This window comes from Streptomyces sp. NPDC060002, from assembly GCF_042737245.1.
Classification (GTDB): domain Bacteria; phylum Actinomycetota; class Actinomycetes; order Streptomycetales; family Streptomycetaceae; genus Streptomyces.
This window is the reverse complement of sequence record NZ_JBHWUW010000031.1, coordinates 56077-97814: the sequence shown is the minus strand read 5'-3', so window position 1 is coordinate 97814 and position 41738 is coordinate 56077. Positions and strand designations below refer to the sequence as shown.

The 41738-nt window shown below is 70.8% G+C and carries 34 protein-coding genes (1 of these 34 running past the window's edge); 3 read left to right on the top strand and 31 right to left on the bottom strand.

Features of this window, described 5'->3' with window-relative positions; genetic code table 11:
* Positions 1-49 precede the first annotated feature (49 nt).
* From ACFWBD_RS25515 to ACFWBD_RS25500, 4 genes are all read right to left on the bottom strand, one after another.
* Positions 50-730: a hypothetical protein gene (locus ACFWBD_RS25515; protein ID WP_385671026.1), complete on the bottom strand. Its 681-nt coding sequence runs from the start codon at positions 728-730 to the stop codon at positions 50-52.
* Positions 727-1014, bottom strand: coding sequence for a PadR family transcriptional regulator (locus ACFWBD_RS25510; RefSeq protein ID WP_385671023.1), 288 nt, complete (start codon positions 1012-1014; stop codon positions 727-729). The genes ACFWBD_RS25515 and ACFWBD_RS25510 overlap by 4 nt, the downstream gene beginning before the upstream one ends.
* An 83-nt stretch (positions 1015-1097) precedes the next feature.
* Complete coding sequence (locus ACFWBD_RS25505; protein ID WP_385671020.1) at positions 1098-3989, bottom strand: BREX system ATP-binding domain-containing protein; 2892 nt, start codon at positions 3987-3989, stop codon at positions 1098-1100.
* The gene (locus ACFWBD_RS25500; protein ID WP_385671017.1) at positions 3976-5268 is read right to left on the bottom strand and encodes a cation:proton antiporter; all 1293 of its coding nucleotides are present in this window, start codon (positions 5266-5268) and stop codon (positions 3976-3978) included. Before ACFWBD_RS25500 ends, ACFWBD_RS25505 begins: the two co-directional genes overlap by 14 nt.
* A gap of 1339 nt (positions 5269-6607) precedes the next feature.
* Between ACFWBD_RS25500 and ACFWBD_RS25495 the strand changes: the two genes are divergently transcribed.
* Positions 6608-7450, top strand: coding sequence for a helix-turn-helix domain-containing protein (locus tag ACFWBD_RS25495; RefSeq protein ID WP_385671014.1), 843 nt, complete (start codon positions 6608-6610; stop codon positions 7448-7450).
* A 48-nt stretch (positions 7451-7498) separates the two neighbouring features.
* Here ACFWBD_RS25495 and ACFWBD_RS25490 read toward each other — a convergent pair whose 3' ends face one another.
* From ACFWBD_RS25490 to ACFWBD_RS25405, 18 genes are all read right to left on the bottom strand, one after another.
* The gene (locus ACFWBD_RS25490; protein ID WP_385671011.1) at positions 7499-7705 is read right to left on the bottom strand and encodes an acyl-CoA carboxylase epsilon subunit; all 207 of its coding nucleotides are present in this window, start codon (positions 7703-7705) and stop codon (positions 7499-7501) included.
* 35 nt (positions 7706-7740) lie between these two features.
* Positions 7741-9342, bottom strand: coding sequence for an acyl-CoA carboxylase subunit beta (locus ACFWBD_RS25485; protein ID WP_385671008.1), 1602 nt, complete (start codon positions 9340-9342; stop codon positions 7741-7743).
* A gap of 183 nt (positions 9343-9525) precedes the next feature.
* A complete protein-coding gene (locus ACFWBD_RS25480; protein WP_385671043.1) occupies positions 9526-10179 on the bottom strand; it encodes a maleylpyruvate isomerase family mycothiol-dependent enzyme in 654 nt (217 codons plus the stop codon).
* Between the two features lie 67 nt (positions 10180-10246).
* Positions 10247-11230 (bottom strand): cytochrome d ubiquinol oxidase subunit II, encoded by a 984-nt coding sequence (locus ACFWBD_RS25475; protein ID WP_385671005.1) that lies wholly within the window; start codon positions 11228-11230, stop codon positions 10247-10249.
* 43 nt (positions 11231-11273) lie between these two features.
* Positions 11274-12602, bottom strand: a complete 1329-nt coding sequence (locus tag ACFWBD_RS25470; protein ID WP_385671002.1) for a cytochrome ubiquinol oxidase subunit I — start codon at positions 12600-12602, stop codon at positions 11274-11276.
* Entirely contained in the window at positions 12589-13530 is a 942-nt protein-coding gene (locus ACFWBD_RS25465) for a LysR family transcriptional regulator (protein WP_385670999.1), read from the bottom strand. The genes ACFWBD_RS25470 and ACFWBD_RS25465 overlap by 14 nt, the downstream gene beginning before the upstream one ends.
* A 131-nt stretch (positions 13531-13661) precedes the next feature.
* Positions 13662-15413: a fatty acyl-AMP ligase gene (locus ACFWBD_RS25460; protein ID WP_385670996.1), complete on the bottom strand. Its 1752-nt coding sequence runs from the start codon at positions 15411-15413 to the stop codon at positions 13662-13664.
* 48 nt (positions 15414-15461) lie between these two features.
* The gene (gene ccrA, locus ACFWBD_RS25455; RefSeq protein ID WP_385670993.1) at positions 15462-16706 is read right to left on the bottom strand and encodes a crotonyl-CoA carboxylase/reductase; all 1245 of its coding nucleotides are present in this window, start codon (positions 16704-16706) and stop codon (positions 15462-15464) included.
* Positions 16707-16793: 87 nt separating this feature from the next.
* A complete protein-coding gene (locus ACFWBD_RS25450; protein WP_385670990.1) occupies positions 16794-19133 on the bottom strand; it encodes an acyltransferase domain-containing protein in 2340 nt (779 codons plus the stop codon).
* Positions 19134-19183: 50 nt separating this feature from the next.
* A complete protein-coding gene (locus ACFWBD_RS25445; protein WP_385670987.1) occupies positions 19184-20239 on the bottom strand; it encodes an aldo/keto reductase in 1056 nt (351 codons plus the stop codon).
* A 45-nt stretch (positions 20240-20284) separates the two neighbouring features.
* The gene (locus ACFWBD_RS25440) at positions 20285-21079 is read right to left on the bottom strand and encodes a thioesterase II family protein (RefSeq protein ID WP_385670984.1); all 795 of its coding nucleotides are present in this window, start codon (positions 21077-21079) and stop codon (positions 20285-20287) included.
* Positions 21076-23838, bottom strand: a complete 2763-nt coding sequence (locus tag ACFWBD_RS25435; protein ID WP_385670982.1) for a type I polyketide synthase — start codon at positions 23836-23838, stop codon at positions 21076-21078. The genes ACFWBD_RS25440 and ACFWBD_RS25435 overlap by 4 nt, the downstream gene beginning before the upstream one ends.
* The gene (locus tag ACFWBD_RS25430; RefSeq protein ID WP_385670979.1) at positions 23835-24200 is read right to left on the bottom strand and encodes a phosphopantetheine-binding protein; all 366 of its coding nucleotides are present in this window, start codon (positions 24198-24200) and stop codon (positions 23835-23837) included. Before ACFWBD_RS25430 ends, ACFWBD_RS25435 begins: the two co-directional genes overlap by 4 nt.
* Before the next feature lie 194 nt (positions 24201-24394).
* Entirely contained in the window at positions 24395-25279 is an 885-nt protein-coding gene (metF, locus tag ACFWBD_RS25425) for a methylenetetrahydrofolate reductase [NAD(P)H] (protein WP_385670976.1), read from the bottom strand.
* Entirely contained in the window at positions 25276-26256 is a 981-nt protein-coding gene (locus tag ACFWBD_RS25420) for a carbohydrate kinase family protein (protein WP_385670974.1), read from the bottom strand. Before ACFWBD_RS25420 ends, metF begins: the two co-directional genes overlap by 4 nt.
* A 36-nt stretch (positions 26257-26292) precedes the next feature.
* Complete coding sequence (metK, locus tag ACFWBD_RS25415; protein ID WP_385670971.1) at positions 26293-27516, bottom strand: methionine adenosyltransferase; 1224 nt, start codon at positions 27514-27516, stop codon at positions 26293-26295.
* Positions 27517-27597: 81 nt separating this feature from the next.
* A complete protein-coding gene (locus ACFWBD_RS25410) occupies positions 27598-28998 on the bottom strand; it encodes an aldehyde dehydrogenase family protein (RefSeq protein WP_385670968.1) in 1401 nt (466 codons plus the stop codon).
* On the bottom strand, positions 28998-30125 hold the full coding sequence (locus ACFWBD_RS25405; RefSeq protein ID WP_385670965.1) for a phenazine antibiotic biosynthesis protein: 1128 nt from the start codon (positions 30123-30125) through the stop codon (positions 28998-29000). The genes ACFWBD_RS25410 and ACFWBD_RS25405 overlap by 1 nt, the downstream gene beginning before the upstream one ends.
* A 177-nt stretch (positions 30126-30302) precedes the next feature.
* Here ACFWBD_RS25405 and ACFWBD_RS25400 point away from each other — a divergent pair, with 177 nt between their 5' ends.
* On the top strand, positions 30303-30629 hold the full coding sequence (locus ACFWBD_RS25400; protein ID WP_385670962.1) for a hypothetical protein: 327 nt from the start codon (positions 30303-30305) through the stop codon (positions 30627-30629).
* Between the two features lie 70 nt (positions 30630-30699).
* Here the strand turns inward: ACFWBD_RS25400 and ACFWBD_RS25395 are convergent, their stop codons facing one another.
* The 9 genes from ACFWBD_RS25395 to ACFWBD_RS25355 form a co-directional block, all read right to left on the bottom strand.
* Complete coding sequence (locus ACFWBD_RS25395) at positions 30700-32085, bottom strand: FAD-binding oxidoreductase (RefSeq protein WP_385670960.1); 1386 nt, start codon at positions 32083-32085, stop codon at positions 30700-30702.
* A gap of 53 nt (positions 32086-32138) precedes the next feature.
* Positions 32139-33752, bottom strand: coding sequence for an amino acid adenylation domain-containing protein (locus ACFWBD_RS25390; RefSeq protein WP_385670956.1), 1614 nt, complete (start codon positions 33750-33752; stop codon positions 32139-32141).
* Between the two features lie 98 nt (positions 33753-33850).
* Positions 33851-34498 carry a phenazine biosynthesis FMN-dependent oxidase PhzG gene (phzG, locus tag ACFWBD_RS25385; RefSeq protein WP_385670953.1) on the bottom strand — a complete coding sequence of 216 codons (648 nt, stop codon included), beginning with the start codon at positions 34496-34498 and terminating at the stop codon, positions 33851-33853.
* A gap of 52 nt (positions 34499-34550) precedes the next feature.
* The gene (locus ACFWBD_RS25380; RefSeq protein ID WP_385670950.1) at positions 34551-35414 is read right to left on the bottom strand and encodes a PhzF family phenazine biosynthesis isomerase; all 864 of its coding nucleotides are present in this window, start codon (positions 35412-35414) and stop codon (positions 34551-34553) included.
* Positions 35411-37291, bottom strand: a complete 1881-nt coding sequence (locus ACFWBD_RS25375; RefSeq protein ID WP_385670948.1) for an anthranilate synthase family protein — start codon at positions 37289-37291, stop codon at positions 35411-35413. The genes ACFWBD_RS25380 and ACFWBD_RS25375 overlap by 4 nt, the downstream gene beginning before the upstream one ends.
* A complete protein-coding gene (locus tag ACFWBD_RS25370) occupies positions 37288-37911 on the bottom strand; it encodes an isochorismatase family protein (RefSeq protein WP_385670945.1) in 624 nt (207 codons plus the stop codon). Before ACFWBD_RS25370 ends, ACFWBD_RS25375 begins: the two co-directional genes overlap by 4 nt.
* 51 nt (positions 37912-37962) lie before the next feature.
* Entirely contained in the window at positions 37963-39138 is a 1176-nt protein-coding gene (locus ACFWBD_RS25365) for a 3-deoxy-7-phosphoheptulonate synthase (protein WP_385670942.1), read from the bottom strand.
* A gap of 34 nt (positions 39139-39172) precedes the next feature.
* On the bottom strand, positions 39173-39661 hold the full coding sequence (locus tag ACFWBD_RS25360; RefSeq protein ID WP_385670939.1) for a PhzA/PhzB family protein: 489 nt from the start codon (positions 39659-39661) through the stop codon (positions 39173-39175).
* Positions 39662-40050: 389 nt separating this feature from the next.
* Positions 40051-40689, bottom strand: a complete 639-nt coding sequence (locus tag ACFWBD_RS25355) for a response regulator transcription factor (protein WP_385670936.1) — start codon at positions 40687-40689, stop codon at positions 40051-40053.
* Positions 40690-41362: 673 nt separating this feature from the next.
* Between ACFWBD_RS25355 and ACFWBD_RS25350 the strand changes: the two genes are divergently transcribed.
* A protein-coding gene (locus ACFWBD_RS25350; RefSeq protein WP_385670933.1) for a ketoacyl-ACP synthase III family protein crosses the window boundary here: on the top strand, positions 41363-41738 show its beginning. Its footprint extends 656 nt past the window's final position; the window shows 376 of its 1032 coding nt (coding positions 1-376); its start codon is at positions 41363-41365; its stop codon lies beyond the right edge, outside the window.

The window sequence follows — 41738 nt, the reverse complement described above, 5'->3', positions numbered from 1 at the left end:
CCCGTAGAAGGAGTCGCCCCGCCGGGGGCTCGCGGCGATACGTCGGGCACTACGGGGAAACGGCCCCCCGCACGACGGAGACGAAACGCTTCAGGGACAGCCCGAAATACCCGCCGGCCAGGAGCGTCAGGGTGGTGGGAATGGAGACCATGGGCCAGTCCAGGGACTCCGGATGACTCAGGCCCCGGTTGAGAAGGAGCAGGATCAGCGCGCCCAGTACGGCCAGGAGACCGATGAGGGCCGTGAGCGTGCCGGTGGTCACCATGTGGTCGTGCCGGGCGGACGCCGCCTCGATGCCGCTGCCCCGGCGCAGGCCGGAGAGCGCCCCCGCCAAGGAGAGCACGCAGCCGAAGCCCACGATCGACAGCCCGATCAGCAGCAGCGGCGGATGACGGTACGCCCAGGGGCCGGCCGGACCCCCGAGCAGCGCGGACGCCCAGGTCGCCGCGAGTAACGGCAGCGCGCAGACCGCGCGCAGGGCCAGCCGGTTCGCGCTGAGGCGCAGCGTGGCGTCGTTGTAGGCGCGGGCGACATCATCGGGCGGACCCCACTCCTGGACGGCGCGGTGCGCGGCCTCCTCGACGTCGGGGCAGTTCTCCAGATTGCACTCCGCCGCGCACAGGAGGCCGTCCAGTACCTCGTCGATGATGGCCGACCGTCGTGAGTACGACCCCACGAGGTGCTCCGCCACGTGGTCGGTGTACCGCTGAAGGACCGCCGTCTCCATCACGCCCCGCCTCCCAGTACCACCGAGATGACGGAGGAGACCTCCTGCCAGTCCGCCCTCTTCTCCGCCAGCGCCCGGCGTCCGGCCGCGGTGAGGAAGTAGTTCCGACGGCGGCGGCCGTTGTGGCGCGTCCACTCGCTGCCGACCAGTCCCGCGGCCTCCAGCCGGTGCAGCGCCGGATAGACCGTCCCCGTGGGCAGGTTGATGGCGTCGCCACTACGCCGCTTGAGTTCCTCGATGACGGCGTAGCCGTGCTGCGCCCCGGGTTCCAGGACAGACAGCAGCATGCCTTCCAGGTTCCCTCTCAAGTTCTCCGCCTTCATGTCTAGCCACACTACACATCAGGGCCGGACCCGGACACGGCATGAATTCAGCACCTCGGCGTCCGGACGGCACCGCCGGCACCACTACCGGCCGGTGCGGCCGGCGCGGCATCGAGGGCGATGTCCGGCGGGAGATCCCGGCGCGCCCGCACACCGAGCTTCCGGAAGACGCGGGTGAGGTGCTGTTCCACCGTGCTGACCGTGACGGAGAGCCGCTGCGAGATCTCCTTGTTGGTGCACCCGCCCACCGCGAGTGCGGCGACCCGCCGCTCCGCATCGCTGAGCAGGCCGAGAGCGGCGACCCGGTCCGATTCGCCACCCGGCCGCCCGCCGCCCGGTCGCCCGCCGGGTGGTGCCGACGCTTCGAGCTCCGCCGCGAGTACGGCCGACAACGGCCGGGCTCCGCAGCGCCCGGCGAGGCCGGCGGCCGTCTCGAAGACCGGCCTGGCGAGGCCCGGCCGCCCCTCCCGGAGGTGGGCACGGCCGAGTTCGGCCAGGGCGCCTGCGGTCTGCAACGGGTCACCGACGGCGCGCAGGATGGCGGCGGCCTCGGTGAGCAGGGCGACGCGTTCGGCGCCGTCCCCCGTTTCCGCGAGGACCCGCAGGGTGACGCCCCGGGTCCGGGTGCGGGCCGGTCCCACGAGGGCGAGCTGTTCGCGGGCCAGGGCGTGGGCCGTGTCCGTGTCGCCCCGGCGCAGGTACGCGCGGGCCGCCTCGGACCGCCAGGGTACGAGGGCGGGCTGGTCACACCCCCAGCCGCGCATCAGGTCCGCGCAGGCCGTGAAGTCGTCGAGAGCATCGTCGGGGCGTCCGGTCTCGAGGTGGTGCCGGCCCCGGGCGTGCAGGAAGTGCAGTCCGAAGCGGGTCGAGCACATCCCGTCCGGTACCGGTACCGCGAGATACTCCGCGGCCGCCCGGTGGTCGCCCAGCTCGGTGGCGGCCTGGACGAGATGGGCGAGCGGCCAGCCCAGAGCCACCCCCCAGCTCTCCACGGGCACCTGAGCCAGGGCCGCCTCGGCGAGCTTTTGCGCTGCGGCGGGATCCCCCTGACGCAGCCGGACGCCGGCCAGCACAGCGCTGAATTCCGCCTCCCACAAGGGAATCCGGCGGGTGCGGGCCTGCGCCGCCCAGTGCGCGCACCAGCCGTCGGCGGCTTCGGTCCGCTCGGCGAACAGCAGGGCCGTGACAGCGCACACGATCCATTCCTGGGTGTCCCTGCCGAGCCGCATGCTCCGCAGAGCGGTCTCCGCCCCGTCGACGGCCGGGGCGCCGGGACCGTGGGCGAGCACGTCCGACAGGGCCACGGCCGCCTGGATCCTGGGATCGCCTCCGAGGCGCACGCGGGCGATCCCGTGCGGACCTCGGTCCCCGGCCGGCGCGGCGGAGGCGACCGCGCTCGGGCAGATCGCCGACAGCAGTCCCTGGGTGGCCCGGATCTCCGTGCCGGTCACCCGGTCCGTGTCCGGCCCCCCGTTCTGCTCCGCCACCCGCCGGACGGCCTCGACGGCCTCCCCGAACCGGCCGTGCCACAGCAACTGCCTGGCCAGGGTCAGGGCGTGCCGGCCCGGCAGCCGGCCCTCGCGCAGTGCGGAGGTGAGCTCTCCGAAGTGCCGGACGCCGAGCGAGGGGTTGAGCAGCCATGCGACGCCGGCCAGCTGCGCTCTGAGGGAGACCCGTTCGCCTTCGTCCCGGGACACGGCGAGAGCGGCGTCCAGGCAGGCGCGGGCGTCCGCGATCCGGTCGGCCGCCACATGGCGTTGCGCGGCCTCCGTGAGGACGGCCGCCGCCCAGGGCGGGCGGCCGCGGGCGGCCAGCAGGTGCGGGGCGATCCGCAGGGCGTCGGCCCCGTCCTCGTAGAGCAGTCGGGCGGCACGGCGGTGCAGATTCCGACGCGCGGGCGCGGACAGGCTCCGCAGCACCGCCGAACGCGCCACGGGATGCCGCAGACGTGCGCCGTCGACGAGACCGACCGCCTCCAGCGCGCGACCGCACTCGTCGACGGTCGTGGGCTCCTCGTCGAGCATCCGGGCCGGCAGGCCGGTGCCCGTTTCTCTTTCGTCGAGTACGGCGAGGGCCTGCGCGAGGCGCAGTGTCGGGGGGCGGCCGCGGTGCAGAAGGCTCAGTACGGTGTCGGCGTAGGCATCGGCGACGACCGGTTCGTCCCCGGGGACGCCGCCCGGCAGGGGGGCGGAGTGCGGCCCTTGGTCCTCCATGAGGGCGCGCAGCAGCAGGGGGTTTCCGCCGGTGACGCGGTGGCAGCTCGCGGCCAGTGCCCGCGCCGCCGCCCCGCCCATGCGCTCGGCCAGCACGGCGGCCACCGCATCGGGTGAGAGGCCTTCCAGCACGACCCGGCGGAAGTGCGGCCGGCGCAGCAACTCGGCATGGAGGCGGGGGTGGGCCGACCGGGACAGGGTGCATTCGGCGACCACCAGGGCGATACGCGACGCGTGCAGATTCCGCACCAGTTGCAGGAGCCAGTGCAGCGAGAGGGAGTCGGCGAACTGGATGTCGTCGACACACAGCAGGACCGGCGCCTTTCGGGAGATCCGCGACAGCTCGATGGACAGTTCGTGCAGGGCCGCGCCCGTCGCGTGGTCGGCCGGCCACCGCTCGAAGGCGTCGCCCGCGGCGGCGGTGCCCACGGCCACGACCCGTGCAAGCTCCCGGGCGAGAGCGCCGGCGCGGTCGGCGGGAACTTCCGCGTGCCGCAGCAGCCGGCCGAGCACACCGCCCTGTGCGCCGCGCTCCGCCCACGAGGCGGTGGCCCGCAGCACGACGAACCCCTGCCGGGTCGCCGTCTGCCGTACCGCGTCGAGGAACTCGGTCCGTCCGCAGCCGATGCCGCCCGTGACGAGCGCGATGCTCCCGCGGCCCCGGGCCGCCTCCTCGAGCACCTCGGTGAGTACCGTGAGCTGGCGGGCCCGCTCAGCCAACAGCACGGCTGCCTCGGCCTTCGCCGGCCACACCCTCCCCGGCCTCGCCGCCGTCCGCGCCCTTGCCGGGCACACCGGCCCGCGCCTTTCGGGAACCCCTGGCGTCGATGAAGGTCAGCAGCGGCCCGGTCATGGCGGTCGTCACCAGGGCCATGACGACCATGAGGGAGTACAAGGAGCCGTCGAGCAGGCCGAGTTCGAGCCCGACACCGAGAATGACCAGTTCGGTGAGACCGCGGGTGTTCATCAAAGCGGCCAGGGTGGCCGAGTCCTTCGCCGGAAGGTCCTGCGACCGTGCGCCCAGATAGGTGCCGCCGAACTTCCCGCCGATGGCGACCAGCAGGATGACGCCGAGCTCGATGAGTCCGTCGAGGCCCACACCCCGCAGGTCGACCTTGAGGCCCGCGACCACGAAGTACACGGGCAGCAGCAGCGAGGTGATCTCACCGGTACGGTCACAGATCTCCTCGCGCAAGGCGTCCATCCCCTCGCGGGGCATCAGCGCGCCGAACAGGAAGGTGCCGAAGATGTAGTGCATCCCCATGGCCTCCGTCGCCGCCCCGGACAGGAAGATCCCGACCATCACGACGGCCATTCCCGTCGGCGTGAGGGGCTTCCCGGCGCCACGGGAGGTGAACACCGCCCGCAGCAACGGCCTCAGGGTCAGCAGGAGTCCGGTGAAGGGGACGAGCAGGCCCACCTGCCAGTAGTCGGCGCCGCCCACCACCGCTTGCACGCCGGCCAATGCCGACCAGGCCACCACGTCGACGACCGCCGCGGTGGCCAGCGCGAGCCCGCCGATCGCCGTGCGGGACAGCCCCCGGCTGACCAGGATGCGGGAGAGGACGGGGAACGCGGTCACCGACACCGACAGCCCCACGAACACCACGAAGGCGGCGCGCTGTTCGGCCGGATGGTCGCGCAGCAGGTAGAGGGCGAGCGGGACCCCGAAGGCGAACGGCACCAGGGTCGATCCCGCGGCCGCCGCGGCGGTGACCCTGACCCTGCCCCGCAGGAAGCGGTGTTCCAGTTCCAGTCCGACGACGAACATGAACAGCGCGACCCCGATCTGCGCCAGTCCGCCCAGCAGGGGCCGTATGTCGGCGGGAAAGAGCCGGTCGGAGACCGGGGCGCCGAAGAGCGTGGGACCCATGAGGACGCCGGCGAGGATCTCGCCCATCACGGGTGGCTGGCCGATGCGCCCGGCCAACGCGCCCATCCCTCGGGCGAGCAGCAGTATCAGCGCGAGATCCAGCAGGAGAAAGAGCACTTGATGACTCGTCATGGTGGGTCGGTCCTCGATCGGCTGGCGTCGGATGGAGAGGCGATTGCCGAACAGCACCCCGCGGTCGGGCGGAGCGGCGGCGGTCGGGCGGAGCGGCGGCGGTCGGGCCGGGTCTGACGGCGGGTGGGCGCGGTGGCGTCGCCTTGGCGCGAACCGGGTTCTCCCGCGGGGCGCGTGACCTTGGACGAGACCGCGCGGCAAGGACGGCGGCCGGGGGGAACATCGGGAGGCCCGCCCTCAGGCGGAGGTTCCGACCGGCCGCGGGCCCGCGTACTCCTGCCGAAGCCCGCAGCCCCGTGCCGTGTCCCGGGGTGAATACCGAGTCACCTGTCGGCGTCCCAAGCCTGCGCTTCGGGCCGGCCCGTTGTCATCGCCCAGATTGCTCACCTGTGCCGAATTACGGGCTGTCTCCGACCGGGATCCGACGGGCCGACTCCCGTGCGCCGCACGGCTCCGAACGGGCGGTTCTGTGCGCCGCGGATGATTTCACGCCAACCGCCCCCGCACGTCCCGCCGATCGGCGTCGCGCCCGCCTGATGGCGGATTCACACCGCACGTGCCCCTGGTTCCGACGGCGCAGGAAGCCCAGCGCGTCCGATCCCTGCGGCTTCCTCCTCGGATAAGGCTCCACAGCTGCGCTACTCACACGCGCCGCGGGTGGCCTGAACGCTATTGCCTCCCGATGGACAGATGTGCGAGGCTCAAAGGTGTCGTGACTGATTGCAACGGGGGTTGCCAAGTGTTCATGGATGAAGACAGGTACATACAGGGCCGACGCTCCGAGCCGGCCAGCCGTCCGGGATGATTCGCCGCATCTCTCCGCGCCATCCGCCGGCTGGATTTCCTGTTCGCCGACCGCCGCGTGCGGCTATTTACGGTTGAGCAGCCAGCTTTCCGAACGCACCGCCGGTTCGCCGGTGCATCGACAGGAGAGCCCTGGTATGGCCATTTCCTGGACAGGTTCACCTCCATGGCCGAAGGAGACCCTCGGCGGCCGGTCGAACAGACCTGTCACCTCGCCGGGGCACGCCCTCCGGCCTGCGCCGCAGCGCTGAACCGCGTCGACTGACCGTTCACGGCCCACACCGCGTGCACGGTTCTGACGGCCGGCCCCACGGGAAGTCCTGCTCGCCGGAAGCCCCTTTATCGAGCGCGGCCCGGTACTCGCGCCGGGCGCGTTCTCTCGATGCCGACGCATCTCACTCAGACATGTCCGCCGCGCCATGCGCAGATCCACCGAAAGAAGACACAGCGGGCATTACAACGGAAAGGCACTACCGAGTAACCGCCACCTGCGAATCATTCGCCACCGACCACCAGATCAGGGAGTCCGCAGCATATGGAGCACCTCGCCCGCCGCGCGATAATGACCATTCGTGAAAACTATCACGAGCCCCTGGCCCTCGATGACCTGGCCCGGTCGGTGATGATGAGCAAATTCTACTTCCTGAGAGTTTTCCAACGCACCACCGGCGTAACACCCGGCCGCTTCCTGAGCGCAGTTCGTATACAGGAGGCAAAATGCCTGCTGGTCCATACGCATGCAAACGTGGCCGACATATCGGCACGGGTCGGCTACAGCAGCCCCAGCACGTTCTCCCGGCGTTTCACTGACTCGGTCGGGCTCTCACCCACCCAGTACCGAAAAATCAGCCGGGGTGAATGCGAAGAGTTTCCTCGAATAACCCCCTTACCCGTCGCAACCGGGCCGCTCGGATCCATATCGGGGACGGCTCACCTGACCGGGACGCCCCTTTCCCCCCTGTACGTCGGCGTTTTCGACAGTCCCATCCTCCAGGGGCAGCCCGTCGCCTGGACCAGACCCGACGGAGCCGGGGCCTTCTCCCTGGAGAACGTGCCGCCCGGCACCTGGTACCTGCACGCGGTGACGCTCGGCACCCGGGCGTCGGGCGATCAGTGCTGCGGTTCACCTCTGCTCGTGGGGGCCACCGGCCCGGTGGAGATCGGTGCCGGCACCCCCACCTGCCTCGACATCGCGGTCCGGCAGGAGGACTGGAGCCGGCCGCCGGTACTGCTCGCCCTGCCCGGCCTGGGCAGGAAGCCTTCCCGGCTGCCACCTGCCGAGGGCGCCGCCCGCCCGCCCGGCCCGGCTGCTCCCGAGGCCGGGTACCGAGCCCCTCGCCGGCCTACTGCGACCGTCAGCAGACTCGTCGGTGTGTGAAGAGCCTGACCGTGCCGCGGAGCGAACTCGTCCGCGGCACGGCGCTGTTCAGCCGCGCCAACTGTGCGGGGCCCGGAAGCCGTGGCCGCGCTCGCGGGGATGCCAGCCGGCCTCGCCGGGGCTCTCGTCCGGTGCGGCGGCCCCGGCCAGGGCCGCCGCACGGGCCAGCAGGACCACGGTGACGGCCGCGATCTCCTCGGACCTGGCATGGCCCTTCTCGACGCGCAGGATGCCCTCGGCAGCGGATGCGCTCATGGGTGTGCCCTCCTTCGTACGTCGGCTCTACGGGTCTACTGCGGCGGGTTGCCGTGCTTGCGGGACGGCAGATCGGCGTGCTTGGTGCGGAGCATCGCGAGTGCGCCGATGAGGGTTTCGCGCGTCTCGGCGGGGTCGATGACGTCGTCGACGAGGCCGCGCTCGGCCGCGTAGTACGGGTGCATCAGCTCGGCCTGGTACTCCTTCACCATCCGCGCGCGCATGGCCTCGGGATCCGAGGCCTCGGCGATCCGACGCCGGAAGATGACGTTGGCCGCGCCCTCGGCGCCCATCACGGCGATCTCGTTGGTCGGCCAGGCGTAGGTGAGGTCCGCGCCGATGGACTGGGAGTCGAGGACGATGTACGCCCCGCCGTAGGCCTTGCGCAGGATCAGCGAGATCCGCGGCACGGTCGCGTTGCAGTACGCGTACAGCAACTTGGCCCCGTGCCGGATGACCCCGCCGTGCTCCTGGTCGACCCCCGGAAGGAAACCCGGGACGTCCAGCAAGGTGACGATCGGGATGTTGAACGCGTCGCAGAGCTGCACGAAGCGTGCGGCCTTCTCCGAGGCGTGGATGTCCAGCACACCGGCCAGGTGAGCGGGCTGGTTGGCGACGATGCCGACGACCCGGCCGCCGAGGCGGGCCAGGACACAGATGATGTTGCGGGCCCAGCGCTCGTGGACCTCCAGGACGTCGCCGTCGTCGACGAGTTCCTCGATCACCTTGAGCATGTCGTACGGGCGGTTGCCGTCCGCCGGCACCAGGGTCAGGAGGGAGTCGGAGCGGCGGTCGGCCGCGTCGCCCGTCGCGTGGGCCGGAGGGTTCTCCCGGTTGTTGGAGGGCAGCATCGAGATGAGGTAGCGCACCTCGGAGATGCAGGTCTCCTCGTCGTCGTACGCGAAGTGCGCCACTCCCGAGGTCTCGGCGTGCACGTCCGCGCCGCCGAGGCCGTTCTGCGAGATCTCCTCGCCCGTCACGGCGCGCACGACGTCCGGGCCGGTGATGAACATCTGCGAGGTGTCGCGCACCATGAACACGAAGTCGGTGAGGGCCGGGCTGTACGCGGCGCCGCCCGCGCAGGGACCGAGCATCACGGAGATCTGCGGGATGACGCCCGAAGCCCGGGTGTTGCGCTGGAAGATGCCGCCGTACCCGGCGAGCGCGGAGACGCCCTCCTGGATACGGGCGCCGGCTCCGTCGTTCAGGGACACCAGCGGGGCACCCGCCTTGAGGGCCATGTCCATGATCTTGTGGATCTTCGTGGCGTGGGCCTCGCCCAGCGCACCCCCGAAGATACGGAAGTCGTGCGCGTAGACGAAGACCGTACGGCCGTCCACGGTGCCCCAGCCGGTGATCACACCGTCGGTGTACGGCTTCCTGGCCTCCAGGCCGAACCCGGTCGCCCGGTGCCGGCGCAACTGCTCGACCTCCCGGAAGGAGTCCTCGTCGAGCAGCAGCGCGATGCGCTCCCGGGCCGTCAGTTTGCCCTTGGCGTGCTGCGCCTCCGTCGCCCGGTCACTGGGCCCGCGGCGCACCTGCTCACGAAGGGAGTGCAGTTCGGCCACCCGCCCGCGGACATCGGATCCGGGCGGCTCCACCCGTTCCGGATCCTTGGTCGCTTTCCCCGTTTTCATCGACCACCCCCGTCGGTCATGCGCGATGAGGCGCGATTTGAATTCCTCACGCTACCCGCCGCACACGTCGGGAAAAACCCCTGTTCCGCACTGCTCGGATTTACCCGGACTTAATGGCCGCCCCCTATCCTCGAACAGGAGGACAGTAAGCGGGGAACCGACCACCGATCTCCTGACGGGACATTATTTCCGGGGGAGGGCGAAGCGGCCCGCCAAGGGGCCGGCGACGCGTCCCTCGGGCAGTCTGCGGCCATAGGCGAGGAGCAGCAGATCCTGTCCGGCGCCGGTGATCGGCGATCCGGTGCCGAAGGTCCAGTCGAGGTCGTCGGCGCGCAGCTGGACACCGTCGAGCCGGGCGCCGAAGAACTTCAGGGACTTGGGGTCGACGGCGTCCAGCAGGACGCGGAGCCGGTCCTCGGGGACCACGCGGTCGACGCCCGTGGGGACGGTGATGTCGAGCCCGTGGACGACGTCGTGGCCGAGCGCCGCGACGATGCCGCCGACCGGCGGCTTCCACGGGTGGTTGGCGTTGTCCCGAAGGAAGGCCGCGAGCCGGCCCGTCGAGAACTCGGCCGCGTCCCGGCGGGCGCAGCGGTCGGTCATGCGGTGCAGACTGCCGCGCGCTTTGAAAAGCTCCTTGGCAGTCCGGGGAATGGAATAGCGAAAACCCAGAGACATATGGGCCACCACTTCCCGAACCCGCCAGCCGGAGCACAGCGACGGCTCGTTCCATTTCGACGGGGACAGCTCGTCGAACAGGTCCGCGAGTTCCCGGCGTTCGGCCGCGATCGCTGCGCGGATCTCGGATTCGGGACGCCCCTGCACTAATTCACCCATGAATTCATCCTGTCGTCGCGTCAATCGTAGATCCACTTCGTGTCCGCTGTCCGTACCGAAAGCGGTGTCACGTCAGCCGTCTGGGCACCCGCGCGAAAACCCGCCAGATCCACAACTGGCCGTAGACCACCGCGACCAGCACCGGGAGCACGGTCACGGACAGCAGGGCGAGAGAGGCGGAGTCGGCGATCGCCTGCGACAGCTCCAGGCTGCCCTCCCCCGAGCGGGTGGCCAGCACCGTGGTGCCGTTCGCGGCGCCCACCATGACCGGCAGGGCCGCCAGCGGTGCGGCGCCGAGGAGCAGCGCCGCCCCGGTGCGGCCCGTCGCCTGGACGCGGTCGGAGCCGTACACCCCGGCGGCGGCGAGGACCGCGACGAGAACCACCGGCACCGGGGCGTCGGTGACCACCGCGCCGACGCCTCCGGTGAGCACGAGCAGCACGAGCAGGATCGGCGTCAGGACCCGGGTCAGGCGGCCGAACCGGACACGCAGTGCGTTGCCCTCCGGCAGACTGTGGGCGGCGAAGAGCGAACCCTGGCGAAGGCAGCCCGCGACGGCCAGGACCTCGCAGAGCAGCGTGAAGGGATGCGCCAGATCGGCCGGGTCGGCCACGGCGTGCCCACCGCCGTTGGTGGACAGCCCCCGGATCAGCGTGGCCAGCACGGTCCCCCAGCCGGCCGCGAGGACCAGGCTGGCGGCCGGCAGCACGGTGTCCCACGTCCGCCGCCAGCCGACGCCCGGGTGCGCGGTACGGAACCACAGCGCGGCATCGCGCAGGAACCACGCGCAGAGGACCACGAGGAAGGGCAGCCGCAGCGCGTACAGCAGTTCTCCCTCCAACAGGGGCAGAGCGCCGAACAGCAGTCCGCCGAAGGCGACCAGCCACACCTCGTTCGCGAGGAAGAGGGGGACGACGGTCCTGCGCATGCGCGCGCGGCCGAGCTCCGTGTCGGCGAACGGCAACAGCATCCCGATGCCGAAGTCGACGCTCTCCAGGGCCAGATAACCGGCGAGGAGAAGCCCGACCAGGGCGTAATAGAAGACATCCACGGTTGATTGCCCGTCAGCTCGGCGTACGTACGGTGAGGGTGGGTCAGTAGGAGTGGCGCGCGTCCGTCGGGAGCGACACCTGGGCGCCCTCCTCCAGCACCGTGCGCTCGGCGGCGTCCGGGAAGAGGCCCGCGTCGCCGAGCAGCCCCTCGTCCGGTCCGAGCCGCGCGTAGCGGGAGATCAGCACCCAGTCGACGACGGCGAGGACGGTGAGCACCACCGTGAAGACGACGAACGAGGCGAGCATCCCCCCGGGGGAGACGTCGGCGACGGCCTCACGGACGGTGAGTTCGCCGCTGACCATCCACGGCTGCCGGCCGACCTCCCGGCTGAGCCAGCCGCAGATGATGGCGATGAAGCCGAGGGGCAGCAGGAATGCGGGCAGGCGCATCCGCAGGCGCCGGCGCGCGAACGACCCCTGTGTGGCGGTGCCGCGGACGGCCGTGGCCGGGATCCAGGCCAGGAGGACCAGCACGATGCCGATGACGAGCATGAGCACGGACGCGCCGCCCACCCAGGAGGGCGGCATCCAGTCGCCGGAGCCGTACGAGGCCTCCGCGGCGGCGCGGACCTTGTCGAGTTCCGCGCCGGTCTCCCCCATCAACGTGGCGTACTTCTCCGGCTGGTGGTCCTTGAGGGTCGTCAGCTGCACGGCACCCGCCACGGCGGCGACTAGCGCGCCGACGCCCGCGAGAACCGAGCCCTGGACCAGTGTGGGGCGGAAGAAGTCGACGTCCCGGTCGCGACGCAGGTGGTAGGCGCTGACGGCTGCCATGAACAGTCCGGCCAGGAGGGCCACGGCGCCCGCGATGTGCAGCACCGCGTACCAGGTCGCCCCGTTGGTGAGGATGGCTCCCCAGTCGGTGACGAACGCGGTGCCGTCCCGCATCTCGTAGCCGACCGGCTGCTGCATGAAGCCGTTGACCACCATGATCCAGAAGGTGGAGGCGTACGCGGTGAGAGCCACCCCCCAGATCAGCGCGGCATGCGCGCGGGCGGGCACACGGCCGAAGCCGAATGCCCAAAGCCCCAGGAATGTCGATTCCAGAAAGAACGCGGCCACGCTTTCGACGGCCAGGGGTGCGCCGACGACATTTCCCATGACGTGCGAAAGACCGGACCAGTTCAGGCCGAACTGGAACTCCTGGGTGAGTCCGCTGATGATGCCCAGTGCGTAGTTGATGACGTAGAGACCGCCCCAGAAGCGCACCCGGCGCATTCTGGTGGCCCGCAGAGCGGGGTCCTCGGTGCGTATGGCCCGCGTCTGTGTCAGGGCGACGACGGTGACCAGTCCGAGGGTCAGGGCGACGAACAGGAAGTGCAGTGTTGCCGTGACGGCGAACTGGAGTCGAGCTAGGTCAACTGCATTCACGAGGGCGTTTTCCAGACGGAGGAGACAGGGGGTCCGTGGGCAGGGGCTGACCGAGCATCACGCGTGCCCGCTCCAGGAGGGCCCGGGCAGCCGGGCTGATGCGCCCGCTGGACCGCCAGGCCAGCGCGAGGCCACCCCGCAGATGCGGGCTGGAGATGCGGACGGGGTGGAGTTGCTCCGGCTGGGAGAGCACGAAGCGTTCCGGCAGGATCGCCATTCCCATGCCTCGCGCGGCGAGTTGGGCCAGCACCCGGGGGTCACCGGCCTCGAAGGCCACCCGGGGCTTGGCACCCGCGGCCGCCCAGGCCGCGTCGGACGCGGCGCGCATGGCACTGCCGCCGGGCAGACACATCAGCGCATGGCATTCCACCTCGTCGACGGTGATGCTGTCGGTCAGCGCGAGCGGGTGGTCGTGCCCCACGGCCCCGATCAGCAACTCGTCGGCGATGACCAGGGTCTCGAGGCCGGCCGGCGGCTCGGCGCAGATACCGATGACCGCGACATCGATCAGGCCGGTCCGCACCCCGTCGACGAGCTTGTCCGTGTTCCCCTCGCTGAGGGAGATCTCCACCGCCGGGTACTTCTGGCTGAAGTCCGCCATGAGTTCGGGAAGTCGCAGGGAGAGGGAGGAGGCGACCGAACCCATCGCGACCGGCCCGCGCACGAGGCCGGAGACGCTCTCCACCGCGCCCCGCACACCGTCGACCGCGGCCAGCATGGCCCGGGCGTACGGAAGCGCCGCGGCGCCCGCCTGCGTCAGTTGGACCGTCCGGCCGCCTCGGTCGAGCAGATCCTGTCCCAACTCCCTTTCGAGTCGTCTGATCTGCGCGCTCACACAGGGCTGGGTCACGAACACGCGCGCGGCCGCCTTCGTGAAACTGGCCTCTTCGGCGACGGCTACGAGGTACTCCAACTGACGTAACTCCATGCATTCATCGTACCGGCGACCACTCTGTGAATGCCTCACGGCAAGGACAACCAAGGAGGGGAATGTGCCGGGATATTCAAATCCGCGTACGCCCGATGTCAGATCTCTGCCATGCGAATGTCAGATCCAGGTCAAGTCCGCCGACCCGGTACGGCGAGCACCGAGAGGGTCCCGGCTTCGTACTGTTCCCGGCACGGACGACGGCGCACCTTGCCGCTGGTCGTCTTCGGCAGGGTCCCCCGGCGGATCAGCACCACATCCGAGACATCGATCCGGTGGTGGTGGAGCAGAGCCTCGCGCACGGCCTTCGTCACCTCGTCGGCGCTCGCGTATCTGCCCACCCTGCTGTCGCCCTCGACCACCACCACGACGGAACTGCGCGCACCGTCGTCCACCGCGAACGCGGCGGCGGACGCCGGACGCAGGAGCGCGTGGCTGCTCTCGACCGTGTGCTCCAGGTCCTGCGGGTAGTGGTTGCGGCCCTTGACGATGATCACGTCCTTGAGCCGGCCCGAGATGAAGACATCCCCGCCCCGCACGAAGCCCAGGTCGCCGGTGCGCAGGAACGGGCCGTCCGCCTCCGCGCCCACGATGCGAGCCCGGAAGGTCCGCTCGCTCTCGGCCTCGCGCCCCAGGTAGCCGGCTGTCACACACGGTCCGGACACCCATATCTCGCCGACTTCGTCGGGCCCCGCCGCCCTGAGCGTGTGCGGGTCGACGATGCGGACCCGGGTGTCCCCCACCGTACGGCCCACGCTCATGACCGTGCTGGTGACGGCCGACGCCTGGGCGTCCTGGGCGACCGGGACCACTCTGCCCCGGCCCAGGGCCTGTGCGTCCAGCACGAGCGGCGCCGGCTCGGCGTCCAGCGGGCTGCCGCTGACCTTCAGAGTGTGCTCCGCCAGACCGTAACTCGGGCACATGGCCCGGACGTCGAGGCCGTTGGCGGCGAACTTGCCGACGAAGTCCTGCACCGTGTGCACACGGACCGGCTCGGCGCCGTTGACGGCCATGCGCCAGCGCGAGAGGTCGAGCGGGCCGCGCACGCTGTCGCTGCGCACGCACAGGTCGTAGGCGAAGTTGGGGGCGGAGGAATGCGTGCCGCCGAACCGGGACAGCGCTTCCAGCCACCGGCCGGGACGGCGGATGAAGGCCTCGGGTCCCATCAGGTACGACGGACGGCCCGCCCACAGAGGCAGCACGATGCCCAGCACGAGTCCCATGTCGTGGAAGAACGGCAGCCAGGAGACGACGGCGCCGTCGTCGCGCATCGGCCACAGGTGGTCCGTCTCCCACGCGTTGAACCAGAAGTTGGCGTGGGTGACCATGACGCCCTTGGGAGTTCCGGTGGAACCGGACGTGTACTGGAGCAGCGCGACGTCCGAGAGCGCCGGCGCGGGCAGCTCGGTCCCGGCGGCGGGCGGGGGCAGTTCGTCGGTGGCGACGAAGTCCAGACCGGCCAGTTCGGGCAGGCCGTGAAAGTCGGCGAGCACCTGGTCGCGCACCTCTCGGGTGGTGAGCACCAGCGTCGTGGACGCGTCGTCGGCGATGGTCCGCAGCCGCTGTACGGCGTGCCGGCGCGTGGGCACCTGGACGGGCGCCCCCTTGACGCCGGCCGCGGCGCAGGCCAGCCAGGCCCTGATGAACTCGAGACCGTTGGGGTACATCAGCAGGGCACTGCGACGGTCACCGGCCAGGCCGGCAAGGGCGCCGGCCCGCGCGGTCACGTCGGTGTGCAACTGCCCGTAGGTGATCTGTTCGCCGATCTCCTCGCCGTTGCGCAGATACACGTAGGCGACGGTGTCGGGCATCCCTTCCGCGCGCCGGGCGAGCAGGGCGGGCAGCGTCAGCGCGGTGCGTTTCGTCATGGGGTCGGTGGTCATGGCCGTCCGTTCGTCGGGGGTGGCAGGCGGACTTCCGCGAAGGACCGCTCAGTCGAGGTCGGTGAGCCCCGCCCGGCGCGCGTTGACCAGCGCCGCCATGTTGCCGGGGGGCTGGCGGTTCTCGTGCATCAGCTGGTGGGCTTCGCCGATCTCGTCCAGGCCGAACAGCCCGGACAGGCAGGGGTCGAGCTGCCCGGAGGCCGCGAGCTGGATCACTTCCCGGCACTGGGCCGCGTTGAAGCCGTGCGAACCCTGGAGCCGCTTCTGCCGCATCCACAGGAACCGCAGGTCGACATCGGCCGCGTATCCGGAGGTCCCCCCGCAGATGGTGACCATGCCGCCGTTCTCGCACAGGTACATGGAGGTGGGGATGGTGTCCTGGCCGCTGTGTTCCAGGACGATCTTCGGCGCGCGCCGCTCGCCCAGGGCCTCCCAGTAGGCGCGGCCGAAGGCACGCACCTGCGCCATCCAGGCGCCGAACGCGGCCGGGTCGTTCAGGTCGGGCATCCGGCCCCAGTGGGAGAAGTCGTGGCGGTTGACGGTGCCGACGGCGCCGAGGCTTCGGCAGTACTCGGCACGCTCCTCGCTGGAGACCACCGCGACGGGCAGGCCGCCCGCGTTGCGGACCAGTTGGATGGCCATCGAACCGAGGCCGCCCGCGCCGCCCCAGATCAGCACCGGGTCTCCCGGCCGGACCGTGTTGGGATACCAGCCCAGCAGCTGCCGGTACGCGGTGGCTCCGGTGAGGATGAAGGCGGCCGCGCCCTCCCAGGTGAGGTTCTTCGGCTTCGGGTGGCACTGGTAGTCGTGGACGAGGGCGAACTGCGCGAAGGAGCCGTAGTTGGACTCGTATCCCCAGGCCTGCATGGTGGGGGAGAACGTAGGGTCACCGCCGAGGCGGATGTCCGGGGCGGTCTCGTCGTACTGGGCGCCGGAGAGCACGACCCGGTCGCCGACGGAGACCCCGGCCACGCCCTCGCCGACGGCGAACACCACACCCGAACCCTCGGAGCCGCCGATGTGGAAGTCCTCGGGCTCGCCGCGCTTGCGCCGGGCACCGATGACGTCCAGGGGGTATCCGAGCCCGGCCCAGACGTTGTTGTAGTTGATGCCGGCCGCCATCACCCACACGAGCACCTGGCCGCGGCCCGGCTCGGGGGTGTCCACGACCTCCGTGGCGAAGGCCTTCTGCGGCTCACCGAATCGGTCCTGCCGGATGACGGACGCGTACATCTTCTCGGGAACGGACCCGAGCGGGGGCATCTCACCCAGTTCGTACAGGCTTTTCCCCATGGTCTGTGTCCTCCTGATCATCGTGAACCGGGTCACCGTGAACCGGCGTTGGGACAAACGGATGCGGGTCCGCGAGACGCGACCCGGTCAGGCTGCGGGTACGGGGAACGCGGAGCGTTCGTAGGGGTAGCCCGGCAGGGAGACCCTGCGGGCGGCGCGCAGCGGGTGCAGGGCCGGCCACTCGATCTCGACGCCGGCCGCCCACAGCGCGCCGATCGTCGACAGCAGGATCTGCGGCTCGGGCGTCGGGTCCGTCGGATGCGGCAGCCCCTGAAGGATCGGGTGGCTACCGCGCAGTTCCCCTTGCCGGCGGGCCAGCGAGGTCAGCGACGTGCCGGGGCCGACCTCGACCAGCGCGCACCCCCGCACGGACTGAAGCGTCCGCAGCACATCGTGGTACCGCACGGCGTGGCGCATGTGCCGGCCCCAGTACGCGGGTGTGCGGATCTCCTCCGGGTCGGCCCAGGTGCCGGTGGTGTCCGAGACGATCCGGATCACCGGCTCACGGAACGTGACGCCGGCGAGGAACGCCTCGTACTCGTCGAGCACGGAGTCGACCAGCGAGGAGTGGCCGGCCCCCGGGATCTTCAACAGGCGCGTGTCCAGCCCCTTGGCCGAGTGCTCCTCGACGAACCGGGTCACCGGCTCGCGCGGGCCGGAGATGGTCACCTGGTCGGGCCCGCTGATCACGGCGATCCCGACTCCCTCGGGCAGCAGGGGCAGCAGCTCGGCCTCGGACAGGCGTACAGCCGCCATGGCACCCGGGGGCAGGCTGAGCAGCAGTTCGGTGCGCTTGAGGACCATCCTGATCGCGTCGGGGAAGGAGAACACTCCGGCGACGCATGCGGCGGCGTAGCCGCCGAGGCTGTGGCCGACGACCGCCGAGGGCCGTACGCCGTATCGGATGAAGGCCCGGGCCAGCGCGTACTCCAGTACGAAGACGGCCAGTTGGGCGATCCGGCCGTCCGCGACGGACCGGCCTGCCGCCTCCTGGGCCTGCTCCCCCTCAGGGGCGAAGACGACTCCCAGGTCCACGCCCGCGGCGGCCCGCACGTGTGCGACGTAGCTGTCCAGGTCGGCCCGGAAGTGGGGATCGAGGCAGTACAGCCCGCGTCCCATGCCGACGTGCTGACCGCCGTGCCCGGGGAAGGTGAACACCACGGGCGGAGCGTGGCCGGCGGTGCCCGCTCCCGGCCGGTCCCCGGCCCTGACCTTGACCTTGACCTCCGCGAGCGCGGCGGCCGCCTCGACGTGGTCGCGCGCGACGACGAAACCCCGGTGGGCGTACGGCGTCCGGCCGGTCTGGAGGGTCCAGGCCACGTCCTGGAGCGTCTCGCCGTCCTCGGCCTGTTCCAGGTGGCGGCCGAGCCGCGCCGCCACCCCGGCCAGCGCGGTCGGGGACTTCGCCGCGAACGGAAGCAGCTGCCAGCCTTCCACGGCGGGCGCGGGCGCCTCGGCGACTGCCTCCTCGACAACGGCGTGGGCGTGCGTACCGAAGGGTCCGGACCCGCTGACCGCGACGCGCCGCGGGCGGTCGGTGCCGTCCGGCCGACGCTGCCCGTCGTACACGGCGAGGACCGCCCGGACGAACGCGGCGGCGGCGGGCGCCGTGTCGGTGACGCCCGCCCCCGCGGGGGTGTCCACGACGACGACCGTGTCCGCCGCGACGCCGCTCGACGCGAGGGCGTCGCGGACCGTGCGGGCGGCGCCCGCCTCGGCGGACTCGCCCCGTCCGGTCGTGCCGACGGCGGTGCCGCGCACCACGGCGTAGATCCGGTCGCCGTCCTCCAGGGCCACCGGGAGCGGCTTCAGTACGACGACCCCGCAGCCACCGGTCGGGGCGGCTTCGCCGTCGGCGGTGTGTACGGTGACCGACCCGGCCAGGGCCACGTCGCACTCCCCGCCGAGCAGTGCCTGGACGGCGGTGTGCACCGCGACGAGGGCGGTCGCCCCGGCCGCCTGCACGGACACCGCGGGGCCGGTCAGCGCCAGCTTGTAGGCGACCCGCGAGGCGAGGAAGTCGGCGCCGGTGGAGGTCCGGATCTGCCGGTCGTCGATGCCCGGCGACCGCTCGGCCTGCCGGTACAGCCGCGCCGCGTGGGAGGTGGTGGCACCGCCCGCGTAGATGCCGACGACCGTGTCGTCGCGCGTCGGGTCGTGGGCGGCGTCCTCCAGTGCGTGCTGGGCGCACTCGAGCAGGAGGCGCTGCTGCGGGTCGAGCATCACCGACTCGCGCGGCGAGATGCCGAAGAACCTGTGGTCGAACGCGTAGGGGTCGGCCGGCGGCTCCGCGGTCGCCTCACCCGCAGGGGTCCGCAGCCGCTCCCGGAAAGCGTCGAGGTCGGCGTCCGGCCCGAAGCGCGCGGCCATTCCGATGATCGCGACATGGGCCTCGGGGTCGATGTCGGCCGTGGCAAGGTCAGTCATGCGGTCCGCCCTTCCTGATCTGGATCAAGTCCCCGTCGCACGCGGGCTGTTCAGGCCACCGGAGGGGCCGGGCGGATGAATCGGCCGGCCTGGCGGCCCAGCGCGGCGTCCCGGTGGCCGGCGATCAGTTCGTAGGGCTGGCCGAGCCGGATCGCGCCGGCCTGCTCCAGCCGGTCGAACTGGGCGTCGTCGAGGGTGACGGCGAGCGAGCCGAGGTAGTCCTCCAGCTGATCGACGGTGCGGGGGCCGATCACGGGCACCATGGTGGTCGCCGAGCGTGCCGCGCGGGCCCGCAGCCAGGCCATCGCGATCTGTCCGGCCGAGGCGCCCGTCTCCTCGGCGACGGCCAGGACGCAGTCGACGATCTCGGTGCGCTGTTCGGAGTCCTCGACCCGGATGGCCTGCCCCTCCCAGTCGCTGAGGCGGCCGCGGCGGCTCTGGCGGTACTTGCCCGTGAGGAGGCCCCCGCCGAGCGGCGACCACAGGGCGGTGCCCAGGCCGAGGGCCTCGGCCATGGGCAACAGCTCACGGTCGGCGCCGCGCTCGGCGAGGCTGTACTCGAACTGTGTGCCCACCAGCCGGTTCAGACCGCGCAGTTCGGCGAGGGTGGCGGCACGGGAGACCCGCCAGGCCGGGAAGTTGGAGAGCCCGGCGTAAAGGATCTTGCCGGCCCGCACGAGGTCGTCGAGCGCGCCCAGAACCTCTTCGAGGGGGGTGACCGAGTCGGGCAGGTGAGCCCAGTACACGTCGATGTGGTCGGTGCCGAGCCGCTTGAGGCTGGCCTCGACCGAACGGCGAATGTTCTTGCGGCTGTTGCCGGTGTTGGAGATCCGGGCACGACCGGCGCCCAGGGTGAACTTGGTGCCGATCACGAAGTGGTCGCGGTCGCTGCCGAGGAACTCGCCGAGCAGACTCTCCGACTCGCCGACCTGGTAGTTGTCGGCCGAGTCGATGAAGGTGCCGCCCGCCTCGGCGAAGCGCTCGAAGATCTTGCGGGACTCCTCACGGTTCGCACCGCCGCCCCACAGGGTGCCGAAGTTGGCTGTGCCGAGCGCGTACTCGGAGACGCGCAGGCCGGTGTTGCGGCCGAAGGTCGTGTAACGCATGCGTATCCCCTGGTTCTGGGTGCTCGGTCAGTTCTGGGTGCTCGGTCAGTTCTGGGTGCTCAGTGCGCCGCTGATGAGCCGCAGCAGTGCGGCCTGCTGCTCCGGGTCGCGGAAGTAGAAGTGGCCGCCGCGCAGGACGTGCGCGGCGTAGGAACCGCGCGTGTGAACGTCCCAGCCGAGCTGGCCGCGGTCCTCCTGGTCGCCGACGAACGCCGTGATCGGGATGTCCAGCGGCTCCTCGACCAGGTACTCGTGACTCTCGGCGAGTTCGGCGTCCGCACGGAGGTAGCGCAGGGCGAACGCCCTGAGCTCCGGCTCCTGGTGGACCACGAGCGGCAGCGCGCCCCAGCGGCGCTCGATCTCCGCCAGCAGTTCGTCGTCCGGCAGCAGATGGGCACGCTGTCGCGTGACGATGGGCGGCGGTTGCATCGAGGACAGCAGCAGCGCGCGGGGTTGACGCAGCCCGGCTCGGCGCAGGGTGCGGGCGGTCTCGAAGGCGATCATCGCGCCCAGGCTGTGGCCGAAGAACGCGAAGTCACGCTGCCCGAAGTCGACTTGCTCGACGAGATCGGTGATCAGTTCGTTCATCCGCGCATACGGGGGTTCGTCCTGCCGCGGCGCGCGTCCGGGCAACTTGACCGCCCAGAGCCGGATCCCGGGCAGGGCACCGGACCAGCGCATGAACTCCCCGGCCGAGCCGCCCGCGTGAGCGAAGCAGTACAGGTCGAGCGTGGTCTCTGTCTTCGGCCTGCGGCTGGAGAGCCAGCGGCTGCGCAGCTCCTCCGCCGTGCCGGCCTGGCCGGTGGGGCCGACGCCGGTCTCCGTGCCGGTGCCGCTCATGCGGACTCCTCTTCCCTGTCCTGGTCGGAACGGTTCAGTTGCTGTTCGACCAGTGCGGCCAGATCGGCCGCCGTCGCCGACTCGAACAGTGAGCGCATCTTGATCTCGACCGGGTAGGTCTCCCGGATCCGGGCGAGGAGCTTGACGGCGATGAGGGAGTCCCCGCCGAGTTCGAAGAAGCTCTCGTCGGGTTCTATGTCGGTCAGTCCGAGGGCCTCGCCGAACAGCCGCAGCACCAGGCCGAGGGGGGTGCCGTCGGCCGGGCGGTCGTCGGACCGCGGCCCGCCTGCGCCGTCGGCGGTGCTCCCGGTCACCGGTTCGTCGTCGACCGGCCGGCCGGCCGGGGCGGCTGCGGCGCCCGCGCCGACGGCGGTCAGGGTCTCCTCGGCCGGGTGCCGCACCAGATAGGGGAGCCGCTCGAAGGGGTAGGTGGGCAGCGCCACCTTGACCCGGCGTTCGCCGTCGTGGACGCCCGCCCAGGAGACCGCGGTCCCGGACAACCACAGCCGTCCGAGCGCCTGGTAGAGGGCGGCCAGCGCGTCGCCACTCTCGTCGAGGCCGGCCAGCGCGGCCAGCAGGAGGTGCGCGCGGGTGTGGGTGGGCTGTTGCCGGGCGAGCGTGACCAGGCCGGAGCCGGCGCCGACCTGGAGGAGGACGCGCTCGGGGTCGGCCAGCAGTGTGTTCAGCGCCGCGTCCGCACTCGCCGGGTCGCGCAGCTCACTCGCCCACCGGTCTGCGTCGATCGACGCGTCGGTGCCGTACCACGTGCCGTCGGCGAGCACGACGGGGATCCGGTGCGCCCGCGGGCCCACGGAGTGGACCAGCTTGCGCAGTTCCGCGTCGCCCGCGCCGGATCGGGCGGGTTCGGCGATCAGCCGCAGCGCCTGCGCGAGCGGGAAGACTCCGGCGACGACGGCCCCGACCAGCGAGCCGACCCCGGTGCCGAAGACCGCACCGGGGCGCACCCCCCAGTGCTGCCACAGCGAGGCCAGGGCGTACTCGAAGGCGAAGACATAGGTGTCGCGCACCACCGGGTCGCCGGGCCAGGCCAGGCCGCGGGCCACTTCCCGCACCGCGCCCGCGAGTTGGGGTTCGGCGCTTTCCAGGGTCGCGTCGAAGGCCTGCCGGAAGGCGGGTTCGGTGGTGTACAGCCGCCAGGCCTCCGCGGGACCGATCCGGCCCGGGAAGAGGAACACCACGGGCCGCTCCCGCGGGAGTTCGGCCGACAGGACCGGCTCTCGGACCGGGCCGTCGCCCACGACGGTGAACGCTCGGTGTCGGTGCTCCCGCCGACCGGTCTGGAGGGTCCAGGCGGCATCGGCGTACGGGGGAGCCGCATCGCCGGCCAGATGGGCGTCGAACCGGTCCAGCCGGGTGCGCAGCGCGGTGGCGGTGCGCGCCGAGTGCACCAGCAACTGGGCCCGGCGCTCGGCCGGGGGTGCCGCCTGCTCCGGGGCCTCCTCAAGGACCAGGTGGGCGTTGACGCCGCCCACCGCGAAGGAGCTCACTCCGGCGCGCCGCGGGAGGCCCGCGGGCTCCCAGTCGCGGAGTTCGGTGGCGACCCGGAACGGGCTGGACTCGAAGTCGATCTGCGGGTTGGCCTCGGTGAAGTGCAGGCTCGGCGGGATCTGCCGGTGGCCCAGCGCCAGGACCGTCTTGATGAAGCCCGCGGCGCCGGCGGCTGCGTCGGTGTGCCCGATGTTGGTCTTCACCGAGCCTATGGAGCAGAAGCCCCGCTCGTCGGTGTCGTCCCGGAAGGCCTGGGTGAGGGCCGCGATCTCGATCGGGTCGCCCAGCGGGGTCGCGGTGCCGTGGGCCTCCACGTAGGTGATGGCGCGGGCGTCGGTGCCGGCGGTGAGCTGCGCCTCGCGGACCGCGGCCGCCTGGCCCGCCACGCTGGGCGCGGTGAAGCCGATCCTGCCCGATCCGTCGTTGGTGACGGCGGACCCGCGTACGACCGCGCGTACGGGGTCGCCGTCGGACAGCGCGTCGGACAGTCTCTTGAGGACGACGACGCCGACCCCGTTGCCCGCGACGGTTCCCGCCCCCTTCGCGTCGAAGGCGCGGCAGGTGCCGTCGGGCGCCAGGGTGCCGTCCGGGCCGGTCCAGGCGATCTTCTTCGGCGGCACGTGCACGGCGACGCCGCCTGCCAGGGCCATGTCGCAGTCGCCGGCGAGCAGGCCCCGCCCTGCCATGTGGATGGCCACCAGGGCGGTGGCGCAGGCGGACTGCACCGCGACGGCCGGGCCCCGCAGGCCGAGGCGCTCGGCCGTGCGGGACACCAGGAAGTCGGGTGCGGTGCCGAGGACGATGTCGTCCTCGGTGACTCCGGCGAGTTGTTCGCGCCGCTCCCGCAGCGCCTGCGCGTACCGGGTCTCGGTGGAGCCGCCGTAGACGCCGATGGCGCCGGGGAAGCGGTCCGGATCCTGGCCCGCGTCCTCCAGGGCCGCGGCCGCGCACTCCAGGAAAACCCGGTGCTGCGGGTCGATCAGGAATGCCTCCTTCGCGGAGTAGCCGAAGTAGTCGGCGTCGAACCACTCCGCGCCGTCGAGCCGGCCGCGGGACGGCACATAGGTGAGGTCGCTGCCGTCGGGGGCACCGCCCGGAAGGACCTGGGGGGTGTCACGGGTGACCGAGTCGATTCCGCCGGCCAGGTTGACCCAGAACTCGTCGATGTCTGCGGCGCCCGGGAAACGGCCGGCCATCCCTATGACAGCTATGAACCCGTCGGCGTCCTCCCGGGATTCGAAGTCGTTCACCCGATTTCCCCCCGGCTCTCCGATGCGTTTCCGTTGAGTTGGGCCCGCCGGATTCCCAGGCGGTTCAACCGGCCTGCCGGACGGCGTCGGCCGCTGCCCTTTTCGGGAGCCCCTTCGTTCTCCAGGTGACGCGCGAGAGAGAGCACGGTCGGGTGGGTGAAGAACTCGATGAGCTCGACGTCCCTCCCGATGCGCTGAACGACCCGTTCACGAACCATCTGAAGCAGAATGGAATGCCCACCGAGATCGAAGAAGTTGTCACCCTCACCCACCTCGGGAACTTCCAGAACTTCGCACCAGATTTCGGCGATGACGGCGGCGATTTCTGTTTCCGGTGGATTTTCGTGGGATACGTGATCCACTCCGCTGCTCCTCTTCGGTTCGCCGATTCGGCGGGTTCCCCAGAATCATCTTCCGCCCCGGGGAAGGTGTCCAATAGATACCTTCTTTACCGGGCAGAACTGTCGTTTATGGCAACCGGTATGACGCAGCGACACGGCCCGGCTCGGGGTCCCCGAAAAGAGGGGAGCCCTGGAGCCGGGCCGTGTCGCGAAGGTCAGACGGTGGCGCCCTGTGCGGTCATGACGGCGCGGTGGATGTCCAACGCCGCCGTGGACCGGTTCAGGGTGATGTAGTGCAGCCCGGGAGCCCCTTCCGCGAGCAGCCGTTCGGACATGGCGATCGCGTGCTCCACGCCGATGCGGTGGCCCTCGGCGGGCTGGTCGCGTACGGCGTCGAGGCGACGGGCCAGTTCGTCCGGGAAGGCCGCGTTGCCGAGTTCGGCGAAGCGGCGGATCTGGCGCGCGTCGGTCGCCGGCATGATCTCCGGGATGATCGGGATGTCGCAGCCCGCGGCGGTCACCCGGTCGCGCAGCCGCAGGTAGTCCTCGACGTGGAAGAACATCTGCGTGACGGCGTAATCGGCGCCCGCCCGGCACTTGGCGACGAAGTGCCGGATCTCGGTGTCCCAGTCGGTGGAGCGCGGATGACGCTCGGGGAACGCCGCCACGCCGACGCTGAACGCCCCGCTCTCCCGGACGAGCGAGACCAGCTCGTGGGCGTACGTGAACCCTTCGGGGTGCGGCACCCAGGGCCCCTGCGGGTCTCCGGGCGGGTCCCCCCGCAGGACGAGGACATCCCGTACGCCCGCGTCGGCGTACTGCCCGATGATTCTGCGCAGTTCGGCGACCGAGTGCCCCACGGCGGTCAGATGGGCCACCGGGCGCAGGGTCGTATCGGCCGCGATGCTCTTCGTCAGTTCGACCGTGCGGTCCCGGGAGGAACCTCCGGCCCCATAGGTGACGGAGACGAAGGTGGGGGTCAGCGACTCGACGCGTCGGACGGCGTCCCACATCTTGCGTCGCCCGGCCTCGGTCCTGGGCGGGAAGAACTCGAAGGAGAAGGACCGTGTGCCGGCGGCGAGCGCCTCGCGCAGTCTCATGCGCCCTGCCCGAGGAGCGGGCCCAGCTGCTCGGCGGCCCGCGCCCCGTACGCGCCCCGCACACTCTCCGCCAGCCGGCCCCGGTCCGCCTCGTAGCCCTGGGGGCCGACGGTGTCCAGCACGGACGCCGCCACCGCACAGCCGAGCCGGGCAGCCGCGATCAGCGGCAGGCCGCGGGCGACCGCCGCCAGAAAGCCCGCGCGGAAGCCGTCGCCGGCACCGGTCGGATCGGTGATCCGGTCGCGCCGGACGGCCCCGACGAGGAGTTCGGGCTCCCCGTCGCGCTCGATCCGTACGCCCCGCCGCCCCAGTGTCGTCACCCAGGTGCCGACGCGTTTGAGGATGTCCTCACGGGTGCGGCCGGTGCGCTCGGCGAGCAGGGCGGCCTCGTACTCGTTGGTGAACAGCCAGGTCGCGCCGTCCACGAGTTCGGCGGCTTCTTCTCCTGTCAACCGGGCCAGCTGCTGGGAGGGGTCGGCGGCGAACGGGATGCCCAGTTCCTTGGCCTGCCGGGTGTGACGGAGCATGGCCGCCGGGTCGTTCGCACAGACCAGGACCAGGTCGGGCCGGTCCCGCGCGGCCGACAGCGCCAGGTCGATCTCCCGGGCCTCGCTCATCGCGCCCGCGTAGAAGGCGGCGATCTGGTTGCTGTCCTCGTCCGTGATGCAGAGGAACCGTGCGGTCTGGGCCGTGTGCGACTCCCGGACCGCGCTCGTGTCGACGCCGTGCTCCTTGAGCCAGACCTCGTACTCGCCGAAGTCCGGGCCGACGGAGCCGACCAGCAGCGGCGTCAGCCCCAGCAGGCCGAGGCCGTAGGTGATGTTCGCCGCCACGCCGCCCCGGCGCACCTCCAGGTCGTCGACCAGGAAGGACAGCGAGACATGAGCGAGCTGATCGGGGATCAGCTGGTCGGTGAAACGACCGGGGAAGGCCATGAGGTGATCGGTCGCGATCGATCCTGACACCGCTATGTGCATCGCAGCGTGCTCCCGTCGAGTTCCGTCCGCGCCCCGTCAGATCCCCGCCGCCCTGCGCAGAGCGCCCACCCGGTCGGTGCGCTCCCAGGTGAAGTCCGGCAGCTCGCGGCCGAAGTGTCCGTACGCGGCGGTCTGGGCGTAGATCGGGCGGAGCAGGTCGAGATCGCGGATGAGCGCGGCCGGGCGCAGGTCGAAGACCTCCGCGATCGCGGCCTCGATCCTGTGCACGTCGGCCGTGGCGGTGCCGAAGGTCTCGACGAAGAGACCGACCGGCTCGGCCTTGCCGATCGCGTACGCGACCTGGACCTCGCAGCGCGCGGCGAGGCCGGCGGCGACCACGTTCTTCGCCACCCAGCGCATCGCGTACGCGGCGGAACGGTCGACCTTGGACGGGTCCTTGCCGGAGAAGGCGCCGCCGCCGTGCCGGGCCATACCGCCGTACGTGTCGATGATGATCTTGCGCCCGGTCAGGCCGGCGTCGCCCATCGGGCCGCCGGTCTCGAAGCGGCCGGTCGGGTTGACCAGCAGGCGGTAGCCGTCGGTCTCCAGCTTGATGCCGTCCTCCTGGAGCAGGCCCAGGACGTGCTCGACGACGTGTTCGCGGATGTCGGGCGTCAGCAGGGAGTCCAGGTCGACGTCCGGCGCGTGCTGCGAGGAGACGACGACCGTGTCGAGGCGGACGGCCTTGTCGCCGTCGTACTCGATGGTGACCTGGGTCTTGCCGTCGGGGCGCAGGTACGGCAGGGCGCCGTTCCTGCGGACCTCCGTCAGCCGGCGCGCGAGGCGGTGCGCGAGGTGGATCGGGAGCGGCATCAGCTCGGGTGTCTCGTCCGAGGCGTAGCCGAACATCAGGCCCTGGTCACCCGCGCCCTGCTGGTCGAGTCCGTCGCCCTTCTCGCCGGACGCGGCGCCCTCGACCCGCTTCTCGTAGGCGGTGTCCACGCCCTGCGCGATGTCCGGGGACTGCGCGCCGATGGAGACCTCGACCCCGCAGGAGGCCCCGTCGAAGCCCTTCTGCGAGGAGTCGTAGCCGATCTCCAGGATCTTGCCGCGGATCAGCGCGGGGATGTCGGCGTAGGCCTTGCTCGTCACCTCGCCGGCGACGTGGACCAGACCGGTCGTGATCAGGGTCTCCACGGCTACGCGCGATGCCGGGTCCTGACGCAGTAGCTCGTCGAGGATGGTGTCGCTGATCTGGTCGGCGATCTTGTCGGGGTGACCTTCGGTCACGGACTCCGAGGTGAACAGGCGGCGGGACATATCGCTCCTGAGGGGTGCAGCGGCTGCTGGCTGGAAACTGCTCCGTCCGCCCAGGGGCGGACGGTTGACGTCCGGTCCGGTTCAGACGCGGACGACGGTCTTGCTTCGCATCAGGAACTCGCCCAGGTAGCCGTCGTGCGGCAGACCCGGGCGGTGCCGGTGCGTGGCATGGCTCCCCACGTGCAGATTGCTGATCGTCGGTTCGTCGATCAGCGCCTGAACGAGGTCGTCGTCCTCGGTGACGACCGTCAGGACCAGGGTGTCGCGCAGCGGCTCGACGCCGTCCTCGCGACTCCACGGCCCGACCCACACGCAGGGGAAGGGGACTTCCGCGGAGAGCTGCGCCGCGTGGGCGGAGTCCACCTGGTGGACGGCAGGCCGCAACACGGCGCTGCCGTCCCCGAGTTCGTCGACGAAGCCGGTGCCGCCGAGCCAGGCACGCGTGCCCTGGGCCCGGTCGAGCACGAACTTCTCCAGCGCCCGCGCCGCCTTGGTGTTCTGCACCGGCAGCAGGGCCTTGTCGTCGTGCGGCGGCAGGCTGGGCAGGGCGGCCAGCCGCTCGGCGATCGCGCCGGCGAGCGGGGCGGGATCGCCCTCGACGAGTACGGCGGTGGCGTTGACGCAGCCGCTGCCGGCGTGCCGGCCGACCGAGTCGACGATCATGTCGAGGTGGTCGCGCCAGTCGGTGTCGGCGGTCAGCAGGATCTTCGAGCGGCCGGGCTGGAGGGACAGCACGCCGGGGTCGTCCGCGTACTGGCGGATCACCTCGTCACCGCCGTAGGCCAGGTCCGCGCCGCGCACGATGGCGTCGGCCGCCTCGTGGCCGCAGGGCAGCAGGACGACCTGGTCGTTGCCGAAGCCGGCCTCACGCAGGGCGAGGACCAGGCGGTGCGCGGTGAACGGCTCCCGGGTGGAGGGGCGGACAGCGACCCGGTAGCCGAGGGCGAGCGCTTCCGGCCAGAACCCGTGGGTGCCGGGGTGGTTGCCGGGCACATGGACGGCGAGCACCTCGCCACGCCGGGTCCACACGGCCTGGGAGGTACGCACCAGCGGGTCGCGCCAGTCGGCCACGGCTCCGGCGGGCCGGGCCAGCTGGACGCTGCGGTAGGCGTTCGAGACCCGGTCGGCGCAGGTGCGCGTGGCGACGCGGACGACCTCGACCGGCAGCCCGGAGACGCCGGTGACGGCCGCCTCGTACTGCCGCACCGTCAGCCCGCCCAGGGTGGCCGTGCGGAACAGCTCGGCGGCACGGGCCAGGGCGCCCGCCCGCTCGTCGGCGGGCAGCGGGGTCGCCGCGTGCAGGGCCTTCATCGCCCGGTTCACGAAGAGGGCGGGCACCAGGCTCATGCGGGCCATGACCGCACCGGTCACGTCCGTGATCTCCTGGCGGCTGTGGGCGCGGTACGGGCCGCCCGGTCCCAGCGCCTCCAGTTCGGGTACCTCGGCGCCCTGCTCGTTCGGCGGCTGCTCCCCGGCCCCCATCAGTAGACCCCCTCGATGACGGCCTCGTCGTCGAACCGGGCGACCGGGGCGATGCCCGCGGCCGAGTCACCCATGCGGCCCTCGGGCGCGGCCACCCGGATCGCGGTGTCCCGCTCCAGGTTGTTGGGGAGCAGCAGTGCCTTGCTGACGTGATGCATCACGACCTGGCCGCGCTCCCCGTAAGCCACGGCCTCACGGGTGGCGGGGTCCACGACCTGGAAGGTGATGTACGGGGAGAAGGTGTCGAACACGCACGGCTCACCCGGTGCTGTGCCGTGGCGCTGACCCGCGATGCCGAGGATCATCGTGCTGCCGTAGTGCCCGTAGAGGGTGGCCTCGGGGAAGATCTCGGTGCGGTAGAGGGCCTCCGTGTCGGGGTCCATCCGGGTGCCGCCCCAGCGGATGGCCTTCACCTTCCGGTTGATGAGTTCGACGAGCTCCTCGCGCTGGGCGATGCGTTCCAGCAGCGGCGGGGTCACCGTCATCACACCGATGTCCTGGGTGCGCAGGATGAACGTGGCCTGGTCGATGACGTGCTCGGCGTAGGCGTCCGCCTGACCGCCCTTGCCCTCCGAGATCAGGCGCTTGACCCAGCGCGGGTCGAGGTCGATCTGGAAGCCGTACCGGCCATGGGTCCGGGCCGAACGACGGAATATCTCACCGACGATGTGGGGGCCGGATGGGGTGATTCCCAGCCAGTCGACATGACGCGGGAAGCCGTGCACATCGAGGTTGGCGTTGCTCCAGCCGACCAGCTTCTCCAGCCAGTCGGCAGGGCAGACGACCCGCTTGGGAGCTCCGGTGGTCCCTCCGCTCTCGAAGACGCCGACGATGTCGGGGCGTTCGCCGTAGCCGCGCGGCACGAGGTCGGCGGCGGGCACGTCCCGTAGTTCGTTGGCGACGTTCGGGAAGAGGCCCAGGTCGGCAAATCCCTTGACGTCAAAGAGGGGGTTGAAGTCGAGCGTTTCGGCCCTCTTCAGCCAGAAGGGGGAACCGGTCTCCGGGCCGAAGTGCCATTCCATCGCGGCCCGGACGAGTTCGTCGGGGTCCGGAGCCTCATGATGGGGCAGGTCCAGAATCGACAGCTCGTTGGGCGCCACTCGTCCTCCAATGTCGACAGCCGGCATGACGTGGCCGGCCGGTTCCCCGAGCCGGGACCACCGTCGGCCATGACCGATGTCCCTCATTCGATCACCGGGCGGCCGCCCGCACCTGAGTAATTGGCTACTCAATTCGCCTTACGGACCAGCGTTTTGATTGAGTATCACTGTCGCCCGAAAACGACCGGCTCATACACTGACGCCATGCAGCCATCGAAGACAATGAAGGCAATGATCGCGTGGTGGAACCTCACCGATTCGCAGCAGACCCCCGAATCACTCCGTGACTTCATCCGCCAAGAGGAGAAACAATGGTCGGACATTCCGGGTCTGCTCCTGAAGATATGGCTGTCCGACCCGTCGACCGGACGCTGGGGTGCTGTTCTTCTGTGGGAGTCCGAGGAAGCGGCGAAGGCGGCGGTGCTGCCGCGCAGCCCTGCCGAACTGATAGGACATCCGCTCGACTTCCGGGCGTGGTTCGACGTGGAGGCGATCGCCGAAGGAGCGTATTCCCTGCCTCCGGAACGGTGACATGCCGAACGGGCGCCCCGGGATCCGGGGCGCCCTGCAATCGGTACACGCTGTTTCGCCCGGCCGTTCCCTAGCCTGCCGGCTCGATGTTCCGATTGAACCGGAACAGATTGGCCGGGTCGATCTCGGCCTTCAGCGCGGACAGCCGGCGGTGGTCGGCCGGCTCCCAGAAGTCCTCGGCGGGCGTCGGCGGGGCGCCTTTCGCGCAGCCGCCGTACACCAGGCTCTGGAACCGGCCGCCGACGGACTCGGCGGCGAGCGCCCCGAGCACCTTGTCCCGGACACCCATCACCTCGTCCGGCTCCGCTCCCATCAGGGGTATCAGCACGCGCAGGAGGTAGCGGGCCGTGCGGTGGCCCACCGCGTTCGGTACCTCGGCGGGCCTTGCGAGGGCTCCGCCCAGGTGGCGCACGTCGACCACACACGGAAGGCCGGCTCCGGGGCCCACCAACTGCGTTACTTCAGCCGCCTGTTGCGGGGAGAAGGCGCGCAGCAGGACGTTGTCGCCCTGATAGGCGTGCGGCATGGGCGGATCGTTGTAGATCGCGCCGCACTCGGTGTACGGCATCTCCGCCAGCGTGTCGGACAGCCGGGGCCCGAGCGCGCGCAGCGGGGCGACCAGCCGCTCGCCCGTTCTGGAGTCCCCGGTGTACGCGATGCGCACATGCGCCGCGAACCGGCCGCGCACCGTGGCGGGGAACAGCGGCAGGTCCGGGTAGGCGAGCAGCGACACCGAGGACGTCAGCTCTTCGGGGAGCGTCTCGGTCCAGCCGAGATAGCCGGCGAGCAGGTCCGGGGAACGGGTGAGGTCGAAGACCAGCTCTCCGCCGTACAGCCGGCTGACCGGCACCAGGTCGATCTCCATGCCGGTGACCACGCCGAAGTTCGCGCCGGCCCCGCGCAGGGCCCAGAACAGTTCGGGCTCGCTCCGCGCGGTGACATGCCGCGACCGGGCGTCGGCGGTGACGATGTCGATCGAGCCGACCCGGTCGGCCGCGTAGCCGAACTCCCTCGCCAGCAGGCCCAGCCCACCGCCCAGGACGTAGCCGACCGCGCCGACACCGGGTGAGGAGCCGTTCAGTGGGGCCAGACCGTAGCGGGCGGCGGCCTCGACGACGGCGGCGAGCCGGGTGCCCGCGCCGATCCGCGCCGTGCGGGCCCGGGCGTCGACGGTGACGCCCGACAGTCCGGCGGTGTCGATGAGCATGCCCCCGTCCGTGGCGACCGACAGGCCGTGCCCGGTCGCCTGGACCGCAACCGGCAGGTCGCGAGCGGCGGCGTGCTCCACGGCCGACACCACGTCGTCGGGGCCGTCCGCGCGGACCAGCACCGAGGGCCGGTGACGGTAGGCGGTCTGGAAGCCGGCGCACCGGGCGGCGAACCCCTCGTCGCCCGGCACAAGCGTCTCGCCGCGCACGCGGTCACGCAGGGAGGCGACCGCGGCAGCGTCGTTCATCTGTGGCGCTCCCTTCTGTCCGGACACGTCGTCGGACCGGTTCGGCGGTGTGCTCACGGGATCAGGGCCGCCAGTTCTCCGGAGACGACCTGCCGGCGCAGCGCCGTACGGTCCACCTTGCCGTTGGGGTTCAACGGAACGGTGTCCAGCAGGTGGTAGGTCATCGGGATCATGTGCGGAGGCAGCGTCCGGCGCAACTCGTCGTCCACGTCGTAGACGTCGAGGTCGTCGCCCGTCAGGATCCCGGCCAGCACCGTCACGCCCTCCTCCTCCCCGGGGACGGCGACGACGATGGCCTGGTCGACGCCCTTCTGCCGGAGCAGGTGCGCCTCCACCTCGCCCGTCTCGATGCGGTGGCCCAGGACCTTGACCTGGGTGTCCAGCCGGCCCATGTAGCCGTGCTCGCCGCCGGCCGTGCGACGGACGAGGTCGCCGGTCCGGTACCAGCGGTGGGTGCGGCCGTCCTCCGACACGGTGGTGTGGAACGCGTTCTCGGTCAGCTCGGGCGCGTTCAGGTAGCCCTCGAAGACCTGGGGCCCGCAGAGGCAGAGCTCGCCGGGCTCCCCGTCGGGCACCGGGCGGCCGTCCTCCGCCAGTACGGCGGCGGCCATGCCCGGATAGGGGGAGCCGATCGACACGATCCCGTTGACAAGGGCGGCCGGCGAGGTCCGCGGGTCCCAGCGGTGCACCAGGCAGGTGATGGTCGCCTCGGTCGGCCCGTACAGGTTCTCCAGCAGGGACCCGGGGGCGGCCTCCAGCCACGCCTGAGCGGTGGTCGCGGGCAGTGCCTCTCCGCAGAACAGGCTCCAGCGCAGCGAGGGCAGGCTGCCCGGCTCCAGCTTCCCGCGGCTGTGCTGGAGCACCGCCACCGAGGGCACCGCGAACCAGACGGTGATGTCGTTGCCGCGCACGAAGTCCAGCGGCGTCATCAGGTCGAAGGTGTCCATCGGGAACAGGCAGCCGCCGCTTCCCCAGGCCATGAACAGGTCGAAGACGGACGGGTCGAAGGTCTGGTCGAAGGTGTTGGTGAACCGGTCGTCTTCCGTGAAGTCGTACCGCTCGACGTTGGCGGACAGGAAGGCGGCCAGATTGGCGTGCGAGATCGGCACACCCTTGGGACGGCCCGTGGAGCCGGAGGTGAAGAGCAGGTAGGCGGTGTCCTTGGGGTCGCCGGCCGCGGGCTCGGCCAGGGGCACGCGGTTCTCGACGTCGCGGCGGGTGAGGACCCGTACCCCCGGGGGGAGGTTCGCGGGCGGCTCGTCGCTCTCCGGCAGCACGAGCAGGGGGGCGTCGGCCAGGCCGTCGAGAAGCGGCCCGAGCTGGGCCAGGGAGCCCGGGTCGGCCAGTACGACGTCCACCTCGGCGCGCTCGAGAATGTCCTGGTTGCGGGCCGCGGGGTACTTCTTGTTCAGCGGCACCACGGTCGCCCCCGCGTACAGGACCGCGAGGAACCCCGCGTAGGTGACGATGCTGCGGTGGCCGAGGATGCCCACGCGCCTCGGCCGCTTCTCCAGGCCGGTGAGCGCGGAGGCCCAGAGCCGGGCGATGCCGTCCAGTTCCCGGTACGTCCAGCTCTGCCCGCGCAGCGACAGCGCGGGCTTCTCCGGAACGCGCTGGACCGAGGCCTGGAATCCGGAGTGGAGGAAGAGGGGCGCAGGTGCCTGCATGGTGTTCTCACGTTCCGTTTCGATGGGTTCGACGGGAGGTCCGCTGCCGGGACGGCCCGGCGCCGACATGGCTCGTTGGCGAGCTGTCCGGTGGTGCGCTACGGCTGGAGACGGCCGACGCGCCAGGCCTCGCCCTCGCGGTCATACCGCAGTCGTTCGTGCAGCCGGTCGGCGCCGTCGGACCAGAACTCGACGCTTTTGAACCGGAGTTCGTATCCGGTGAAGCCCTCGGGACGGGGCAGCGCCTCGCCGCTCTCCCCCAGTCGCAGCGCCCGCTCGCGCAGCGCCCGCACCGCGTCCGGTCCGGTCACCGGCTCGCTCTGCCGGGAAACGCTCGACATGGCGTGGGTGAACACGGGGCGTTCCCGCCACAGGGCGTCGGCCTCCGCGACGGGCAGCCGGCCGACCGGTCCGTCGACGATGATCTGCCGGCTGGTCTCCCGCCAGTACAGGACACCCGACGCCCACGGGTTGACCGCCAGTTCACGGCCCTTGCGGCTGCCCTCGTGGGTGATGAACACGAGTCCGGTGTCGGTCACCTTGTTGACCACCACGATCCGGGTCGAGGGTCTGCCGTCGGCGTCGGCGGTGGCCAGGGCCAGTGCCCGGGGCTCGCGGACCCCGTCGCGTGTCGCGTCGGCGAGCCACGCGCGCAGGAGGCCCACCGGCTCGGCGGGCGGCTCGAGGTACTCGGGGAAGGCAACCTCGACGGTTTTGGTCATGCTTTCCGATGTGGTGCTGCTCATGCGTCTCTCCGGGTCGGCGGCTCTGCGGGGGTACGGGTCGTGGGCGGCCACGTCACAGCCGCAGCGCTCCTTCGATCGCGATGACACCGCCGCCACCGACCTCGACCCCCGTGACCAGCTCTCCCGTGCCCTCCACGAGGGCGTGCATGGGTGAGGGGCGGCCCATCTCGACGCCCTGCGTGATGACGATGCGCTGCCCGTACTCGATCAGGCCGTGCCGGGCCAGATGGATCGCTATGGGACCGGCCGCGGAGCCGGTGGCCGCGTCCTCGACGACGCCGTACGCGGGGGAGAACATGCGGTTGCGCCAGTTCTGGCCGGAGCCGGCGAAGCAGTTGGCCGCCATGTCCTCGAACGCGCTCAGCGCGCGGTGGTCCGGGGTGAGCGCGGACAGTTCCTCCACACTGCCGAGGCCGACCAGGACGTGGCGGGGGCCGTTGTGGTAGATGTCCACCGGCAGGGCGGGGTCGTGCACCCCGAGCGCGGCCAGCAGTTCCTCGCTGCGGTCGAAGGGCTTCCAGGTCGGCACGGGCTGGCGCATCCAGGCAGCGGTGACCACACCGCCGGTGCGGACCAGTTCGAAGGGGATGAGCCCCATCGCGGTCTCCAGCTCGAGCCGGTCCGCCGTGCCCTGGTTGCCGATGGCGATGGCCGTACCGAGCAACGGGTGCCCGGCGAAGGGCAGTTCGTTGACCGGGGTGAAGATGCGGACGCGCGCGTCGCCTCCTTCCTCGGGCCTCAGCACGAACGTGGTCTCGGAAAGGTTCATCTCCCGGGCGACGCACTGCATCTGTGTGCCGGTGATGTCGTCCGCGTCGAAGTACACGGCCACCGGGTTGCCCTTGAGGGGCTCCGTCGCGAAGGCGTCGACGACCACGTAGGGGTGCATGGAGAGCTCTCGCTGTTCTGTCGTCATGAGGTGATCACATCCTGAAGGGCGTCGGCCAGGATGCGCGGACCGTTCTGGGTGAGCACGGACTCGGCGTGGAACTGCATGCTCATGAAGTGCGGGCCACGCAGCCCGTACACCTCCCCCGTCACCGGGTCCCGGCAGATCTCGACCACGCCGACGCCCTCCACCTCGCGTTTGTCGTCGGCGCTTCCGGCGGAGAACGCGTTGTAGAAACCGACCCTCTCGCGGGCGCCGAAGTAGTTGATCTCCTGCTGAAGGCCCTGGTTGGGGGTGGGCAGCCGGGACACCTCGAAGCCGAGGACGAGGCTGAGCACCTGGTGGCTGAGGCAGACGGCGACGAACGGGCGGCGATCGGCCAGCAGGGTGCGCACGGCCGTGTGGAGGTGGCCGATCCGGGGGTGGGCCGTGTCGCCCGGGTCGCCCGGACCCGGTCCCATCACGACGAGGTCGTGGTCGGCGAAGGTGTACTCCTCGTCGAACCGGCGCACCGTGACGTCCAGCCCCATGGAGCGCAGCTGGCCGGCGATCATGGAGGTGAAGGTGTCCTCCGCGTCGACGACGAGGACGCGGCCTCCGGCGAGCGCGGAGTGCGTCCTCGGCCGGTCCGCGGCCTCGCCCAGCCAGAAGCCGGCGATGGACTCGTTGCGCCGCTCCAACGCGGCCCGGACCTCGGGGTGATCGGCGAAGCTCCCCACGCTGCCGGACTCCAGCGCGCCCACCAGTGCGGACGCCTTGACCCGGGTCTCGGCGGCCTCCCGGGCGGGGTCGGAATGGCGCACCAGGGTGGCGCCGACGCCGATCTCCACCCGGCCGGACGCGTCGATGTCCGCGGTGCGGATGAGGATCGCGGAGTCCATCGTCCGCCCGCCGTGCTCGTCGCGCCCCACGAGGGCCGCCACGCCGCTGTAGTAGCCGCGCCCCTTCCCCTCGTACGCGTCGATGACCCGGCAGGCGCTCTCCAGCGGGGAGCCGGTGACCGTCGGCGCGAACATGGTCTCGCGCAGGATGTCGCGTACGTCGTGCCCGGTGCGTCCCTCGATGAAGTACTCGGTGTGCGCGAGACGGGCCATCTCCTTGAGGTACGGGCCCTTGACCTGACCGCCCGACTCACAGATCCGGGCCATCATCTTGAGTTCCTCGTCGACGACCATGTACAGCTCGTCGGCCTCCTTGCGGTCGGCGAGGAAGTCCATGACGTCCGGCAGGGTGGGGCCGGTGGGCGGGTAACGGTAGGTGCCGCTGATCGGGTTCATCACGGCCGTGCCGCCGTCGAGGCTGATGTGCCGTTCGGGCGAGGCACCGACGAGGGTGCGCTCCCCCGCGTGGATCAGGAACGTCCAGTAGGCGCCGACCTCCCGCTGCACGAGCCGGGAGAAGAACGACAGGGCGCTGTCCGGCCGGTAGTCGGTGATGGTGGCCACGAAGGACCGCTTGATGACGAAGTTCGCCCCCTCGCCCGTGCCGATCACGTCGTCGACGACTTTGCGGACGATGCTCTGGTAGGTCTCGTCGTCCACGTCGAAGTGCGCGTCGGCCAGCTCGGACGGCACCTGCGGGATGCGGCGCAGCGCGTCGGCCAGAGGCAGCCGCGCCTGGTCGGTCACGCTCAGCGCGAGCAGGGGCGCGCCGTCGTCGGACGCCACGAAGCCGCGTTCGGCGATCTGCCGGTACGGGATGACCGTGAGGACCTCGTGGTGGGCGCCTTCGCGGGCCGGCGCGTCGGGCAGGGGGATGTCGGCGAGCGTCGAGAGGGTCGAGAGGTCACCGACCAGCACGTCGAGGACACCCTCCCCGCCCGCCTCCGGCCGGTAGAGCAGAGCGAAGTCCCCGGCGTGGCCGGCCAGTACCCGGTCGAGCAGATCGCCGGTCGCCCCGGTCATACGAGGACCTCCTTGGCGGTGACCACCATGGCGCAGCGCTCGGCGGCGTAGTCGAGGGCCAGCCGGTGGTAGCGCTCGTTGAAGTCGGCCACCGCGTCGGCGACCAGGAACACCTGGATGTCGTTGGTGAACGCCTCGACGGCTGTCATGAGGATGCCGACATGGGCGTAGACGCCACAGACGATCAGCTGGTCACGGCCGGCCTTCCGCATGAGCTCCAGCAGGGGCGAGTCGTGGAAGGCGCTGTAGCGCCACTTGGTGAGCTGCCAGTCGCCGTGCCGGGGCGCGAGCGCGTCGACGACCCCGCGGTCCGCGGGATCCCGGCGCATGCCGGGCCCCCAGAAATCGGCCAGGAGCCCACGCTCCCGGCCGGTCATGCTGCCGGGCTGGGCGGTGTAGGCCACGGGGACGCCGAGAGCGGCACACCGGTCCCGCAGGGACGCCGCGTTGGTCACCAGCGGTGCGCGGACGCTGTCCGGGAAGGGTGCCAGGAAGAAACGCTGCATGTCGTGCACCAGCAGCACGGCACGGTCCGGATCAGGGGTCCACCGGGCGATGTTGGCGGGCAGGTCGCCCGCGGCCGGAAGCGCATAGGGCTCGATGGGGGGAATGCCGACCATTTCTTCCTTCCAGTGCCTGGCTCAGAGAGGGAGGGGTGCGACGGGCCAGGGTCAGACGTTCCAGGTGGACACGACGGAGAGGGCCTGCCGCGGATTGAGCCGCGGATCGCAGAACGTCGTGTACTTGTCGCCGACGTGGCCGAGGTCCGCCTCGCAGGAGACGCACTCGGTGACATCGCTGGGGGTGGTCTCCAGGTGCAGCCCGCCGCACACGCCGCCGGCGCCGTTGACGGCCTCCTGGAAGCGCCGCACCTCGTGCGAGACGGTCCCGACGTGGCGGGTCTTGCTCCCGTCGGGCGCCGTGAAGGTGTTGCCGTGCATGGGATCGGTCAGCCAGACGGCCGGGTGTCCCGCGTCGCGCACCGCCTCGACCAGCCGGGGAAGCCGCTCCGAGATCAGGTCGGCGCCCATCCGGGATATGAGCGTCAGTCTTCCGGGCAGGCGAGCGGGGTCGAGGCGTTCGCACAGCGCCACCAACTCGCCGGCACTCATCGAGGGGCCCACCTTGCAGCCCACCGGGTTGCTCACCCCGGCGAGCAACGCCACGTGCGCTCCGTCCAGTTGGCGGGTGCGTTCACCGATCCACGGCCAGTGGGTGGAGCCGAGGAACAGCTTGCCGTTCCCGTCCCTGCGCAGCATGGGGATCTCGTAGTCGAGCAGCAGCGCCTCGTGGCTGCTCCAGACCGGCGGGCCGAGGGGGTCCCCGAGGGGCGCCTCCCCCTGCCAGCCCAGGTGCCTCATGATCTCGCTCGCCGCCATGTAGCAGGTGAGGATGCGCAGCGGATCCGGGCGCCTGGTCTCGGGGTCGGGTTCGGGACCGTTGACCATATGGCCGCGGAACGTGGGCAGTTGGACATCTGCGACCAGCTCGGTCCTGCTGGAGCGAGGCTTGGCGAACTGGCCCGCGATGCGGCCGGCCCGGATGACGGGCCTGTGGGCGTTCATCCGCAGCGTGCCCGCGAGCAGGTCCAGGAGCGCGACCTTGCGAGAGACGTCCGCCGGTGTGCACTCGCCGGGGTCCTCGGCGCAGTCGCCGGCCTGGATCACCAGGGCCTCGCCGGCCACGACCCGGGCGAGCGCGTCACGCAACACGCCCACGTCGTGGGCCCGCACCAGCGCGGGCCCGGCCGCCAGCGTGTCCCCCACCCGCGCGACCTGTTGCGGGTCGGGCCAGTCGGGCTGCTGCTCTGCCTTGCGGATGCGGAGATCGCGCAGGACTTCGTCCACGAGGTCCTCCTATTACGGCGGGATGAGCGGCCGGTCAGGTGGGTATGCCGGCGCGCTTGATCTCCGGGACGGGGATGCCCAGGGCACGCAGCTGCTCGAACGGGTTCATGAACTCCCGCTGCAACTTGATCCGGCCGTTCTCCAGCTCGAACGAGTGCAGGAAGTGGTTCTCGTAGTAGCCCTCGGGGTAGTCCGCGAAGAGGATCCTGCCGCGGCCGTCGCACTCCACCCAGAAGCGGTTGGGGTCCTGGGTCTCGAAGATCTGGACGTTGTACCACTCCCAGTCCGGGAAGGTCTTCAGCGACCACACCGCGTGCTCACCGAGCCGGTCGCGGCCGTTGATGCTGATCGGGGCGCCGGTGTCGGTGGTCCACAGACCGCCTGCGCCGTCTTCCGTGAACAGCAGATGACGCTCCAGGCGGGCCTCGCCCAAGGCAGCCATGTACGTCTCCACGGTGGCCCGGTTCCTACTGCGCAGCGCGGCTTCGTCGGTGAAATCATTGCTCTGAGTTGTTTCAGGCATGGCTGAACTCCAAAGAGTGCGTTGCGGCGGCTGTGTCGGTCCCTGAATGCGGAAAGAGGGGAAAGGCGCCTGGGGGCAACCAACCGGTGCAGGGCGACACCGTCGGGCCACGCGGGGCGGCTTCCACAGATCTTGCCGGTCACGGGGTGCCCGTACAAGAAGCAACAACTCAACTCGACGATAGGCTCGTTGCAGGTTCGGCAGGCACTGTCCAAATTCGTCAGAGGACTGTCAACTCCCGGGTAACTCCGCGCCATTGCCCTCGCCGGGCAGACATCATGATCGAGTGCCGTCGGGGACCCGCGCCGCGTCCGACGTGAAACGCCCGACCGGGAAACCCCGGCCGGGCGTTCGGATCGATCGACAGAAGGAGAGGGAGCGGAAGCCGCTCAGGCACAACCCAGTTGGAAGCCCACTCCACGCACCGTACGGATCCAGTCGCTGTTCCCGAGCTTGCCCCGCAGGCTGCTGATGTGGGTGTCGATGGTGCGTCGGGACCACACGTCGCCCCACACGGCTTGCATGATCCTCTTGCGTGGGACGACCGCGTCGGGTTGGGCCGCCAGAAGGTACAGAAGATCGAACTCCTTGCGGGTGACCTCGACCCGGCGACCGTTCAGACTCACCTGGCGGGCCGCCGCGTCGATGCACAGAGGGCCGTGGATGATCACTGCCGGGGTCACGGTGGACGTCTGGACGCGCCGCATGACGGCCTCGATCCGGGCCATCAACTCCCGGAATCCGTAAGGCTTGACGAGATAGTCGTCGGCACCGGCCTGCAGGCCGAGGACCCGGTCGAGTTCCGTACCGCGCGCGGTGACGGCGATGATCGCCGTGTTCCCCTCGGCGCGGATCTGCCGGCACACCTCCAGCCCGTCCAGGTCCGGCAGTTCGAGGTCCAACAGGACCAGATCGGCGCCCTCGTACACGTCGAGAGCCGCGATTCCGGCGGCCACCCGTTCCACATCGTGCCCGTGCCGCTGTAAGCCCTTCACGAGAAACTCCGCGTCCTCGTTGTCGTTCTCCACCACGAGCACCCGCCAGACGGCCGGCGCTCGATGCCCCTGCTGTCTGCGTGGGGTCGGAAGTTCCCTATCGGTCCAGCCTGCCCTCCCCGTGCCGGAAATCCCCGGCAGATGACGATTCATCGGGTCAGAACGGACGACCACAGTTTCCCCCTTTGAGAGTCCACACAGCGGACTGGCTACCAACTGGGGTGGTGCGCACAGAACTTCCTTGCAGGCTCGACCTGACCCGTGCATACCACACGAGCCAGGCAGATCTTACGCAATGCACACAACTTCCCCCGCCTTGCAAGCCGGAGCATAACAAACCTTCATAGCGGCACATCAAACGGATAGTGAAGGCTGGCTTTTCAATACACTGGCACCATCCCACACTCCAGTACCTGACGACATCCGTCAATATTGACCCCAGGCGATTAAGCGGACATAAAATCTCCTCGTGGATGGCCGGCCGTCGACCGCCCGTACCCCGCCCGCCAGTTGTTCCGGCCACCGCCTCCCACAACGCGGGCCCTCCATCCACGCCCCCCCACTTGCGTAGGGACGCGCACTCCGCCCCCGATCTGAGTAGTGGCCACTCACGCGCGTCGGCACGTCGCCATGGTCGTCTTGGGCCGGCAGAAGCCCACACAGGCCACGCCGCATTCGCGTGATGAGCGTCGGAAGGAATCCCACGATGAAGTTCGAGGACGTCTACCTGTCCAGTCTCGGCACGTATGTGCCCGGCCTGGTGACGACGGAACAGGCGGTGGAGTCCGGCTGGTACGACGCGGACGTCCGCAAGGCCTCGGGACTCGAGTCCGTCGCCATCTCCGATTCACTGTCGGCCCCCGAGATGGCCGTATTGGCAGCTAAAGAGGCAATTCAGCGATCGGGGCACACTCCCGAGGATTTCGGCGCACTGATCCATAGTTCCGCATATCACCAGGGACCCGACGGATGGTCTCCGGCGCACTATGTCCTCGCGAACACTCTGAACACACCGATCACGGCACTTGAAATCAAGCAGGGATGCCAGGGAATGCTTTCTTCCCTTGCCATTTCCGCGCACC

What these genes read in the sequence shown, in the direction of transcription:
- ACFWBD_RS25510 (WP_385671023.1), bottom strand. Translation starts at nt 1,014, where the DNA reads ATGCTGCTGTCTGTCCTGGAACCCGGGGCGCAGCACGGCTACGCCGTC.
- ACFWBD_RS25500 (WP_385671017.1), bottom strand. Translation starts at nt 5,268, where the DNA reads ATGACGAGTCATCAAGTGCTCTTTCTCCTGCTGGATCTCGCGCTGATA.
- ACFWBD_RS25495 (WP_385671014.1), top strand. Translation starts at nt 6,608, where the DNA reads ATGGAGCACCTCGCCCGCCGCGCGATAATGACCATTCGTGAAAACTAT.
- ACFWBD_RS25490 (WP_385671011.1), bottom strand. Translation starts at nt 7,705, where the DNA reads ATGAGCGCATCCGCTGCCGAGGGCATCCTGCGCGTCGAGAAGGGCCAT.
- ACFWBD_RS25485 (WP_385671008.1), bottom strand. Translation starts at nt 9,342, where the DNA reads ATGAAAACGGGGAAAGCGACCAAGGATCCGGAACGGGTGGAGCCGCCC.
- ACFWBD_RS25480 (WP_385671043.1), bottom strand. Translation starts at nt 10,179, where the DNA reads ATGGGTGAATTAGTGCAGGGGCGTCCCGAATCCGAGATCCGCGCAGCG.
- ACFWBD_RS25465 (WP_385670999.1), bottom strand. Translation starts at nt 13,530, where the DNA reads ATGGAGTTACGTCAGTTGGAGTACCTCGTAGCCGTCGCCGAAGAGGCC.
- ACFWBD_RS25460 (WP_385670996.1), bottom strand. Translation starts at nt 15,413, where the DNA reads ATGACCACCGACCCCATGACGAAACGCACCGCGCTGACGCTGCCCGCC.
- ccrA (WP_385670993.1), bottom strand. Translation starts at nt 16,706, where the DNA reads ATGGGGAAAAGCCTGTACGAACTGGGTGAGATGCCCCCGCTCGGGTCC.
- ACFWBD_RS25450 (WP_385670990.1), bottom strand. Translation starts at nt 19,133, where the DNA reads ATGACTGACCTTGCCACGGCCGACATCGACCCCGAGGCCCATGTCGCG.
- ACFWBD_RS25445 (WP_385670987.1), bottom strand. Translation starts at nt 20,239, where the DNA reads ATGCGTTACACGACCTTCGGCCGCAACACCGGCCTGCGCGTCTCCGAG.
- ACFWBD_RS25440 (WP_385670984.1), bottom strand. Translation starts at nt 21,079, where the DNA reads ATGAGCGGCACCGGCACGGAGACCGGCGTCGGCCCCACCGGCCAGGCC.
- metF (WP_385670976.1), bottom strand. Translation starts at nt 25,279, where the DNA reads ATGAGACTGCGCGAGGCGCTCGCCGCCGGCACACGGTCCTTCTCCTTC.
- ACFWBD_RS25420 (WP_385670974.1), bottom strand. Translation starts at nt 26,256, where the DNA reads ATGCACATAGCGGTGTCAGGATCGATCGCGACCGATCACCTCATGGCC.
- metK (WP_385670971.1), bottom strand. Translation starts at nt 27,516, where the DNA reads ATGTCCCGCCGCCTGTTCACCTCGGAGTCCGTGACCGAAGGTCACCCC.
- ACFWBD_RS25410 (WP_385670968.1), bottom strand. Translation starts at nt 28,998, where the DNA reads ATGGGGGCCGGGGAGCAGCCGCCGAACGAGCAGGGCGCCGAGGTACCC.
- ACFWBD_RS25405 (WP_385670965.1), bottom strand. Translation starts at nt 30,125, where the DNA reads ATGCCGGCTGTCGACATTGGAGGACGAGTGGCGCCCAACGAGCTGTCG.
- ACFWBD_RS25400 (WP_385670962.1), top strand. Translation starts at nt 30,303, where the DNA reads ATGCAGCCATCGAAGACAATGAAGGCAATGATCGCGTGGTGGAACCTC.
- ACFWBD_RS25395 (WP_385670960.1), bottom strand. Translation starts at nt 32,085, where the DNA reads ATGAACGACGCTGCCGCGGTCGCCTCCCTGCGTGACCGCGTGCGCGGC.
- ACFWBD_RS25390 (WP_385670956.1), bottom strand. Translation starts at nt 33,752, where the DNA reads ATGCAGGCACCTGCGCCCCTCTTCCTCCACTCCGGATTCCAGGCCTCG.
- phzG (WP_385670953.1), bottom strand. Translation starts at nt 34,498, where the DNA reads ATGAGCAGCACCACATCGGAAAGCATGACCAAAACCGTCGAGGTTGCC.
- ACFWBD_RS25380 (WP_385670950.1), bottom strand. Translation starts at nt 35,414, where the DNA reads ATGACGACAGAACAGCGAGAGCTCTCCATGCACCCCTACGTGGTCGTC.
- ACFWBD_RS25375 (WP_385670948.1), bottom strand. Translation starts at nt 37,291, where the DNA reads ATGACCGGGGCGACCGGCGATCTGCTCGACCGGGTACTGGCCGGCCAC.
- ACFWBD_RS25370 (WP_385670945.1), bottom strand. Translation starts at nt 37,911, where the DNA reads ATGGTCGGCATTCCCCCCATCGAGCCCTATGCGCTTCCGGCCGCGGGC.
- ACFWBD_RS25360 (WP_385670939.1), bottom strand. Translation starts at nt 39,661, where the DNA reads ATGCCTGAAACAACTCAGAGCAATGATTTCACCGACGAAGCCGCGCTG.